Genomic DNA, 57,671 nt, shown 5'->3' with positions numbered 1-57,671 from the left:
ATGACGTATTAGCAAACAGCAAGTTAACGTTCGAAGATGCTGTCATTGCAAAAATTGCTGGTAAAACAGCACAAAATATTGATGGGTTACTATCAATGAATGGCAACTTTTTCAGCGATATCGCTGATCGATTCAGAACTGATAGCGATCCTACCAAAGGCATCAGTGTTGAAGTCGGCGAAAAACAAGTGGCGATTGATATGACTATTATTTTGGAATATGGTCGCAACGCGCGCGACGTATTTGAACGCTTAACGTCGGCTGTCACCGAAGCTGTTGAATCAATGACGGGATTGAGTGTTGTTGAGGTCAATAGTCATGTTAGTGACGTTATGACTAAGAAAGAATGGCAACAACAAGGTAGCAACGCTAAAAAGAGCGATAACGACGACAAAAGAGTTCAATAAAAAATTAAGAAAAGGGGATTAAAATAATGGATAAGCCAAACAAACCAATGGATAAGATGATGGACAAACCTAATAAGGAAACACCAAATCATAACGCACAAATTGAAAAAGAATTAAACTTTTCAGACGGTGTGATTGAAAAAATTGCCGGTCAAACTGTTCATGATATCGATGGTGTCTTAGAATTATCAGGTGGTATGATGAGTCAATTAGCAGATCGTTTCAGAGATGAAGCAGATCCAACTAAAGGTGTTGATGCAGATATTGACGATCAAGAAGTGACAATCGAATTAGATGCCATTTTGGAATACGGTAAATCAGCCCCAGATATTTTTGAACAAACAACCGATCAAATTGCCAAGTCTGTGCATAAGATGACCGGTTTAAATGTTACAAAAATTAAAATGAATGTTTCTGACTTGTTGACTAAGAAAGAATGGGCAGCAAAACAAGAAGCAGGTAAAAAAGATAATAAAGATAACGAATAAAAAATAGGTGGTCCTCAATGGGACCACCTATTTTTTTGTGCTCGGCGTTATTCAAACTGTGCTAAATCTAAATTTAATGCGGTTGCGGCGCGTCGACCGTATTCTGGATCAGCTTGGTAAAATTGTTTAACTTCGCGAATTTGAATTTCTGGTTTAGTTACTTGACCAAGATTCATGCGAATATTTTCGATTAAACGGGTTTGTTCATCAGCGGATAGTAGCCGATAAAGTTTGCCAGCTGCTGAGTAATAATCGGGATCGGTAGAGAAGTTGCCAGTTGTACCAGAGAGTTGATCACTATGAATCTTAGCTGCTGGGACTTCAGTGGGTCCATCTTGACTATTTGGTTCGTAGTTAACGCCCGTTTCTTGGTTTTGGGCCATGACACCGTCACGTTCGTAATTATGAACAGGGACTTTTGGTCGGTTGATTGGCAGTTGTTCGTAGTTGGCACCAAGTCGGTAACGTTCCGCATCCTTATAACCAAATAGTCGACCTTGGAGTAATTTGTCCGGTGATGCTTCAATTCCAGGGACTAAGTTAGCTGGTGAGAAGGCCAATTCTTCGATATCTTCGAAGTTATTCGTTGGATTTTCATCGAGGACCATTTGACCGATTTCGATTAATGGATAATCCTTTTGTGAAATAACCTTGGTAACATCAAAAATATCTTGGGGATAATTCAAACCATCTTCATAAGGGACGAGTTGGACGGCGACAGTCCAACTGGGATAATCGCCCGTTTCAATTGCGTCGAATAAATCGTTTTGAAGGTAATCAGTATCCTTACCAGCGAGTTCATCGGCGAGTTCGTTGCTGAGATTATGAACGCCTTGGTTCGTTTTGAAATGATATTTAACCCAGAATTGTTCACCTTGTGCGTTGACCCATTTGAAGGTGTGGCTACCAAAGCCGTGCATCATTCGGTAACTGGCAGGAATCCCGCGGTCACTCATGAGAATCGTAACTTGATGGACAGATTCGGGTGAAAGGGACCAGAAATCCCATTGCATATCTTGGCTACGGGCATGTGTCCGAGGATCACGTTTTTGTGAATGAATGAAATCGGGGAATTTTAGTGGATCATTGACGAAGAAGACCGGCGTATTATTGCCAACAATATCGTAATTGCCTTCTTCCGTGTAGAATTTAACGGCGAAACCACGAACATCGCGGTATGTATCGGGATAGCCAGCTTCACCAGCGACTTGAGAAAAACGAGTGATAAGCGGTGTTTTTTTGCCGACGCCACTGAAGACAGCAGCTTTGGTGTAGGCGCTCATGTCTTTTGTGACCTTGAAATAACCTTTAGCGCCAGCACCTTTGGCGTGAACCACTCGTTCAGGAATGCGTTCGCGGTTAAAATGGGCGAGTTTTTCGAGTAATTGATAATCTTGGATTAAGACGGGACCGCGTTGGCCGGCAGTTTGTGAATGTTGATTGTCCGCCCATGGTTGCCCTTCGTTAGTCGTTAGTTGATTTGTCATAATATTTGACCTCCTAAGAATAGTTTAAAAACTAGGAACACACTAGAAAATAATTGTGCGCAACTTACCTAGTCACTATAGGACTTTCAACCGAGAATCGTCAAATGAAAGTGCTTGCTCAAAAAATACTAAAAAACGGTTAACTACAACTAATAATTTCTCAATAGAAATAAAAAAAATTCCTAGATTGTCTATATTAAGAATAATAATGCAATAATTAATTGATAAAGAACATTAGACAAGAATAAAAAAGGAGTGCCGAGTAGTTATCACTCGGCACTCCTTTTTTATTTTATTTAATCTAGCTTTGTAAATATTATTTACTAATAATACACACTCGGTTGAGTTATCAATTCATTTTGATTTATTTTCTAATATCAACCTCTTGAAGGATTTCTATAGGTTCGTGGCAGTAGAGTTTTAGCACTTTATCATACCAATAAGTTCATAACTCAGGAGTTATGACACTCTCTGTTGTGCCACCTAAAGGTGGTATTTATTGGTCTTTCGGTAGATAGTTAATATATTATTATTTATCTATCGAAAGTATAAACGCTGTTAATCAATACCGAATCATTGATTCGATTATATAAAATGACATGCAATCAATTTAGTTTCTTATCATCGTCAATGATTTCTCGGGAGGGGTAAAATGTGACTTTAAATAGACGAAATATAATGTTCAGTTTGGTGTTACTAGCAGTAATGGGTATACAACTAGTTGTTACTACCGGAACGATCCTTGCTGAAAATAGTATCAAAGTAGATTCAAATCTTGCGTTAACATCGGATCAGGAATTATCTAATGAAAAACAAATTGTAATTAGAGCGAGCGATCAGTCAAAAGCGCAACGTGATTTAGCGCTAACTATACCAGAGGGGGCCACATTTGATCGCACAACTAGTAATCAATTAAACAAAAAATCAGCGTATACGGCTACCCTTGATCAAAAAAATAATTCCAATCAAGTTATTTTAAAACAAACAGCACAAACAGCTGAAAATATTGAGAATGATTTGGTAAATAGACAAGCAACAACGTTCAAAAAAGAATACTTATTAGTTTTTAAACTAAAAGATACTGGTATATCCGCTAAACAACAGTTGAAAGTGACAACAATAATGAACGGCGTTCACTATGAATCTAAACCACTATTGCTGAAAGATATCGTTGGAACAGATGGTGTTCAACGACAAACTAGTTTGTCGAAGGAGGATACACCTCAAATAACCTTTAATCTAAATCAAACAGAATATATCGTTGGAGATACCATCCAGTTAAAAGTTGATCTTAATGCTAGTGAAATCAATGAGCCTCTCTATATTAATCTTGGCAATAAAGCAATACTAACGCCGATAAAAATATCTAGCGATAACGGGGGTATTAACTTTGAATCACAAAATAATCAGAATACAGGGAAGAACATTTTAAAGATTTCCAGCAACGAACCGATAAAGAAAGATTTTACGCTACTAGTAAAAGCGACAACAGTTGGGAAGGTCGATATTACGGCTTCTACCGAAACTGATCATTTAATTTCGAAGACAGCTACTGTTAAAGTGATTGATAACCCAACATCAAAAGCATTAGCAATTAATCCCAATACTTTTGATGACGGTATTCCTAATTGGGTTCAAAAGACAAAAACAGAGGTCGGAAGTAAGGCTTTTCAAGGAAGTACAAGTCGATTTCTTAATTATACCTTCGGTGGTGTGAATGGCGGAATTGACGCAGAAGCAGATTCAAAAATTTCTAGCTACAATATTCAGGGTAGCCAGATTAATATCTTTATTAAAGATAACAATAAAACAATCGGCGCTTTTTTTAAGGGAGAAGACACTAGTAGTAAAGCAGTAAGAACATCAACCGGTTTTGGGATTGTTTTCGAACCAAATGAAAGTAATGATGGACCTAAACAAGCTATCTTAGCTAACAAGTTAACAAATAAGGCATATTTTGTCGGGCACGACAGCGAGGGTAACCTTGTTAGCAAAATAATGGGGCAGTTTGAACGTAATGGGAAGACATTAATTGCTGAAATTCTATTGCGGCCTTCACTATCAGGTACTACTGCGGTTCAACAAGAGCTTTATTTGAAAAATGACACAACTCAATCCGTTTCTTATGGGACCTTTATTGGTCAAGATACAATGTTAAACGGTAATGATAAAGTACCGATGTCATCAATGGGCAATAACGCAGGATTATATATCACTCAAAATCCCTATAAATTGGCCATCAATATGAAGGTTCCTGATGGACCAATTAATTATGCGGCACAAACTTGGACTAGGAGAAATCCTTGGTTTGATGGGTTCACACCACGTAATTTTTCTGGAACGGGCTTGGAACAAAAGAATTTAGAAGAGGGTTACACAGTTTTAAAAAATTCCGATACTTCATATACAGCCAAGTGGCCGTTTGCTACCTTGGCCCCTGGTGAATCACAACATTATCGTCAAGATATAGGGATTACTAAAGCCCCTGACGTTGCACCAGAAGCTTATAAAGAATATCAAAATGAAACTAGTACTGATGGGAGTAATAGACCAGGCGATAATATAAAGTTTACATTACGTGCTCATAATTTGGGATTGGATTCTTCTTGGAGTGATGTTTCGTTTAGTGATATTATTCCGTCCGAATTTCAAATTAATACAAATTCAATAAGGTTAATAAATCAAAGCGGTCAAGAAATAACCATTTCACCGTCAGCTTACAATGAAGTAACTCGAGAGTTGAAAGTTACGGTTCCTAACAGTGTTAAAGATAACCAGTGGGTTAGTGTCACATTTGAAGCGAAGGCTTTAACTACAGCTTCTGGGCGAACTGTTCGTAACACTGTCAATGTTGTTGGTATAGACAGTAATGTTAATCAACAAGAACGTTCAGCAAGTGCGATAGTCGATGTACCGTTTATCAAAGTACAATTACCAGAATTAACGAAAAAAGTAAAAAATATTTCTAGATTAGATGCGAAGTATGCTACTGAAACAGAAGCAAGTATTGGCGATGAAATTGGTTATAAATTAGTTTTCACTAACACTAATTCTGAGGAAGTACCGGAGGCCATTATTGAAGATCCGCTCGATTCTGATCTAGATGAACCAAGCGCTGTTCATGTTAGTTATAAAGATTCAAACGGGAGTGAGGTGAGAAGCGAAGACTTAACCTTTACTGGTAATCAATTAATTTTAAAAGCTATCCCAGCGGATGGAAGTGTGGTGTTAACTTTTGAGACTATTCTCAAAGACACTAAAAAGACCGTTATTAATAATATAGCTATGGTTGCTGATGTTAAATCAAATGTCGCTAAAGTCAATGTTATCAAAAAAACACCACCAACCCTAATTAAGGAAGTTAAAAATATAACGAAGTCCGACGCAGATTATATGACAGAAACAACGGCTGAAGTTGACGATGAGATTGAATATCGGATACAAATTGTTAACACTGCCTCAGGCGATATTAAACCGGGTGCAATATTAAAGGATGTTTTTGATGCTGACTTAGGTGATATTCAACAAGTTAGAATTGATTATTTGGACAAAGATGAAAAAATTATTGCGAAGCAAACAACTGATTGGACTGATAACCAGGTTATCTTGGATCATGGTATTCCGATTGCGGGTCAAGGTATGGCGATTGCTTATGTCAAAGCCAAAGTAAAAGAGACTAATAAATCAGTGATTAATAATAGTGTTAGTCTGGACACCGATTTTGGAGCTGGGGCTTCTGAAAAAGCCAAATTAAATATTAAACAGTCTAAAGGCCGGATTGTTGTTCGCTATCGGGACCGAAAAGATGAAAGCCACAAGTTGGCCGAAGATGAGACCTTTGATGGCAAAATTGGGAACACTAGACTAGTGCAACCCAAAGTTATTCCAGAAACAGACGGCAATTGGACCGTGGTTGATTCTTCTAATATGGTAGATCCAGATTGGGGCTCAACCACGAAACCTGATTGGACATTGGCTCATGATTATACTGTCACTTACGCCAAAGATGAACAAGTCATTACTTATCGATATGAAGAATCCCACATTGGCATTATTGCCGATAAACGCTGGGATTTTGGTAAACATGATACGACTGGCACTGACCGAAACTATTATCTAAAAGCTAAAACTAAAGACAATCAAAAACAGCCATACGCCGTCAGCGTTGAGGATTACTACACCTCTAAGGGTTGGACTTTAAATGTTAAACAAGATGATCAGTTCCATACCAATGCTAATGAAAAGATTGCTGGAGATCAAAAATTCTTAGATAATGCCGTCTTAAATTTCCATAATGGGCAGATTGTCTTAAAAGAAAGTGATGACGTAGGGGCAACCGCCCCAGTTTCTAAGGTAACTTCTGAGTTTGAGTTAACACCAAAAGGCGCGGCAGTTAATTTAATGACGCACACCAATAAGACACCTGATCCTGGTTATTATGTCGCACATGGCTTTGGGATTTGGGCTTATCAATTTGGGGATGCCCAACAGGCTGATTACAGCATTGGTTTGAAAGTGCCTAAAGCAACAAAACGATTCCCAAGACAATATACAAGCCAATTAACTTGGTCATTAGTAATCGCAGAATAATAAAACGAGGTGCGTACGATTGAAATTTGTTAGACGTTTAATGGCATTGAGCTTGGCGTTTGTGGGCTTGATGCTCTGTCAAATGACACAGGTCCAAGCTGCTGCTCAAACCCAAAAAGCGGACTTTGAAGTGCAGCCTATCTTGCCGGATGAACAAGAGGATTTAAGTTTAAATTACTTCAACATGAGTTTGGCGCAAGGTCAAACTAAAAAAATTGAAATGCGGATTCAGAATTTTACGGATCACGCAATTACGGTTCATTCCGACTTGAGAAATTCGATGACCCAAGTTGGTGGTGGCGTTAGTTTTCAAGCTAACACTAAAGGGTTAGATCCAAGCTTGAAAGTACCGTTCACTAAAATTGCTAAATTAGATAAAAAGAGCGAGACCATTAAATTGGCAGCTCAAGAGACTAAAATTCTTAAAATGACGGTCAAAATGCCGGAAGATCGAACAAACGGCATGATTTATGGGGATTGGCATTTTATCGAATATCTTCATAAAAAAGGTGGCCAATCATCAGTTGGTAGTAACTATGCCTATTCAGTGGGCGTTGCACTGAAAGGCCAACACTACAAAGTTTACCCTGAATTGAAATATGACAAAACAGAAGCCATGATTTATCGGCGTCATGCTGCAATGGGGATTAAGATCCGTAATACGCAACCAATGGTTATTAATAAGGTTAGCGCCAAGGCAGTTGTTTCTAAAGAAGGGCTCTTTTCTTCCAAACATGTTTATACGACTAGCAATCAATCTGTAGCCCCTAACTCAGTGTTAACCCTACCGATTTCGTGGGATTACGAACAGTTGAAACCAGGGAAATACACGATTGATACGGTTGTCCATGGTCAGAATCTCTGGAACAAGTTGCCATTGACTTGGCGCTTCAAAAAGAGTTTCACGATTAAGGCCGATGATGTCAAAACCGTTAATGCACAAGCGCTTAAAAAGCCAAAGAATAAGTGGGCTTATGTGGCAACTGCCAGTGGGGTCTTAATGCTAGTGTCAATAACCGGTTTGATTAAAGTATTGAGACGCTCATGAAAAAACGATGCTTAATAATCACCATAATGCTCGCTTTTTGGGGATTAATGCGACAGGCAACACCGCAACTAGTGACGGCAGCAACTGCTGATGCTAAACAGAAAGTGACATTTATGATTTATCCAGAAATACCAAAGGATAATCTTGGGGGGAATAAACTCGGCTACTTCAATCTTAAATTAAAACCAAATACTGAGAAGACTTTAAAAATTAAGGTCTTTAACCCAACGAATAAGCCAATTAAGGTTAAAGTCAGCGCCAAAGATGCGCAGACTGCAGACGATGGTCGAATTGATTACTTATCGGATGATCCGGTTTCTAAACAACTTTTGCCAGAGCCGGGGAGTCAATATGTCCATTTTAAACTACAAGTAGTCGTTCCCGCTAATACCCAAAAATGGGTGAATGTAAATGTTAAGATGCCGGACACTGCTTTTAAAGGCAAAAAGGCGTTCGCGATTAACTTAGCGGCAATGGGGCCAACAGGTGGCAGTATCAGCAACCGCTACGTATATGCAGTTGGCGTTACTTTAAATGGGATAAAGTTACCACGCAAAGAATTACATCATTTACAAATGCCTACGATGCAGACGGGATTTGTTGATAAAAAAGCAGCCTTACAGTTTAAAGTGAATAATCCCGATCCGATTTTTCTCAAAAAGGGTCAATTATCAACCAAGTTAACCAATCAGAAGTTAGGCTTTTTCAATTACAAGCTGGATTTGAAAAAAATGCATATCGCACCGAATTCGAGTTTCAACGCCAACTTGTTGTTAGGCGGGAAGCGTTTGGTACCAGGTCGTTACACGATGATTGCTGATTTCAAGAGTGATCAGTATCAACGGGAAATTAAGAAAACTGTTCAAATTACTAAAACGGATGCGCGCTACATTAATGATCATAATGTGGCCTATCAGAAAAAACGACAATTAACCATCATTGTCATTAGCGTGTGTGTCGTGTTAGGAGTTATCTTAATTTATTATATTCGGAAACATGGAAGTAGGGAGTCAAAGAATGATTAATAAATTAATCGATAAGTATCACTATTCAACCGTTAAATATACGTTCATTGCACTAACCACACTGACGACCATCTTATTTCTGGTGAGTCTAGCCTTCGCAATTGTGAGTTATATCAATTTTAATACGTATACCACACTAACAATGTAAGGCAGTACTGGCTGCGCTGATCGTTAGTTTTGGATTATCAGCCATAAAAATTCCGTCAAACCAACTGAATGGTTGACAGATGTACCCATCCAAACTTGTTATAACGGCACCATAGGTGTGTTATATAAAAAACGTGCACAAAGCACAAATTAAACCTAGGGAGGAATTTCAAATGAAATTCACAAAATTGACAAGTGCAGCTTTAACAGCCGGCACAATCTTAAGCATTCTTGCACCAACAGCAACATTCGCTGCCACAGTAGAACACGATGCCAACGCTAATGGTGGTACAGAATTACCAATGTCTGTTAATACAGAAGTTGGGATCTCATTTGGTGATAACTCTGATAATGGGAATACTGGCTACTTACGTTTACAAATGGTACCGCACGTATTAGATTTTGGTAACCATACAGAATTCTTATCACAATACCCAACATTTGATGCTACTGGTCATAACGTAAGTATCGATAGCAATGATCGTCATGCGTCATACAAGAACACGGATACAAATATGACAGCTGTTTTAAATACAAACGATGCTAAATTAGCAGATGTTAAGGGCAAAGCCTGGGCGACAGTTGTTGATAAGCAAATCACACGTGAAAATAACGATACCGGCGATGATGCTAAAACAACAAAACAAAGTGGTACATGGCAATTAAAAGTTAAATCAGATGATGTTTTAACAGCAACTAATAATGGTGAAACAATCAATAACGCTAACTTATTGCTCAAAAACACTGCTTATGGTCAGACAGCAGACGTCTTCACATTGACAAATGAAGCGCAAGATAGTGATTTCCAAGCTGATCCAACAATTGATGACAAAGATGTTTCAACAATTGCTAAGAACGTTTCATTATCATTAGACGGTAAAGGTCAAGAAGTTGAAGTTGCTAATGCTGCTGATTCTGAAGGCCAAGGCGCTAACGTCTTTGGTTGGGATCGTTCAGACATCAACTTAACATTGCCAAAAGATTCAAAAGTTGGTAATGATATCTATACAGCTCATTTAACATGGACATTATATACAGGTGTTCAAGCTTCATAATATCGTTTGTATACAAAAAGGATTCTGGTTATCCAGAATCCTTTTTTAGCAGAATAGGTTAACATGACTAAATATAACAATAGGTTAAGATGAATGTGAGGTGAACATACGTGAGTAAGAATACATTAGCATTTTACGAAGCAGTTCAAATGCTAGATAATACAAGAAGAGCGCTCAATGAACCCTGTGAGGCATATCATATTTCATTTGAACAGTTTGTTTTGATGAAACGAATTGCTGCAGCGGGAGGTGTCAGGCCAACAATATTGAGTGAAGACCTGCATATCTCAAGAGCAGCGGTTAGTCGAAAATTAACGCAACTTTATTATAGTGATTACTTAGCTAAAGAACGCAGTGGTGTTAACGAAGATCAGCGCGTCGTTATAATTTCATTGACGCCAACTGGAGAAGAGGTCGTTAAGAAGATAGATAAATTCTATAAATCTAAGTTGACAACACTTATTGATCCAATAGAAGAAATACAGGCAACTGCAAAAATTTTTGAAACGTTGAGTCAGATAGATTAAGAAAATAAAAAAATGAGCTTCAGACAGTAATTTGTCTGAAGCTCATTTTTATTTAACAATTAGTCATTCAAGTTATAACGTAATTTCATGTGTTCTGAGCCTGAAATCACCATTTCGCCTAATAGTTTTGTTTGGCGTTGGAGTGATTCTATTGCTAGTTTGTTATTGGCTTCTTCCAAGAAGGCAACGGCATCTTTTTGACCGTCAAAGGCTTTGTCAGTTGCGTTTTGGATTTCGTGATAAGCGCTCATTGCTTCTAATTCGAAGGTATTGCGCATATCAACGTAGAAGTCATAGTCTGTATCGCCAAGTAAGGCTGTTGTACAGCTCAACCAGTACATATTGTTAAGGTCGAATGTTCCTGTCGCATTCTTGTATGATTCAGGTGTGTCATTAACGTTGGCGTAAAATGGCACAACTGTATTGAAGGTATTAGCACCGTAAGCTAACCAGTGAATACCAGCGATTTCAGCAGGGACGTTGTTACGAACTTGTAAAATGTGCACATTGTGGTTCCGGTTAATCCCGATAGGACGGAAGCGTGTTTTAACGTCTTCTGGTGCGCTACCGTAAGGATCGTATTCCGTATTTTCAAAGTGGGCGCTCAAGACAAACTTAACGTCTTCGATTGAAATTTTACGGTTGGCATGGCAGATGAATGGTAAATCATGGTCCATTGGATCTTGTTTAATTTCGGGGTTGAAATATTGTTGACCATACCAAGTACGAGGGTTGTTATAAACGGTATCTTTGATGGTTGCACTACCAAAAATGTGACGGAGGTTGTAACCTTCAAAGTCTGGGTTTAAGTGATTATCATCAATTAACGCTTTTAAATCAGCTGAACAAAGTGTGTTGTCTGAGCCAAAGACAAAGTGATTGATGTTCATGCGGTTAGGGGCAACCACGTAAGCATCATCAGGGATGCGAACAGCAGCCCAGTGATGACCACCGATTGTTTCCAGCCACCAAACACTGTCTTGATCAGAAAAAGCAATCCCGTTTGGTTCGTACGTGCCGAATTCTTCGAGAAGCGCGCCTAAACGTTCAACCCCTTCTTGAGCACTGTGGATGTAAGGTAAGACTAAAGTAACGATATCTTCTTCACCGATACCACCGGCAACGAGTGGGTCTAATCCTTGAATACGAGGGTTAGTGGTAATTGTTTCGGTTGCTGACATTGTGACGTTTTCGCTGTTAATCCCAGCAGCTGGCCAGATGCCGTTTGTGAGTAGTGAGTTAGGAATTGATGTATAACGCATTGGGTTATCAGGTAATTTGATTTGCACACCACTGATTACGGCTTGGTAATCGCGTGGTTGGTCTTCTGGATTGACGACAACAAAACGTTGAGGATCTAGCGCTTCGTGACCATCATCATTTCTAGAAATCATTGTTGAACCGTCGATTGAAGCTTTCTTGCCGACTAAGACTGTCGTACATGAACCCTTAATTGGTTTTTTCATTATTAAAACACTCCTTATCGATTTGTTAGTACTAGTATAGCGCTTTTGGAGGGGAAAGTGTGGGATTTAGAGTGAATTCATGTGAAAAAATTATTAATTAAATCAAATGTTATCTTTAATATTTTTAGACTAGGCTAAAATATTTGTTAATTGCGTTAAAATCAGTTATGCTGATAGATGTAAAGTTAGGTATACCTAAAAGAATGGAGGCTCTTTATGTTAACAGTTAAGAACCTCACCGTGGCTTACGATGACACACCAGTATTTACTGATGTTGCCGTTCACTTTGACGCAGGCAAAATCACTGGCATCATTGGACCAAACGGTGCAGGCAAATCAACACTCATTAAAGCAATATTAGGGTTGGTTAAAGCACAGCAAGGCTCAGTTTTATATCAAGGAAAATCAATGCGGGCTGTCCAAAAACAAGTTGCATACGTTGAACAGCGAAAAGATTTGGATTTAAATTTTCCAATCAGCGTTTTTGATGTTGTATTAACAGGCACGTATGGCAAGTTAGGTTTGTTTCGCGATCCAGGCAAGCAGGCAATAGCGGCCAGTCGAGCAGCACTAGAACAGGTGGCCCTCGCTGATTTTAAACGTCGCCAAATTGGCCAGTTATCAGGGGGCCAATTGCAACGGGTTTTCGTGGCCCGCGCAATTGTACAAGAAGCGGAGATCATTATTTTAGATGAACCTTTTGTCGGCATTGATTTACAAAGTGAGACGGCAATCATGGCCATTATGAAACAGTGGCGGGATGCAGGGAAGACGATTATTGTTATTCATCATGATTTGAATAAGGTGTCACAGTATTTTGACGATTTAGTGGTTATGAATCACGGTATCGTAGATTATGGTCCGACTGATCAAGTGTATAATGCCCAGAATATTGAGCGCGCATTTAGTGCCGACTTATCGGCCGTCTTGTTTGAAAAACAGGAGGTAGACCAATGACCAGTATTTCAGCATTTATGGGCGCATTAGGGCGCTACGAATTTTTACAAAGTGCATTATTAACCGCCATTATGGTTGGGATTATGTCGGGGGTTATCGGAAGTTTCATTATTTTGAGAGGGATGTCCTTGATGGGCGATGCGATTTCGCATGCCGTGTTACCTGGCGTGGCCGTTGCCTATATGTTAGGGATCAACGTGCTGGTTGGCGCATCCGTATTCGGCATTCTAGCGGTGGTCTTGATTGGTTTTGTCGCGACCCACAGTAAGATTAAGACGGATACTTCGATTGGGGTCGTCTTCAGTGCGTTTTACGCATTGGGCTTTATCCTGATTTCGATGGCAGAAAGTGCAACGAATCTCCATCATATTTTATTCGGTAATATTTTAGCAGTGAGTGATCAGGATATTATGACAACTGCGATTGTGTTAGGGATTGTCATCTTATTTGTTTCTTTCTTCTATAAGGAATTATTGATTACCTCGTTTGATGAAACCTACGCCAGAACTTACGGCCTCAAAACGCAGGTCTTACATTATGGTTTGATGCTGGTTTTAACGTTAGTAACGGTTTCAGCGTTACAAACGGTCGGGATTATTCTGGTAGTGGCGATGCTAATTACACCTGCTGCGACGGCCTTCTTATGGACTAATAAACTCGTGACAATGCTCTTTTTATCAGCTAGCATAGGGGCCGTTGCGGCGATTAGTGGGCTGTATTTCAGTTATACCTTCAATTGGGCGTCTGGCCCGGCAATTGTCTTAATGGCTGCGGTTTTATTCGCAGTTTCGTTTATCTGCGCGCCTAAACAAGGCTTTTTGAAATGGCGTTCAGCTAAGGGAGGGCAACAACGATGAAAAAAATACTCATTACTTTATTAACCGTCGCTGGCATTATTGGTGGTGTGTACGGTTTTATTCACCAACGGGCACAAGCTAAAATACAAGCTAATAGTCAGCACACCAAATTACGAGTTGTGACCACCAATTCAATTTTAGAAGATATGGTCGCCAATGTTGGCCAGGATCGAATCGAATTGTACAGTATCGTTAAACGAGGGACCGATCCCCATGAATATGAACCCCAACCAACTGATATCTCCAAGGCAACCGATGCCGATGTGTTATTTCATAATGGTTTAAACCTTGAAACGGGTGGTAATGGTTGGTTTAAAAAGTTAGTGTCAATCGCACATAAAAAGTTTGGGGAAGACGTTTTTGCGACGACTAAAGGGATCAAGGTCCAACATCTAACGACCAATAAGGACGAACCAGATCCACACGCGTGGTTGGATTTGGCCAATGGCATGCAGTATGTTGAAAATATAACGGTTGCCTTGCAAGCTAAGGATCCTAAAAATGCTGATTATTACCGCCAAAATGCGGATCAGTATATTGCGCGCTTAGAAAAATTACATGCAAAGGCCCAGACGCAATTTGCTGATATTCCAGAAAAGCGGCGCGTGTTGGTGACTTCTGAAGGTGCTTTTAAATACTTCGGAGCAGCTTATGACGTGACCCCAACTTATATCTGGGAAATCAATACGGAATCGCAAGGGACACCAACCCAAATGAAATCGGTCCTTGCCAAAATTGCGGCAACAGATGTTCAGAGTTTGTTTGTGGAAACATCGGTATCACCGAAATCTATGGCTAAAGTTGCCCAAGAAACGGGACTGCCAATTTATGCAAAAATCTTTACGGATTCCTTGGCGCAAAAAGGAAAACCGGGCGATACCTATTACACAATGATGAAATGGAATATCGATAAGATCCATGCCGGGATGAGCCATCAGTAGAACCACTAGCTTATGATACGATTCACCTAAAATTTAGTGGTATAAAATGGTATCCTTTTTAAAAAGAGTATTGGGTGGGATTATGGATGGTGGATTTGGCAGATTGTTTATTAGTGATTGATTTACAAAATGGGGTTTGCAAAGGTAAACAACCGGTTGCTAACTTTAAACAATTGATTGAACAGGTGAATGCTAGAATTGAAATTTATAAAGCGAATAAGCGACCAATAATTTTTGTCCAGCATAATGATACAACCTTATTAGCACCACAATACGCTTGGCAACTAGTGCCAGAATTATCCGTGCCAGCTGATGCGCAATTTGTGCAAAAGACTCATGCTAATTCATTCTGGCAAACCAATATGCAGGTTTTATTAGAACAAAAGCAAATCCATTCACTAGAAATTTGTGGTGCGCAAACTGAGTATTGCGTTGATACAACAGTCAAGGTAGCCCACAGTCTGGGTTATCAATTACAAATGGTTTCAGGACTTTCGACGACCGTTGCTAATTCATTGATGACAGCAACACAAACAATCGCCTTCTATGAAGATATTTGGGCGGATCGATTTTTAACCTTAATTGAAGGCTAATAAAAAGGGTTTCTCTTTCGAGAAACCCTTTTTATTTTGGCAAGGTACTAAATTTAAACAAACTAATGAAATTATCATTAACCGTTTACATTTTAGTAAAAGTTTAGTAAAATGAATTTGTTAGCTGAAGAATGCGTTTACACCGCGATTAGAGATCACGCTTAAACGGTTTCCGGCTAAAAATCTATTTTAGAAAGAGGCTATTAGAATGAATGATAATAAATTAACCATCGATGCAGATCAATTTGCAGCAGCCATTATCGCCGGAAATCCGAAGCAAACAAACGAAGACAACAAGGTTTATATTAAACGTCAATTGACGTTATATCTTGAATCCGTTTTATTAGCAAACGATTTTAATTCATTAGAAGAAAACCAGTTTGGCACAGCCAAGGAAAAGCAACGCCAAGCTATTTTAGAAAAAATTATTGAACACCGGTATCACTAGTTTTAAATCAAATGAAAGGAATTGAACAATGAAAAAACTAAAAGATATCAAACAATATAGTTCATATGCATTCGGGGCATTTGGCCACGATGCTTTCTATGCAACACTTAGCACTTATTTTATGATTTTTGTTACTAGCCAATTATTCGATACAAAAAATGCCGCTTTTAATGCAAAAATGATCGGTTATGTCACTTCCATGATGGTTGTCATCCGGATTGTTGAAATCGCCTTTGATCCACTTATCGGTGGGGTAGTTGATAATACCCGGACTCGTTGGGGGAAATTTAAACCTTGGTTACTAATTGGTTCATTGATTAGTTCTGTTGGTTTAGTCATGATCTTCACGAACTTCGGTGGCTTAGCAACAAACAGCCCTTATTTATACTTAGTTCTTTTTGCGATCGTTTTCGTTATCTTGGATATCTTCTATTCATTTAAAGATATTGCATTTTGGTCAATGTTACCTGCTTTAACCGTTGATTCAGAAAAACGGACGAAGTTTGGGGCCATTGCTCGTTTTGGTTCAACGTTAGGGGCCCAAGGGGTAATCATCGTTATTGTGCCAATCGTCGTCTTCTTCTCACAAATGTTTTCAGGGACGCATGGTAGCGAACAAACTAGCGCTGGTTGGTTAGGGTTTGCCGTTGTCATCGGTGTTGTTTCATTCTTAGGCGCTTTAGCAACGATTATCGGTACTAAAGAAGAAAAGAGTGCTATCCGTGAAAATACTGAAAAGATTCGTTTCCGCGATGTCTTCAAAGTAATCGGTAAAAATGATCAATTAATGTGGTTATCATTATCATATTTCTTATTTGCTTTTAGTTACGTTATCACAAACTCACTTTTAATTTACTACTTCAAATACGTCATGGGTCGTGCTGCAGCCTTCTCAACAGTTGGTGTGATTACCGCTATCTTAGGGGTTATCTCAGTTGCCTTATTCCCAACGTTAGTATCATTGATTCACCGTCGTGCCATCTATCTTGGCGGGATTGCCATGATGATGCTCGGCTACATTCTCTTCTTATTTGCTGGTAGCAACTTAGTTGTTGTCTTAATCGCTGTTGGGTTATTCTTCTTCCCATACCCACTTGTTTTCTTAGCCGCTTTAATGACAATTACTGATAGTGTTGAATACGGTCAATTGAAGAGTGGGACACGTAACGAATCTGTTACGTTAGCCGTTCGCCCATTATTGGATAAATTAGCTGGTGCCTTTGCCAACGGTGTTGTTGGGATTGCCGCAATTCACGCAGGCATGACAGGTAACGCTAAACCAAGCGATATTACAAATGGTGGTTTATTACAATTCAAGACATACATGTTCTTCGTACCAATGGCTTTATTAATTGTTTCTGCTTTGATCTTCATGGCAAAAATTAAATTAACAGAAGCAAAACACGCAGAAATTGTCAGCGAATTGGAAAAGAAATTAGATTAAAAAAGAGTGTGTTATAAGACGATAATGGTCTGAGGATTAGCATAGATTGGTGAATGAGCGCTGAAAGCGATTGTTCACCAATTGTCGCTAAACGCAGGGCCATGTCTTATAAAAGCATGTTAAAAAAAGAGTGCGTTCAAAGCGGTTTGATGCTGAGCATTAGCTGAGTGTTGTGAATAACCAGCATGGCTGGTTGTTTGCAATACGGTGCTAAGCGCAAGAAGCTAGTGTTAAAAGCACGTTTAAACAAACAAAAAAGTTCCCATCCTTAATCAGGTGGGAACTTTTTTGGATTCTAAAATAATAAAAAAACCTAAAAAGTATTAAGTTGGCTTAATAAAGCGACCATCTTTAGCGATTTTTAATATACTCGAATAGGAGATTAGTAAACAGATAGGAGTCGTTATTTTGAAGAAGTTAAAGATTGTACTAGGGGTTATCGGGGTTATTTTAGTAATTGGTGGGGGTTTTTACAAAATAAAAGAAAACCAAGCAATTCGTGCGATTAAAACCCAAAACAAACAGGTTTCCAATCGGATTAATCAGGATAAACCTATCTCATTTTTATTATTAGGGGCTGATACGGGGTCTGATGGGCGTGTCGATCGCGGTCTGTCGGATTCGATGATGGTGGTTACGTTAAATCCTAAAACTAAGAAAACCTTGGTTTATTCAATTCCGCGGGATTCGCTCGCCGAAATGGTTGGCAGCAAGACTAAGAATGTTCAAAAAATTAACGCGGCCTATGAACTAGGGCAAGCGAAGATGGCTAAAAAAACCGTCAGTGAATTTATCGGTGTGCCAATCGATTATTCGGTCACGATTGATATGGGCGCGCTCAAAGAACTGGTTGATTTCGTCGATGGCGTTGATGTTAAAACAAATATCGATGTGAGTTTCGATGGGCAGACAATCAAAAAGGGCCGCCACCATTTAAATGGCAAGCAGGCCCTAGTTTATACACGGATGAGATACCAAGATCCCCGTGGTGATTATGGTCGTCAGTTGCGCCAACAAGAAGTCTTGCGCGGGGTCGCTGATAAGATTCAAAAGCCCCAATACTTGGTCCATTTATCAGGTTTAATGACAAAATTAGGCAAGCACATCAGTACTGATTTAACGGCTGATCAAACAAAAACGTTAATCGAAAATTACCATCAATGTGGGACCGACATTACGAGTGGTCAAATCATCGGGAAAGAAGCCTGGATTAACGGGAGTTCTTATCAAGTGATTGCGACCGATAAATTGCAAGCAACGTCTAACAAACTTCGTGAGAGTCTCGGGTTACAAACCAAAACGTTAAGTAACACAGAGACTGAATTGAATCAATTAAACACGGCGTTCTTTAAAGACAATACTAATAAGACGTTTAATACTGATGGCTTAAATACGACTTATTATTCAGATAATACGTATTAGTTAATTAGCGTGGAATCAATTGATAACGTTGGCTAGCGACACCGTCGATAAAATCGCGGTCATGTTCGATGAACAAGAGTGTTGGGCGGGTTTGGACAATTAATGTTTGGAGTTGTTTGCGCGTAATGACATCTAGGTAGTTTAACGGTTCGTCCCAGACATAAAATTGGGCTTCTTCACAAAGCGAACGAGCGAGGGCGGCCTTACGTTTTTGCCCCATACTCATCGTTTCAAGCCGGTGGTTGAATTGTTCCCGCTCAAAACCCAGTTTCCGTAAAGTTGAGAGTAATTGTTCTAGTGATACCTGCTTGGCGGCTGCAAAGTCAGCTAGAGAGCCACTGAGCTGCGCAAAATCTTGTGGTAAATTAAGAAACCTTGATTCGCGGTGCAATGGTCAACTGCCCACTGACTTGATGCTGCATTTCAGGAAGTGCGAGTAAGGCTTTGATAAAGGTTGATTTTCCCGTACCGTTAGCGCCGGTTAATGCGACTTGTTGGCCGGCCTTTAGTTCAAATATAGCGGCTGATTTAGGGCGCGACCATCTTGTTCAAGTACTAGGTCGGTTGCGGTTAGGACGATTTGTTGCGGCTTTAAAGACTGATTGTTAATCGTCAGTGGTGCGGTAATTTCAACGTTTTTGAGCAGACCTTGTTTTTCAGTAGCCGCTTGTTCACTACGAGCAGTAATCGTTGTGGCGCGCTTCATTACCTTAGCGGCGCGGTGTCCAATGAAGCCCTTATCGAGATTGGCACTTTCATTTTTGACACTACCCGCATTTTTACCACGTTCAGCCTGTTGGGACCACTGAGATTTTTGTTGGGCCGTTTGATTCAACCGCTTGATTTCACTTTTGAGCAGGCTGTTTTGATGCTGTTCGGATTGGGTTTGTTGTTCCTGAGTGGTCTGCCAGGTTTGATAATCGCCTTGTTGGACGGTAATATCCGCCCGGTTGATTGATAAAACGTGATCGATAACTTGGTTTAAAAAGTGCCGGTCATGGCTGATGACGATGAAACCTGTTTTTTGTTGTAAATAGTGTGCCACGGTATCGCGACCATCTTGATCGAGATGATTGGTTGGTTCATCGATGAGTTGAAAATGGTGCTCGTCGATGAATAATAACGCCAAGAGCGCCTTGGTTTGTTCGCCAGGACTCAGCGTATTGAATGGTTGCCAGAGACAGTCGAGATCAACTTTGAGTAAATTGAGTTCTCGTTCAATCTGCCAAAAGGTGCTGTCATCTAATTGACCGAGCGTCATTAGAACGTCGCGGGCCAATTGACTGGGATCGGCTACGGTTTGTGGGAAATAGTGAAAATCTAGATCTGTTTTCAGTTGTCCGTCAAATTCTAATTGGCGTTGAAGTAGTTTTAACAGCGTCGTTTTGCCCCGGCCGTTGCGACCAATTAGGCCTAAGCGCCAGCTGGCATCGAATTGAAGTGTGACGTCTTTGAAAAGGGGAGTTGCTTGATCTGGATAGTTGAATGTTAATTGTTTGAATTGGATTGTGCCCATTAATATCACCTCATAAATTTAAATGAGATTGGTTGGTTGTCGTTTTGTATGCACAAAAAAAGACGCTACTATGGGCGTCTGTTAACAAGTCTGGTTTTTTTACCGGCCTTGAAAATAAACGCAAGCTAGCTCTAACGACAATCAGAAATAAACGGTCCCCAAACGTGGGGCCATTTAGTACCAATCGAGTTGTCAGAAATTTAGCCTGCAATTTTCAATGCCAGTCACATCCTTTGAATAAGTTGTTTTAAATTCTAGCAGATTCCTTTTGAAAAAACAACTGCTTAAAAAAGGCTTTACAATTTCGATGGGCTTGGCTATACTTAGAAATTAATAATAACAAGGAGGTTTTATCATGATGACAATGCAACGAGTTGCCTTTAACTTTTTCTTTAAGAAACCCAGAATTCGACTGGTTGATTAAGGGAAGAGATTGTCTATTACATGATAAACCTTAATAAACTGGAAGATGACTGGGTAACCCGAGTCATCTTCCTGGTGGAGCTCACTAGTGAAGACTAGTGGGCTCCTTTTTTTGTTATTAGAAAAAAAGTGCGATATATCCGGATTATAGAACACGACAAGAAAAAGAGTGCGTTTGAAACGGGTTGATTTTGAGCATTAGCACAGCTCGTCGAATAACTGCTGTAAGCAGTTATTCGACGAGTGACGCTAAGCGCAGAAGTCAGTTTCAAAAAGCACGTTTAAAACCAGAGTGTGCCGTAACCCTGGTTATATTCTCAGGGTTAACCGGAAGAATATGGGTTACAGAACACGTTTAGCATCACCAAATAAAGCATCGAGAGGGCGTTTTGCAGATGGGTCTAGGGACAAGATTATTCAGAAAAGAGTCACTTGAGCGTTATCTTCAACAAGATCAACGTTTAGCTAAAACACTAACGGCGAAGGATTTAATTGCGTTAGGCGTGGGGGCTGTTATTGGGACTGGGATTTTTATTTTACCAGGCACGATTGCCGCGTTACACAGTGGCCCGGCCATTACGTTGTCATTTATGATTGCGGCAGTGGTCTGTGCAGTGGCCGCAATGTGTTACGCTGAATTTTCATCAGCGTTGCCAGTCGCGGGGAGTGCGTATTCTTACGGCAATATTATTTTTGGAGAACTGATTGGTTGGTTGTTAGGTTGGGCATTATTCTTGGAATACATGTTATCAGTCGCGGCCGTTTCAACCGGTTGGTCTGCATACTTCGTGTCCTTCATTGAAGGCTTCGGCGTGCATATTCCTAAGGCGATTACAGGCTCATTTGATCCCGCGCATGGCACTTATATCAATTTATTTGCAGTCTTAATTGTGACGCTCATTTCAGTGTTATTAATGTCTGGGACGCGTTCATCGACACGCATCAATAATTTGATGGTGATGATTAAAATCGGCGTTGTGCTACTATTCTTAGTCGTCGGCATTTTTTATGTAAAGTCGTCTAATTGGCAACCATTCATGCCGTTTGGTGTTAGTGGGGTCTTCAAAGGTGCGTCATTAGTATTCTTCGCTTATTTAGGCTTTGATTGTGTCTCTGCTTCAGCGGCCGAAGTAAAAAATCCACAAAAGAATTTACCAATTGGGATTATCGGGACCTTAGTAATTTGTACGTTATTATATATTTTAGTTGCTTTTGTTTTGACCGGGATGGTGTCATATCGTGAATTAAACGTGGCTAATCCAGTCGCCTTTGCCTTACAAGTCGTGCATCAAAACTGGTTTGCGGGCTTATTATCACTCGGTGCTTTGGCTGGGATGTTCACAATGATGTTGACGATGACTTACAGTAGTTCGCGGTTAGTTTATTCAATCGGTCGGGATGGTTTGTTACCTAAGATGCTCGGTAAAATTGAAACACGCCACCAAACACCAATCAACAGTGTCCGGGTGGTGACAGTCATTATCGCGACACTAGGGGGGCTCGTTTCATTAGATCAATTGACGAATCTGGTCAATATTGGGACGTTAATTGCCTTTTTCTTCATGTCTATTGGGGTGATTCCATTGCGTAAAAGAAAGGATATTCCGAATAAAGACGGTTTCAAAGTACCGCTATATCCTTGGTTACCACTATTATCAGGCTTACTTTGTTTATTCATGTTATTCGAATTACCGGCAGTTACTTGGATGGCAGCGGGGATCTGGTTCATTTTGGGCTTAATCATTTACTTCAGTTACGGGTTAAAACACAGTCGGTTAAATGATTGATTAAATTTGCGATAAACGTTTGGTGATTAACAGGCAAACCGCTACAATATAATTTGAGGTGACAACTGTGAAACATAAACGCTTATGGCTGGCGCTAGGTGGTTTGTTGATCTGCATGATTGGGGTTTTAGCAACATACCACGATGCGACGCGCTACAAACAACCGTTGATCCAAGTGACGGCTGTCAAAACGATCCAAAAAACGAAAACAACGGATGATTACCAGAATCAAGATACCGAGATCCAACAAAAAGTAACGGGGCGGTTCTTGAATACGAAGCGCAAAGGGCAGACGATTCAGCTCCAAAATACCTATTCCAAATCTCTGGCCGATAGTTATCGTTATTATCGGGGCCAGCAAGTTTTCTTACACCATGATCAAGACCGCCATCAATGGCTCTTAAACGAACCTAAGCGCGATACAGTGCTAGTAGCTGTGATCTTGGGGACCTTTAGCTTATTGCTTGTGATGATGCCTAAGCGCGGCCTGATGACCATCTTAAGTGTTGTCGTAAACCTTGCGTTCTTCATTATCACGCTCCACTTTAACGCTGCAACTGGTGGTCGTTGGTTATTGCCGCTGATGTGTGGACTCGCCGTAGTTTTAACTGGTCTGACGTTATTGTTGGTACTCGGACCGAATCGGCAAATGTTGGTATCATTTGGTGCGACAATTGGGGCTACGTTCTTGGCGTTACTGTTGAGCGTTATCCTGCTAAAAATCAGTGGCGACCAAGGACTCCATTACGAAACAATGGATTATGAGCTCCAACCCTACAAGACGGTTTTCTTGGCGGAAGTCGTGCTGGGGATCTTAGGCGCTGTGATGGATGAAGCAACCGATATTTCATCGTCACTGCAACAGTTAGCCTTTGAACAGCCCAATGTGACGAGACGACAACTCTTTAACTCGGGGTTAGCGATTGGTCGAGAAATTATTGGGCCACTCGTTAACGTCTTGTTCTTCATTGTTATGGCAGAAGCTTTTCCGATTATTTTATTGTATCTGAGAAACGGGAATACAATTGCCTATACACTATCGCGCACGATGACCTTGGGCTTCACACAAACCGTGATTAGCGCAATCGGCATTACCTTGGCCGTGCCGGTGACAAGCTTGTTGGCAAGCCAGTTAGTGGAGGTGCGCCGCTTATGATGTTATTAACGGGTGTTTTATTACTACTATTAATACTAGTGTGTGGTTGGCAAGGCTTAACCATCTTTTTCAGCCTTGGGTTGAACTTCGTCGTTATCATTTTAGCGCTGGTCTTAATTGCTGGTGGCTTTAATCCCTTAGTGGTCAGTGGGCTATTGAGTCTGATCTTGTTGGCGACATCGATCTTCATGAATACGAAGCAACCTTTAACGGCTAAGACAGCGTTTGTGACGTCGTTATTAGTAGTGCTGGCATTGTTAGTTATCATTGTGCCGATTAGCCACTGGGCAGCAACCTATGGCTTTGGCGCGGAGGATGCTGAAGAGATTGAAGGCTTTGGTCTGGCAATCGGGTTATCATTTCCGCAAGTTGGCATGATCATGACGGTTTTAGCCAGTTTAGGCGCAATCGCAGAAACCAGCATTGCGGTTGCTAGTGGGTTGGTTGAAATTTTGGAATATGATGAACAGATGGCACCGGCACCTTTGTTTAAAGCGGGAATCGCGATTGGTGAGAAAATTATTGCGACAGCCTTCAATACACTGTTCTTTAGTTTCTTCGGAAGCTTCCTATCATTGACGATTTGGTTCATTCAATTAGGTTATCCGCTCGCTAAAATATTAAATCATAAAATTTTAATTGGTGAGATATTAACGTTGCTAATCGGGGTAATTGGCGTGATAGCAACCGTTCCTATCACCAGTTGGTTATTGAACCATTTTAGAAAGTTACCAAAGGCTTAAACATTACTTGAAAAAAAAGTGAATTCAGATTAGAATAATAGAATATATGCATGAAAGGAGGAAATGCGAAATGTCACAAAACTTACATGTTAGTGTTTCTGGTAACCGTCGTCCTATCAACCAAAAGAATGCTAAAAAACGTAATGCTGAAACAACAGCTGTATTGAACTTCTTGAAGGAACGTAAATCAGCAAAATAATTATAATGAATTATCAAAATAATTTTAAAAGACCATCTGAAACCGACTTGTAAAAGTGGCTTTCGGATGGTCTTTTAATTTGGCATAAATCCGATAAAATAAATGGTATTTTTTGTTTGATATGTGAAGGTAACCGTTGGATCATTAGGTATAATAAAGTCAGATATTAGTAATGGAAGACAGTAGTATGTTCAGACATAAGCAAAAGCAGATTTTTTATAATTTTAAATGGTTAGGTTATTTAGCGTTAACAGCGGGGGTGATTTTAGTAACCATAGGAATGCTGATACAACTGATTCCAATAGGAGAGGCGCAATTCCATATAACAATCAATGGTGTTGAGCAACCATATACCATTGAAAATGTGACTAAAATGCGGTTACTTTTTTTAGGTATCATGGGAGGTTTGGGTGGTCTATTTCTAATAACCGCGCTGATTATAATTGGTCGAAGTAGACACCGGGCGAAATTAATAGGCATGTTGAAGCAATCAGGCGAAAAAGTTATGGCCGAGGTCATTGATTATGCACCTTCACAGGTTAGAATCAACAATCAGCCCGCCAGGTATCTGGTTTGTACGTATCAAAATATGACTGGCGAAAATCTTATTTTTAAGAGTGGTTTATTAAGATGGAATCCAATATCGTTTCTGTCAGATAAAAAAGTAATTGTTTATTATGATAGTCGTAATTCTAACCGTTATTTTGTAGATGTGGATGAAAGTATGGGAAAGGTAGTCAATTTATAAGTCAATCTGAGTGCATCAAAAAAACCGCTAAAATTAATTAGCGGTTTTTTATTTACGATTCGATTGTAATTAGAATACGCGTACTGCGAATGAAGGCATGAAGTAACTTGAGATTGTACCAATCTTAACTGATTCGCCAGGTTGTGGTGCGTGAACGTATTGGCCACCACCGATGTAGATAGCATCATGGTATGATGCACCAGCGCCACCCCAGAAAATGATATCGCCAGGTTGTAAGCTGTTAAGTGATACGCGTTGACCAGCACCTTCTTGAGCAGTTGTGATACGGCCCAATGAAACGCCAGCACGTGAGTATGCATATTGTACTAAACCAGAACAGTCAAGACCAACACCAGGTGTTGAGCCACCCCATACATAAGGTGTACCGATTTGTGATAATGCAGCACTAACAACTGATTGTGCGTTACCGCTTGTAGCAGTTGAGTTGTTTGTGTTTGTTGATTGTGTAGGTGTTGTTGCTGTTGTGGTGTTTGAGCTTGAAGCTGTGTTTGTTGTGTTTTGTGTTTGAGTTGTTGATTGTTGTTGAGCAGGAGCACTTTGTTGTGTTGAAGCTGATTGTGCAACAGGTGCTACTGAAGTGCTAGTTTGTGATGTTTGAGTTTGTGTTTGAACTTGAGTTGCTTGGCTTGTTGATGTTGAAGTTGCAACTGATGATTGTTGTTGAGCAGGTGCAGTAGGTGTTGTTGATGATTGTGAAGCAGCAGGTGCTGGTTGGGTTGTTGATGTTTGAGCAGCTGATTCAGAAGTTGCAGTTGTAGCAGCAGGTGTTGTCGTGGTTGTTGAAGCTGCTGGTGTTGTAGCAGTTGTTGTTGCAACTGGTGTAACAGCTGGGGCATCAGTAATCGGTGTGACGCCGGCTAAACTAGGGTTGTTTAAAACAACGTAGCTAGAAGGTACCCAACCTTTGTTTTCTAATTGATACCATGTAACGCCGTTAGCTGTTTTAGAAGCAATGACGTTTTGTGCCTTACCATAAGTTAAGTAAGCGCCAGTTGGTTGAGCAGCAGTTGTGTTTGTCCAGATTGTTGTTGCACCAGACTTGTAGTTAACTGTGATCGTGTCTTTAGCAGCAGGAGCAGCAGTTGTAGCTGCTGGTGTTGTTGCACCTGTTTTGACGAATTCGCCGGCAACCCATTCGTTATCAGCTAATTGATACCATGTTTGACCGTAAACTTGTTTTGTATTTTTGATTGTAACGTTTTGGTTGTTTGTTAAGTAACGTGTAGGTTTTTGACCAACTTCAGGACTTGTCCAAATAGTTGTAGCACCGTCTGCGTAGTTAACTGTCCCTGTAGTAGCAGCTTGAGCTTCATTAGCTTGGATACCCATTAATGCAAGACCAGCTAAACCAACGATACCAGATGATAAATAAGTCATTTTTTGTTTTTTCATTGTGATTGAAGTGCTCCTTTGAAGTTTGTTTTTAGACGTTTAAGTTTGTTTTAATTTATCGTACCCAATAAGCATATCATTCTAACGTGACAAACATGTTACATAATAGTTAGCACGATGTTACAAGTTTCTTAAGATGTCAGGATTTAAAAGACTAATTGGCAGATTATGTTAAAAAGGTAGCGTTTAATAACGATCTTTTATAAATAATGTTCGTATTTTACTAAAAAATAGAGGCTATTGAAATATTTCAATAGCCTCTATTTATGTTACAGCTAGATTAAATTATTGTAACAAAGCATCAGATTGTGATTGGGTTGAAATCTGGTTATCGCTTGTCGATGACTCTGATTGAGTATCGGAAGTGTTATTATTTGTAGTCACATTACCATTGTTATTGCCGGTATTACTACTTGATGAGGTACTTTGCGGCGTAGTGTTTGAATAACTTGTTGGTTGCGTATAATTGTTGTTAGTTGTCGTTTGGTTGGTTGTAGCAGCCGTGTTATCGACTGTATTATCAGTTGATTGCGTTGTTTGATCAGTAGTTGTTGTGTCAGTTGCTGAGCTACTTTGGCTAGTAGCCGTTGATGAGGCACTAGCGCTATAACTATCAAACTGGGCCTTAGCTTCCTTGATCAGTTTTAAGTAGCGTTCTTTAAATTTCTTGTGAGTTGTTTTTTCAACAAGCGCTTTAGAGTAGGTGAAATCTTCAGTTGTTAAAGTGGCGGGAATTGCCGTGTGGTCGCTGTTGGTAAAGAGGTTATCAACAGCGGTCATTGCTGCTTGTTGGGCCTTAGCCTCTTTATAGGCGGCTAATTTTTTGGCATCATTGGCATAATCTGATTCTGCACCAAGTTGCAAGCCATCTTTGACAATCCCATCGGCATCGAAGAAATCGCTATCTTTGGTCTTTTTAGTTTTTTTCTTAGTTTTTTCGACGGGAGCGCCAGTATCAATTCGTTTTAAATCTTTTTGAGCCGCTTTAAAAGCGGTTTTTGATTTACTGGATAGGGCACTCATATAGAGATTATCTGAAATTTTATGATCTAATTTTTGGGCTGATTCGATAATCTCGTTTTTCTTGTTAGCGGTTAATTTTGCGGGCTTTTTATGATCGGCATCAGCGTAAAGTTGGTTGACCTTTTGAACATACTGCTCGATTTGATCCTCAGTCTTAGTTGCGGCGGCAGGGACCGTCGTTTTATTCTGACAACCGGCTAGAATCACGAAACAACTAGCCATGAGCATCAACAGAACGTGTGTTAATTTTTTCATTTTGAAACCACCTTATTGTTAGGATACTTAATCTATAATATATCATGAAAAGATTGCTCAAACATAAATTAATGAAGAAACTCTAATTTTTAAGTGAGTTGATGATTGTTTTAGAGAATCTTATGAATATGGGTATACATTCGACCAAGGCGGGCGTACACTAATAGTATCTTTATGAGAATAATTTAATGTTCTCTAAATCAAAAGGAGCGATAGACATGGAATCAGCTTGTACAACAATTTTAGTTGGTAAAAAAGCATCACTTGACGGCTCGACAATGATTGCCCGCAATGATGATACTTTTATGCCCTTAACCCCCCAACGTTTCTATATGAATCCGGCAGTTAAAGGCCGTAAGGGTGAAAAAATTAAATCTTGGTTGAACGGTTTTGAAGCGACTTTACCAGAAGACGGTTATCGCTGGCCAGCGGTGCCCAATGTGGATTACAAGAACAAAGGTTATTATGACGAAAGTAGTATTAATGAAGTTAACGTTGCGATGAGTTGTACTGAAAGTACGTATGGCAACGAAAAGTCATTAGCCTACGATCCATTGGTTAAAGACGGCTTAGACGAAGATTGTATGCAAGCAATGGTCGCACCCTACATTAACTCAGCACGTGAAGGGGTCAGCTACCTCGGTAACTTGATCAAACAATACGGTTCACCTGCGGGCAACAGTGTCTTGTTTAGTGATCATGATGAAGTTTGGTATATGGAAATTGTTACTGGTCATCTTTGGTTAGCACAACGAATTCCAGATGATGGGTATGCCGTAGCGGCAAACCAAGTGGCGATTCAACAAGTTGATTTCAGCGATAAGGATAACTTCATGTGGGCTGAAGGGATTCAAGAATATGTTGAAAAACATCACTTAAATCCAGATAAGACGGGCTGGAACTTCCGTCATATCTTCGGCACAATGAACGAAAAAGATCGCCACTACAATACACCTCGTGTCTGGTACGCACATCACTTATTTGATTCAGAATTTGACATGTCACCTGAATCAGCTGATCTACCTTTCATTCGCAAGATTGAACATAAGATTAGTGTTGAAGACATTGAAATGTTACTTGGTTCACATTATAACGAAACAGAATTCGATCCAATGGGTCACGGCGCTGATGCTGACAAGTATCGTTACCGTCCAATTGGCTTAAACAGAACACAAAATGCGCATATCTTACAATTGCGCAACGATGTGCCTAAAGAACAAGCTGCGATTATGTGGATTACTTTAGGGATGCCAACTTACACACCATTTATTCCCTTCTTTACAAATGCCAATGATACAGATCCTAGCTTCAGTGAAACACCAATGAAATGGGATATTAATAGTGCTTATTGGATGTACCGGACAATTTCAGTCTTGGTTGAAGGTCACTATAGCCAACATATTCAAGGTAACGTTGACTATCTAACAAGCTGTAAACAAGAATTACGGACAATGTTGGATAGTATTGAAGAAGAAGCTAAGAATTATCAAGGCGAAGCACTAACAAAATATTTGACAGAACAAAATTATTTGATTGTTAACACGATGAAAGATAAGGCCATGGGCATGATTGGCGAACTCGTCATGTCAGGAATTAATTTATCTAAATTGACATTCAATATGGATCGCAATCTATAATAGGTTTGAAAGGAGTGAACTACTAACGATAGTTAGTAGTTTGCTCTTTTTTTACAATAACGCCAAAATAATAGAAATTTTAATAAAAAAGTTGCAGATAGTTATCCTTGCAATAATTAACGTTACAATATAATTGTTAATCATTAAGTGACTTTGTACTAAATTAATGAAAACAGGTGGTTTCTTTTTTGAAAGAATATGCTACTATGGTTGTTAGCAATCAAATTAAAACCATTAATTATTTTCGACCCTCATCACTTGTATTTATAAAAAGGAGATTCAATTATGTCATCAAAGATTACGGGGAAGTATTCTGAAGACTGGGAAGTTATCACCCATCTATCGCTTATCTATCGTTGGGTTATCAGCAATCTTAGCGATTTTGTCAGTGGGGAAAGTTTGAACTACAAAGTGTCATTTGATCAATTCTTGATCATGTACGAAATCGCCACTAATGACGATTTAACGGGTAGCAAATTAGCTAAAACAATGAGTGTTAGTCGTTCTGCAATCTCACGTCAATGTCGTTTACTTAAAGAAAACGGCTACGTTGTTGAAGAACACTTACAATCAGATCAACGGGTTAAATTCTTAAGTTTAACCAAACAAGGTCAAGATGTTTTAGATTGTTTAGTGAGCCGTTATGTACAAAAGTATCAAGAAATCGAAACACAAATGGGTCGTGAAAAAATCGATGGTTTAATTCAATTTATTGATCAATTCTATTTAGATGTTATTGAACCAAGTAACTACCAAGATAACAAAATGGGGCGTTCATTCTTGGAAAAGGTTCAAAATATCCAATCAGACGACAAACTCGCAAAATAATAAAAACGATAGGGATCAGCCGCTAAATTCATTTTTGGTGGGTGGTCCCTTTTTATGTGTTATTAAATCAATGCTTGTAACTTCTTATGAAATTGCTTACAATTGTGGCATGAAGGAATTACTTATAGATTGGGAGACGATAACATGGAAAAAATTCTAGCAATTAACGCGGGCAGTTCAACATTAAAATGGCAATTATTTGAAATGCCCAGTGAAACAGTTATCGCCAAAGGGATGATTGATCGCTTAGGGTTATCTGATTCAGTGTTTACCGCTAAATATGGTGACAATCAAAAATTTAAAGAAGTCCAAGATGTGACCACTCATGAAATGGCAGCAACACTCCTACTCACTCGCTTGAAGGAATTAGGAATTGTCAGTCATTTGGATGAAGTTACGGGTGTTGGCCATCGAGTTGTTGGGGGCGGTGAAGCTTTCAGTGACTCAATGGTCATTAATCCAGTGGCATTGGATGAAATTAATCGTTTGGCAGAATATGCACCATTGCATAATCCAACACAGGCCTATTACATCAAAATCTTTACAACCTTATTGCCAGGTGTACCACAAGTAGCGGTTTTTGACACCTCTTTTTACAGTACCTTGGCACCTGAAAATTATTTATACAGTATTCCACAAGAATATTATCAAAAATATGGCGCAAGAAAATACGGTGCTCATGGGACAAGTCACCGTTACGTTGCCCATCGTGCCGCTGAAATCTTAGAAACACCGCTAGAATCACAAAAAATGATCACGCTTCATTTAGGAAGCGGGGCTTCAATCACTGCGGTCCAAGATGGCCATGCCGTTGATACTTCAATGGGCTTTACACCACTTGCCGGGATTACCATGGGGACACGTTCTGGTGATATCGATGTTTCTCTAGTCGCTTTCTTAGCGAAGAAATTAGAAATTACGATGCCCGAAATGATTGATATTTTAAATCACAAATCAGGTTTATTAGGCATTTCAGAACTTTCACCAGATATGCGTGATTTGGAAGAAACGGCTGCTACACGGCCACAATCAGCGTTGGCATTATCGATTTTTGTCAATCGTGTTGTTAAGTACGTGGGTTCATACGTTGCTTTAATGAACGGTATTGATACGTTAGTTTTCACGGCTGGTAGTGGTGAAAACGGGAGCGAATTACGAGCAGATATTTGTAAACAGCTTGCTTGTTTTGGTGTAAAATTGGATGAAGAGAAAAATAATGTCCGCAGTCAAGAACGGATTATTAGTGCTGATGATTCTAAGGTCAAAGTTTTAATTGTACCGACGAACGAAGAATTAATGATTGCCAGAGATGTGATGCGGTTAAAATAATGGAGTGATTGAAGATGGCGCAAAAACCATTATCTGAATTTGAAGTTGATATTCCAAGATTAAGTGCGCGACTTGAGACACGGCCAACCGTGAAAACTTTTTTCGACGCCTTAACACCTGGGTACCAACGGGAATGGGCGCGCTATGTTTACGGCGCTAAGGCTGAAGAAACGCAACAACGACATTATGATGATATGCTGATGATTTTAGAAGCAGGTTATAAGTCAAAACGCGGTTATTCACAAGCTAAGAAAAAATAAATTTAAAAAAGATTAATTGGGCGGAAACGGTGCCTGATTAATCTTTTTTTATGTTTAGGATGTAAATCGTTTTCAAAAAGGGTTGAATTATCGAAATGGGTCATTTATAATAATCATCAAGATAGTTAGTAAAACGTTTTACTAATTGATTAAATAGGCTTGGAGGAAATTATAATGAACGCTGTAAATATCTTAATCGGCTTAATGCCGATGATTGGCTGGGGGATTTTCCCAGTTATTGTTGGTAAAATTGGTGGTAAACCAGCGAGTCAAATCCTGGGGACAACTATTGGGACATTAATTCTAGCAATTGTCGTTGCCATTTTCCGTGGGACACCAATTCCTGAAACGAAAACTTTTATTTTCTGTTTAATTTCAGGTGCATGTTGGGCACTGGCACAAATTATTACTTTCCACGTTTTCGAAACAATGGGCGTTTCTAGAACAATGCCGATTACAACCGGCTTTCAATTAGTTGGGGCATCTTTATGGGGTGTCTTCGTTCTAGGTAACTGGTCAAGTTCACAATCAAAATTAATCGGTTTTACAGCGATTGCATTAATTATCATCGGCGTTTATCTCACCGCTTGGAGCGAAGATAAATCAAGTGCTAGCAAGAGTGGTGCCGTTAAGGGCGTCTTGTTATTATTAGTCGGTGAATTAGGTTACTTAGGTTATTCAGCCTTTCCACAAGCAGTCAGCGCTGATGGCTTCCAAGGTTTCTTACCACAAGCCATTGGGATGACAATTGTCGGGATTATCTTCGGCGTAACACAAACTAAAAAAGATTATAAACCATTTAAAGAAGCAACTTCATATAAGAACATCTTCAGTGGGTTCTTCTTCGCTTTTGCGGCATTAACTTACTTGATTTCAGCACAACCATCTGTCAACGGTTTAGCAACTGGTTTTGTTTTATCACAAACAAGTGTTATCTTTGCGACAATCGGTGGGATTTACATCTTAAAAGAAAAGAAATCGAAAAAAGAAATGATCGCCGTAATGGTTGGTTTATTATTAGTCTTAGTGGCAGGTTCTGTCACAGCATTTATTAAATAAAGATAAGGGAGATTGGTGACATGAGAAAAACAAAGGTGATTAACACACAAATTTCGAGCGTTATTTCAGATATGGGACATTTCGATACATTAAGTATTGGGGATGCTGGCATGCCAGTACCAGCTGGTACGAAGAAGATTGATGTGGCCATTGAAAATGGTGTACCGAGTTTTATTCAAGTTTTAACAAATATCTTAAGTGAATTAGAAGTGCAAAAAGTTTACTTAGCAAATGAAATTAAAACAGCAAATCCAGAACAATTAGAGGCGATTAAAGCTTTAATTGGGGAGACACCAATCGAATTTATTAATCATTCACAAATGAAACAAGACTTAAATAAGGCCAAAGCATTTGTCAGAACAGGTGAGATGACACCTTATTCCAACATTATTTTAGAAAGTGGCGTTGTATTTTAACAACCAGGAGGGTATTTAAATGAAAAAAGTAATCGTATTAGGTTCAACCAATGTCGACACAATTTTAAACGTTCAGCGTTTTCCACAACCTGGCGAAACTTTAGCAATGGATGGCCGCGCAGTTGCTGGTGGTGGTAAAGGCGCTAACCAAGCAATCGCAGCTGTTCGTTCAGGTGCCCAAACGGCTTTCATTAGTAAGGTTGGTAAAGAAGGTGCCGCTGATTTCATGCTCGACACATTCAAAAAAGACGGCATGAACGTCGATCACGTTCGTTGTTCAGAAACAGCTGGGACAGGCCAAGCTTATATCATGGTTGATGCTCACGGCCAAAATAGTATCTTAATTTACGGTGGCGCTAACCAAGACGTGACTGTTGAAGATATCCACGAAGCAGAAGCAGCTATTAAAGAAGCTGACCGGATTGTGGCGCAATTCGAAGTACCAGTGCCTGCCATTATCGAAGCCTTCAAGATTGCGCGTTCAAACGGGGTTCAAACAATTTTGAATCCAGCACCTGCTATCAAGAATATTCCAGCTGAATTATTAGCAGTGACGGACATGATTGTCCCTAACGAAACCGAAGCAGAAATCATCACTGGGATTAAAGTCACTGACGAAGCTTCAATGAAGGCCAACGCTGAAGCAATGTTCAAATTAGGCATCAAAGTGGTGATCATCACTGTTGGTTCTAAAGGTTCATTCTATGCAACACCAACTGCAACTGGCTTTGTGCCTGCCTTTAAAGTGAAAGCAGTTGATACAACAGCTGCTGGTGATACTTTCATCGGTGCGTTAAGTACAAAACTCGAATTGGATTACAGCAATATCGAAGCCGCAATGACTTATGCCAATAAGGCTTCATCAATTGCCGTGCAAACTAAAGGTGCACAAAATTCAATTCCATATGAAAAGGATATTCAGTTATAATAGATTAGAAGGCGCTCATGGCTTAGTCGGCTATGGGCGTTTTTAAATGATAGAGGGTTTTTCAATGGGGGAAGTTAACGTGGTACGAAAAGTAACGATTAAAGATGTCGCTGCCTTGGCCCAAACATCGGTCACAACTGTTTCGCTAATCTTAAATAATAAAGGGCAGCGGTTTAGCGCTGAGACGATTGCGCGGGTGAGAGCAGCACGTGAAAAACTCAGCTACGAACCGGATTATTTTGCCCAGAACATGGTTAATAAAGAAACCAAAACAATTGCGGTTTTAGTACCGGATATCAATAATCCCTTCTTTAGTCAGTTTATTCAAGGGGTCGAAGAAGTCGCCTATCAGTATGATTTTATTCCGCTGATTTATAGTGCGGGTCAGAATAATCAGAAGGTCAATTACTATCTGAAAGAGTTGGTTCGGCGGAATGTCGATGGCTTTATTTTAGCGGTCTCGCATATTGAAGAAGAGACACTAGAGGGGCATCTGAAACAACGTAAAATACCGTATATTCTGTTGGATCAATCCGAAAAGCAACATCAAAGTGATGAGATCTCTGTAGCGGATACGGAAGGTGGCCGAATGGCGGCTAATTACCTGATTGAAAAAGGCCATCGTCAAATTGGGATTGTGTTGCCTGAACAGCGCGCTTGGAATATCGAGCAGCGGTTTATTGGTTACCAAGCGGCTTTGGTTAGTCATCAAATCACGGTTAATCCGAACTGGCAAATAACGACGCCGTTATCTAAACAAGGTGGGTATCAAGTAGCCCAACAGGTAATTGATAGTGGCGTCACTGCTATCTTTGCCGTCAATGATGAGCTGGCGATAGGTTTAGCACGTGGGTTAGCTGAACTAGGTCATGCGGTACCAGAGTCAATTTCGATTATTGGTTACGATGATATTGATTGGTGCGAGTACGTGACACCGCGGTTAACGACCATCAAACAACCTATTTTAGCGTTGGGCCAAGAAGCGACCCGGTTATTGTTGAACCGAATCGAAAAACCAACGTTAGGGATGCAACAAAAAATGCTACCAGTTGAATTGGTTGAACGAGATAGTGTTCAAGCACAATAAAAATTAAATTAAGCACCCAAAAGTACGGGCTACACGAGGCTTGGCGATTCGCCAACCGAATGTGGGCCGTCTTTTTTGTGGTTTGTGAAAAAAAGACTTGCAAATGTGTCGGAAAGAACTATACTTAATAAGTCTTAAAGACCTGTCGAAAAGACTGATTGAAGAGAGAGGTTATGAACTTATGTATGAATTGCTGATGTTATCAGCCTTAATGAGTCGGAATATGTCGGGTTATAAATTGCGGATTATCTTGGAAAATGCAATGTTACCTCGTCGAAAAATTTCAAATGGCGTTTTGTACCCGCTATTAGATAAATTGGAAAGCAAAGGCTGCATTGGGTTTGATGAAGCTGATCAAGATTCGCGTGGTACGAAGATTGCACATATCACTGAAGAAGGCCGGCGTTACTTTGCTGAATTAATGGCTAAACCAGTCGCCCACGATGCGAAGTGGGATGATGCTTATCGGTTTAAGATGCGTGGGATGCACTACATCGATTCCGAAGAACAGATCAGTATTTTACAAGATTACCGCGATGAGTTAGCTGAAGATTTACACGTCTATATGGGTGTCAAAAACCATCTAACAGATTTACGGGATGAAGAGGGGACCGATACCAATTATTATCAGTGGCAGGTTCGCTCAATGGATTTTGTAAGCACAACGCTTAAAGCAAAGGTCGACTGGCTGGAAGCACAAATAAGAGAGATCGAGAAAATGGAGATAGTAAAATGAAAAAAACAACAAATCGTTGGATAGCGCTAGTCGCTATGAGTCTAGGGGTCTTTATGGGACTACTAGATGTGACCGTCGTTAATGTGGCTTTGCCAAGTATGGCGGTTGATTTTAAAACAACTTTTAGTAACTTGCAATGGGTATTGAACGCCTACACGTTAATGTATGCGGTCAGCTTGTTAATTGTTTCCAAATTAGGGGACATGTTCGGGCGTAAGAAAATTTTCATCATGAGTATGATTTTATTCACGGTAGCTTCTGTCGTTAACGGACTGGCACCAAACTTATTAGTATTGGATATTGGTCGTGCGGTTCAAGCAATTGGTGGCTCCGGTATGATGAGTTTATCGATGGCGCTAGTGGCATCGAACTTTGAAGGTCGCGAACGTGGGACTGCATTGGGAATTTTAGGCTCCGTCATTGGTTTTTCAACTGCCATTGGACCTTTGGTTGGGGGCTTCTTAGTCGAAAACTTCGGTTGGCCATCAATTTTCTTCGTCAACTTACCAGTCGGGATTATTTCGGTTTACTTAGTGATTCGTAATGTTAAAGAAACACCAGCATATGGTGCAGGCGAATCAATCGATTTTATGGGTATGATTTTGTCAGCAATCGGATTATTCTCTGGGATTTATGGGTTAATTCAAAAAGAACAACACATGCACTGGGCTTGGACAGATATGCGGATTATGGGTTGGTTAGTCGCTTCCGTTTTAATTTTAGCGCTCTTCGTCTTTGTTGAATTGAAGGCAAAAGCACCAATGATGAACTTGACGTTACTCACGAATCGCCATTTCGTAGGCGTTGTGATTTTAGCCTTCTCGTTAGGCGCTGGGATCTTTGCCTTGGCCGCTTATCAAACGAGTTTGATGCAAAATTACATGGGCTACTCAGCCTTTTCAACCGGTGTGCATCAATTGCCAATGAGTTTATGGTCACTTGTTTTGGGACCATTTACGGGTGTTCTAGGGTATAAATTTGGTAAAAAATGGATGATTGCTTTTGGGTTTACAGTTTCGGCACTTGGTTTATTGATTTTTAGACAAGTGACAACGACTGACTTTACTTACATGCAACTCTTACCATTGCTTGCGCTAACTGGGTTAGGGAATGCAATTATCAATCCAATGATCAATACAGCAGCGATGGATAATATTAACCCGAAGGAAATTGGGATGGCATCCGGTTTATTGAATGTTTTCCGTCAAATCGGGATTACCGTTGGTGTCGTGATTCTTGGTTTATCACAAACGAATGCCTATGAGAGTAGCTTAAGTGCTGGCTTTAGTGGGAGTTCAATGCCAAAGGCTGCAGCAACTGGTATTCACCAAGCATTAGTCGAAGCGGGCGCCTTTTCAGGGCACGCAGTCGCTTGGAGTCAACAATTAGTGAAAACACCGTATGCTGCCAAGGTGCAACAAATGGTGGTCACAGCTTTTGATAAAGGGATGATTGCTGTTGTCACGACTTCATTAGTCTTAATGGTGATTGCCATTTTAGCAGCACTCTTCTTATTAAAAGAAACAAAAAGTGTCGATCAAAAATAAAGATATAGAAAGAAGTCTTTTGGATGTCATTAAATCCGCAAGAAAGAAAAGCAACGACTCGTGAATTACAGGCTAATTTTGCTTTAACTGGTCTCTCTTTAGCTGAAGTAGCGACAGATTTGGGCACTACTGAAGGGACCAGTCAAAACGTATTGAATTTGGAAACACGACACATCAATAATCCGTGGATATTACGGGCGTATTTAATTGAAAAATTAGAAGGGCAGGGGATTCAGCCTGTTCCGTTCAGTCGCTTAGTGGGTGATCCAGAAGATTATTGGTTTTTGGATGCCAATCTAATTCATAACGGCCAGATTGAAGCTTAGATAAAAATGATTTGCTTGGCTAATAAGCAGTATTACCCGGGCAATATATCAATTAAATTGAAGTTCATTATTTTCTGAAAAGATAAGACTGTAAATTGTGATGGAAACAGTGTAAAATGGACAGAGTAAAAATAAAAAAAGTGAGGTTACTTACACATGGCTAAATTAGTTTTTATTCGTCACGGACAAAGTGAATGGAACTTATCAAACCAATTTACAGGTTGGGTTGATGTTAACTTAAGCGAAGAAGGCGTACGCCAAGCTCAAAACGCTGGTGCTTTATTGAAAAAAGAAGGCATCCTTTTTGACCAAGCTTACACATCAGTATTGACTCGTGCCATCAAGACATTACACTATGCACTTGAAGGTTCAGATCAATTATGGATTCCTGAAACAAAATCATGGCGCTTAAACGAACGTCATTATGGTGCATTACAAGGCCAAAACAAAGCTGAAGCAGCTGAAAAATGGGGCGACGAACAAGTGCACGTATGGCGTCGTTCATACGATACACTTCCTCCACTATTGGATGCAAATGACGAAGGTTCAGCAGCAAATGACCGTCGTTACGCACACTTAGATCCAAAAGCTATTCCTGGTGGCGAAAACTTGAAGGTTACTTTGGAACGTGTTATCCCGTTCTGGGAAGACGAAATTGCTCCAAAATTAATCGACGGCCAAAACATCATTGTTGCAGCTCACGGTAACTCACTACGCGCTTTAACAAAATACATTGAAAACATCTCTGATGAAGACATCATGGACGTTGAAATGGCAACAGGCGAACCAGTTGTTTATGATTTAGACGAAAACTTAAACGTAGTAAGCAAGAAGAAATTAAACTAATATAGTGCGGATGGCTGCGTTTAGCAACTGAGCATTAATAAAAATCACCTTAATCTTGGTTTTAAGATTAAGGTGATTTTTAGATTAAGCGGAAGTTGTTGCAACCAGGAGCATGGTTCAAAAGAGTGCTGACCACCCTGGTCAGCTTCTGAGTATAGTGTAGAATAAGCGCCTACCTTCCGAACTTTGGAAGATAGGCGCTTATTTGTAACTAGACGGAAGAAGCTAGGGTGAGAAGCACGTTTTCGTTTACTCAAATAGGCTAGTCCCGCAAAGGACTAGCCTATTTTTTTACCACAATTCACCGTATCTTTGTATAGGATTGCATTTGCAGGTGCTAGAACCAATTTAATCTGCAGCACTAGAAGTATTTTGTGAGGGGACATTACAGTTTGACCGGTCACAAGCTAATATTCTTATAGAGGAAAGCCGCAATCTGCTCATACGAGTCCTGTCGTCCATTGCTGATCCAATCAACAATGACGCTGGCGTAACCACTCGAATGGTAGGCAATGTAGTATTGCATTTCATGGCCATTGAATGGCAAAGATTGGTGTTTAGCAGTCATTAATGATTGCATGACTGCTGCAATATTTTCATGTAATAGTTTCTGCTGCTGAGCCCTCAACAGCATGTTGATGAACTCTGAATGTTGATTAATAAATTGAAGGTATCGGACAATCGCCGTTTCATAATCTTTTGTTTCTAGAGATTCATAAGAAGGTACTTCCGACATGATCTGCTGTAGATTGACGCTGAGCAAATCATACACATTCTTGTAATGACGATAGAATGTCATTCGAGAAACGCCAGCCACCTTCGCCAGTTCACTAACTGTGATGTCCATGAAATCTTTTTTTTGAAGTAGTCGTTGAAGGGCACCTAGTAAATACTCTTGTGTTTGTTTGGTCGCTGTAGACATTACAAAAACTCCTTATGTGTCACATCTAGGGTCTAGTTGGTTGTATTTGTTTAAAAGTCATTCTATACTCAACAACATAAATACAAGTTACAAGTGTAACGCACATAAGAGGAGAATATCAATGACAAATCAAAAAGTTGTGATTATTACAGGTGCATCTAATGGCATGGGCGCGGCGGCAACGAAAGTCTTTGCAGATCATGGATGGATTGTATATGGTGGTGCCCGCCGAGTTGGGAAAATTCCTACGGGTCAGGATATCCATGCACTTTCACTGGATGTCACCGATGATGAATCGATTAGGTCATTTGCTAAGACAGTACTGGAAGAGCAAAAGCGCATTGATGTTCTCATTAATAATGCTGGGTACGGAGAGAATGGCCCTGTAGAGGATACGCCAACTGAGCATATTCACCGCCAGTTTGAAACTAACTTTTTCGGCGCGGTTACATTGACCCAACTTATTTTGCCAAGGATGCGACAACAAAGGTTTGGCAGAATCGTTAATATTTCTTCCATTGGTGGTGATATCTATTCGCCGTTGGGTGCATATTACCACGCCACCAAGGCAGCATTACAACAATGGAGCGATACTCTGGATATTGAAGTTGAGCAATTTGGGATTCAGTCAGTCGTCGTTCAACCTGGTGGAACCCAATCATCTTGGGGATCAGTCGCGGTTGAGAATATCTATAAGAATTTGAAGAAAGATACTGCCTATAAGCCATTGGTGGCATATATGGCTGATGTGTTGCGTGATGATGCACCAGGAATGGGCGCGTCAGTAGAAGACTTGGCCAATCTCTTTTACAGAGCAGCTACCGATACAAAACCCAAGCGCCGTTATTTCAACAATTTTCACGACCGCTTAACGGTCATGATTGCGCGTTCGTTCCCAGGACGCTTCCGGAAGCAGGTATTAAAAGGTTTGAATCAAAATAAAAAGTGATTAGGACTAATTTAACGTTTAATATTCAGGCATGTGAAAAATAGATGTTATGGTGTTTTTGACCATAACGCTTTTTTGCTTCATAGAACTTCTCCCATCATTTAGATGTCACGACTGGATAATAAGCATTTTTATAAGTATGATGAGTCATATAGAGTAGATGGGAGTGACCCGTAAAAGATGAATCAGGAGGCTATCTATATTAATAATGAGCAAATCCCTCAAGAGGCCGTTCTATCGTGGGAATATAAGCGATTAAAAGTTAACTACAAAAGGCTGAAGCGGATTAGCACTGGCGCTATATCTAATGACTTTAATAAATGGCAAGCTGAAAGAAATATCGATAAAATGCGCGAAGCACTCTTAAGCATTAAGATGAACTTAGGCATGGCTGATTTGAAAAGCAAACTAAGCAATCAATATAAACTTGGCAATTTAATCTCGGTGATAGCTGTCAAACTTTCTTTTGGAAGACGAAAATTTAGTGAAGTCGATTTTTATATACCCAAAAGCGGCATCACCATTCAAGAAGTTGCTAGTCAGATTGATGATATCATGCTGATAAATACGCAAGCGCATTTTAAAATTAACTTAAATACGAATCCAGATCATTATGTTTTAAAAGGGATGAGTAACACGATTCAAGAGGTACTAGAATTTACTGGGGGGTCACCTTTGCTGACTAATTTTTATGCGCATTATGGTGATACTGAAGATTTGAAGTCTGTTCTTTCAAAAGGATATGAAGAACAGTTAGTCGGCACGGCAAGATTAGCGAATGGGTTTATTATTGGCGGTGTCCGACACCAACTTAAACAAGCGGAAAACGGCATAAGGTTTAAAGCCTTGGTCGAGTTTCCAGCAATGCTGCCCAACTTTATGATTAAACAACACGAGTTACACCTCGCTTGTGAGTTTGGCCGTTGGCTTGATGAAATATGATAAGTTGACCAATTTGTAAAACAAAGGGCTATCAAATTTAGAAAATAGGCCAACACCTAGAGCGTGTTGGTCTATTTTTATGGCCAATTTGCTCGTATTGTTTCTAGAATGGAGGCGATTTGGCGTTTATTATGGGTTAAATAGTTTGCGTAAATTGGCATCTTGGCCTGTTCATCACTAATTGGAACCGTAATTCTATCTAATTGATGTGGTGATAATTCGTTGAAGAAAGCATCCTTTTGTGAGAGGTTGGAAGTGAAAAATGGTAGGCTTGAGTGCTTAATAATCTCAATGAAGGCGGCGCGGTCGTCTTGATACATAAATTGCGCGTTGGGAATATCTTGTTTAATCATATCGCTCCAGGGGCCGATTGCGCGCATGACGACGAAACTCATGCCGCCTAAATCTTGAAAGCTAACGGTTGATTGGCTAGCAAACGTCGTGAATTGATCGAGATTAATTTGAAGCTGTTCTTGACCGAGGTATTGAGATTCGATGGTCGTATCAAGGATTTCTTGATCTGAAAAGATTAGGGCAACTTGGTCTGTCTTTAGTGCATTACTAATTTGATCCACCGCAATGAATTCTTTGGTGATTTGCACATCATCACGGTTAGGCACGAGGGTTAGCGGTCCGGGAATCGTTGCGCCAATTATCGTAAAGTGCTGACCGCGATCGAAATTTTGAATTTTAGTCAGCATCGTTTGACTAGTCGTCAAAAGTTGTTCAGCTTCTCGAGCGGCAAGCTCGCCTGTTGGTGTCAGTTTAATGCGATTAGCTTGACGGTCAAACAGCTGGACACCAAAATCCTCTTCCAACTTTTGCATGCCGCGTGTGACGGATGGCTGGGTGATGTTCAAAGCAGCAGCAGTTTTCGTGAGGGTGCCAGTCTTGGCGAAGGTCGTCAATTGTTCTAATAAATATTAATCTAACATTCGCTGTTCTCCTTAGTATACGTTTAATGTATACTAGCATGTTTTTTAAGTAATTTTCAAGTGAGCCACTGCGCACTATACTAAAGTCATCAATTAGAAAAAGAGGTTATCAACGATGGATATGGTGCAATTAAACAATGGCGTACAAATGCCACAATTAGGTTTTGGTGTTTTCCAAATGACGGATTTAGCAGAATGTGAACAAGCAGTGGTTGATGCAATTGCATCAGGGTACCGTTTGATTGATACAGCGGCAGCTTACCATAATGAAGCCGCAGTTGGCCGGGCCATTAAACGCAGCGGCGTGGCGCGCGAAGATTTATTCATTACCTCTAAACTCTGGGTATCAGATGCCAGTTATGAACGTGCTAAAAAAGGGATTGACCAATCACTCCAAAACATAGGGGTTGATTATTTAGACCTCTACTTACTTCACCAACCATTCGGCGATGTGATTGGGGCATGGCGGGCTCTAGAAGAAGCATACAAAGCCGGCAAGATTCGCGCAATCGGCGTTTCTAATTTCTATGCCGATCAACTTAAAAATTTAATTTTATCAACCAATGTCAAACCAGTGATTAACCAAATTGAAGTTAATCCTTGGTATCAAGAACATTCAGAAGTTGCTTTTGCACAAGCGGAAGAGATTCAAGTTGAAGCTTGGGCACCATTTGCAGAAGGCAAACACAATATCTTTACTGATGAACGAATTGCCGCAATTGGTAGTCGTTATGGTAAATCAAACGGACAAGTGATCTTAAGATGGTTACTTCAACGCGGCATTGTGGTGATTCCGAAGTCTGTGCACCAAAATCGGATGGCCGAAAATATCAATGTCTTTGATTTTGAATTAACCACAGCTGAAATGGCAACGATGAATGATTTGGACAAAGGCGAAAGCCAATTCTTCGATCACCGTGATCCAGCAGCAATCGAACAAATTTTTGGGACGAGCTTAGCGGCTTTAAAGGAGAATAAATAATATGACAAATGTATTAATTATTGGGGCCGGTGGTCAAATTCCAGCGATTTTAATTCCTCGTTTACAAGCAGAACCGACTTTAAAGCTCACACTTTTTGGGAGCGATGCCGCTAATTTACCTTATGACAATATCACGAAGGTTTCTGGCGATGCGAGTCAACTCGACGCTTTAATTAATGTGATGCAAAACCAAGATGCCATTTATATGAACTTTGATAATTTAGCGATTACCAAACTTGTCATCGAAGCAATGCACGAAACGGGTGTTAAACGAATTATCCAAGCAGGTGTTTTAAGTGTCTATGGCGAAGTCGGCAGAACCTTTTGCCACTTGGAATAGTAAAATGATGGGCGGTTCAGTGGCGCAACATCGCGGCAATGAAGCCCTTGAAGCAAGTGATCTCGACTACACTTATATGCGAATGACTTGGTTGTATGACGCTAAACGCACTGATTACGTGGCTAGTCCTAAAGGGGAACCATTCTTAGGCGCGCAAATCAGTCGTTACGCCATCGCTCAATTCGTTGTTGATAATTTGACTGGCAAACGCAATGATGTCCGCGCAAGTATAGGGTTATGGGAACCCGGTTCAGAAAATAAAGCCAAACCAGATTTTTATTAATCAGGAGGGTGTCAATTGAAACCATTAATCGTTTATTATTCACGCACTGGGAACACAAAGGCAGTTGCGAAATTGATTCACGCACAAGTCGGCGGTGATTTAGTGGCACTTGAAACACAGGAAAAGCGGCCCACGAATTATCGCGCGGAGGTTGATCTGAATGCATGTGAACAATTACAAAATCAATTACCACCATTAAAAACAAATATTCCGGATTTTGAACAGTATGACTGAATCTTTATCGGTGCCCCCACTTGGAATATGGCCCTGCCCCAAGCAGTGCTGACATTCCTAGCGACGTATGATTTCACCGACAAAACAATCATCCCGTTTAATACACACGGCGGTTATGGCGCCGGGCAAATGGTTGCACAGATTCAAGCTGCTGTCGGCGATGCGCTAGTCTTGCCAATCTTATCGGTTGCTGGTGGCCAAGAAATCAGCGGCCAGTTACTAGCAATTGAAGGTCCAACTAAAGCAGCCGTCGCTAAAGAAGTGACGACCTGGTTACAAAAAAGCGGTCTTTTGGCCTAAAAGAGGTTACTAATATAAGCGATTTTCCGCCGTTTTTTATTGATTTAGGAATTAAATCAGTCCAATTAAGGTCAGTTCATAAAGAACTGACCTATTTTTTTTGCCCAAATAGCCGATATTCACTGTGGCTTTAAATAATAAAGTAGGGATAATTTATTTAAAGACGTTTCTATCAAGGTATAAAGCAGTTTATAGGTTGTGTACAGTTTAATAGTGAGAAATCGACTTGCAATCATTGCCCAAGTAATATACTATTTACATATTGTTACCGTGATGTATTTTTCCTGATGTTAAATATTAACGGAATTGATAAAGGCTTGATAGATGTGCTTGGAGCAGTGCTATTTTTGCTGGAATGTTACAGTTTGAGTACCAATTAATTATTTAGATAACGGAGGGCTATTTTTGAAAAAAATTAGTAACCTGGTTAATGTTGATACTGATATTAATAAGTTCTGTAATTATTAATGAGAACGTTGTCAACGCAGTCCAAAGACAGGATAATTCATCAGAAATCAAGGTGCCAACAGATTCAAAAACAAGTAGTCACTCAGAACAATCAGTGAGTACCCAATCCAAATCTGAATCTAAGTCTGAATCTAAAACGACGTCATCTGAAAAGCATTCTTCTGAGAAGACAACACAGTCCTCAAGTAGTCATGAGGGTAAGTCTGTGATTCAGAATCAATCACGAGATACAATAATGCCGACAGCTACTATTGATGATGGCGTGACAGGTTGGCAACCGGCAAAGCAAACAACGATTGCAAGCATTGATATTGATAAAGCGGCTAATAAAAGCCTTAATTATACTTTTGGTAATAGTGATGGGACCTTAAAGTTTGATCAAGGAAATGGTGGGATAATAGCGAATAACATGCCGCCAAGAATGAACGTTTTCATTAAGGATAATGGCAAGATTGTCGAGTCTTCATTCAAATCAACATCTGGGATGGGGGGCTCGTATGACTATTCACTCTTAACCACCAGAAGTTCCACGGCACCAACGATTAAAACCACATCGACATCGGCACAGGGATCACTGACAGGTGTGCAATATTATCAAGCCAAAGACGCCAAAGGGCAGACAATTTTAAAAATGGTGGGGCAATATACAACCATAGTGGGGCGTGTCCCCAGTTTCACACTTGAGTATCTATTACGGCCGTCACTAGAAAAACCATCTGTTCAACAGGAACTATATATTTATAATGCGACATCGGCAGCAATTGATGGCGGGATCTTTTTTGCTAAAGATACTTCGTTAAATGGTAACGATGGCATACCAGTTTCTGCGCAAGGGAATAACGCTGGGATGTACATTGCCGATGGTAAATATAAACTATTCCTTAATATGGGTGTTGAGGATGGTCCAGCCAAATTTAACGCGATGAATTATCACCGAAATGGTGGATATAACTTATCTGATTATGCAATGAATGATTATTCGCCAGCCAACTTTGATGGTACGGGTATCGAAGTTAAAAATCTAAAAGAAGGGGCTACTGTTTATTCAGGAAGTGATTCTGCGTATAGCGCTAAGTGGAATTAGCAAACTTTTCAGCCAGATACCGTTTATCATTTTAGAAATGATTTAGGGATTGCGACTGCGGGCTTGGTTGTCCCAGAAGCGGCAGAGAACTATAAAAATAAAACGACAAGTGATCAAAAAAATCACGTTCAAGATAATATTACTATCGAAATGAAAGCGCATAATTTAGGCTATAGTAGTGAATGGAAAGATATTAACGTAACGTCAAAAATACCAGATGAACTGGATATTGATCCTAGTACAATTAAAGTAACTCTGAATAATGGCGATCAAGTAGCAATTGATGCTAGTAAGTATAACCAAACGACTAGAATGTTAACGGTTAGATTACTTAAAAATTTGTCCGAAAATGAGTGGTCATCGATCAGTTTCGATGCCAAAATTAATGGTAAAGCTTCTGGAAAAACAATTAATAGTAGCATGGTTGCTAAGACTGAAGGTGGGACTGGCAGTTTTGATACGGCTACGGCGAGCACGAAAATCCCAGTCGAAGTTGAACCTGTCGAAATTGAAAAGAAAGTTTTAAATGAAACTGAAAAAGAAACGACGTACCAAAAAGCGACGGTCGGGCATGTAAATGATGTTCTTGATTACCAAGTGAAGTTAACAGTCAGCAGTAACGGAGCTGATATGTCTAACGGTGTCTTGGCCGATGACCTAGCTAAGGAAGGGTTAGAATTAGTGCCGGGCTCTGTTAAATTGACATATAGCGATAAGACAGTTGAAACCCCAGCAGATGTTAAACAGATTAATTTGAAAAAAATGACACCTGGACAGAATGTAGTATTAACCTATAAGGCTAAAGTCAAAGAAGGTGTTGTGATAGGCACAGTGCTTAAAAATATTGTTTTATATTCTGGGGAACAAGCTAATCAGGGTGTTATGAACGGGCAAGCTGACGCGTCAGTAACGATTGAAAAGACGAAGAATAGTGACGTTCACTTTAGTTATATTGATCGTGAAACGGGGCAGCAGATTGCTAATGAAGTCGTTGCAACTGGGCCAATTAATGCCAAAATATCAGCATTAAAAGCAACTGATATTAGCGATGGGCAAGATCCTAATAAGATTCGGCCCGCCTACATTGAAGGTTATACGCCAGTTGATTTTACGACGGCAACTGATTTAAACGCTGCGGTCTATGCGGATATTAAAGATGTTGATCCAGTAATTGAAGAAAAATCGGTGACCTATACTTTTAGATATGAAAAAACGCGCTTAGCGATTACGGCGTTACCAAGTAAACTGAATTTTGGTAAATTCGACGATACGCAAAGTGAACGGACGTTTTATTTGCCGGCACAAATTGAGAAACCAGCTGATGAAAAAACACCATATGGCATTGAAATCTCTGATTATTGGGGCATTAAGGGCTGGACGTTGAGTGTTGCACAGGAACAACAATTTCATGGCAGTGCCACGATAGATTTAAAGGAACAAGTAGTTGAGCTGTCCGGCGCACAACTCCAGTTTAATAACGCAACATTGAGCACGCATACGGAAGGTAATAAGTCTGTTTCGAATTTGCAGGATAAAGTAGTAACTAAATCAAACTTTAACTTGGTACCCGGGGCTGAGCCGTTAGAATTAGTTGAATACGAACGAAAAGGCCAGTACCTTAATCAAGACGGCGACAATAAAGGCGGGGTCAGTTATGATATCCCTGGCTATTCAGTTCATAAATATCAATTTGGTGACGCAAGAACGGCTGATTATAGTATTGGCCTGCATGTCCCAGAAACGACTGAACGTTACCGTACAGAATACACATCAACATTGAAGTGGCATTTAACGGTTGCGCCATAAAGTAACGTATTGTAGGTTTAAAAGATCTGCTTAAGATTAAAAAAAGACTAGTCTCCTCTTGAGATTAGTCTTTTTTATTGACCATGTTGTTTTCCGCGAACGACGTGATCAGCGTGTTCTAGCACTTCACCGCTGATGTCTAAAATATGGGGATCATCTAGTTTATAATAGCTTAGTTTACCGTGTTTTGTGGCACTTACTAATTGATGATCACGCAGCATCGCTAGTTGGTGAGAAATGACAGATTGTTCAATCTGCAAGAGCTCGCCAAGTTCGCTAACGTTGCACTCGCGCTGTGCTAATATGTGCAACAGTTGGAGTCGGGTCGGATTACTGAGCAATTTTAAAATGCGTTTTGATTCTTCGAGGTTACGTTCAGGAATTAAATTAATGGTATTTAGCGGAATAGCTTCATTTTTTAACATGTCTTCTCCTTCATATGTTATTATCAACATGTGATATTAAATAAATTGCTTTAGAGGGGGAAATAAATTGCAAACTGCAATATTAACTGGCATTACAGCCTATATTTCGACGAGCATTGATTACTTAATTATTTTAATGGTTATTTTTGGTTCTGTAAATCGTAAGGAACGGTGGCTTGTTTATTGGGGGGATTTGCTAGGGACAAGTGTCTTAGTTGCTGCAAGCTTAGTGCTGGCATTCATCCTAGGTTTTGTACCACAAGAATGGGTATTAGGTTTATTAGGTATTATACCTGTTTTGATGGGCTTGCGGTTGTTAATCAGCGGAGAAAGTGACGATGATGAAGTCGTTGAGAGTCAGATGAAAAAACAGCGCAATATTATTATGAATGTCGCAATCATTACGATTGCAACGTGTGGCGCCGATAATATTGGGATTTACGTACCAATTTTTGCCCAATCAACGGCGCAAACATTGACGGTTATATTGATTACATTTTTCTTCATGTTGAGCCTTTTTTGCTATGTTGGCTACTTATTGATTAAAATTCCGAAGGTCGCTGAAATTCTGGAACGATATGGGATGTATATCACCGCCATTGTTTATATCGGCTTGGGATTATATATTATGTTTGAAAGTGGCACCGTCCAACACTTAGTTAAAATGTTAGGTTAATTTAGGAATAGGGATCGTGTGTTTTTCAGCCTGGATGCCTATTTTTTTATTTTAAATGGGGCTTAGTAGTATATACTGTAAATTATCGCAATACTTATTTTGAAAATGAAGGAGCGCTATATGGATCTGCTAATTTCGACATTAGCGATCGCGATTGCGGTCGCTTTTAGTAACATTATTGCTCGGTATACCAAACACATAGCTGGGACTTACATTAATTTATTGATGGGCGTTATTGTCGCGGTAATTCCCTGGACGAACCATTTAGTGCTGGGCTTTAATAATGAAGTCTTCATGATTTTAATTTTAGCACCACTATTATTTTTCGAAGGCCAGACAACGCCGCTATTAATGGTTGGCAAAAAAGTGAAAAGTATTATGGGGGTCGCAGTTATCCTCGCCGTGGTTTCGGCAATTGCAGCAACTGTTATCACGAGTCGTCTGTTGTTATTGAGTTTACCGGTCGCGTTAATTATTGTCGCCATTGCAACCCCAACCGATGCAACCGTCTTTGATGCCGTGGTTGAAGGGCGTAAAATCCCTCAACCAATCAGGAATATATTAAAAATGGAATCGTTGTTCAATGATGCAACGGGCATTATTTTATTACAAGCAGGAATCTTGTGGTTAACGACGGGCCATTTATCATTTTGGCCTTTATCGTGATGGCGTTTCGGCAGTATTTTGTGCGGTCGACAAGCAATGTGATTTCGTCACAGACCTTATTTTATTTATTAACGCCTTTTTTGATTTACTTTTTGGCAGAAAAGATCGAGGTTTCCGGCATTATCGCAGTTGTAACAGCGGGGCTGGTTCATAATAGCGAAGCCAATCGCAGCCGTTTTTCATCGCCACGGCAAATGCATTTGGGGATTCAATTGATTAATCTGATGACGGAAGTTTTAAACAGTGCGGTCTTTGTGATTTTCGGGATTAGTTTGGCAAGAATCCTAGTCAGTCACTCACAAATCTTATTTGGCTCACTTACTTGGTTGATCGTTGGTGTGGTTGTGTATGGGTTACTGTTAATCTGTCGCTATCTTTACGCACGTCTCTTTGTGAGTGACCGCCGGCGCAAAACGGCGTGGCTATTTTCATTAGGTGGTGTGCACGGGGCAGTGACACTGGCGATGACATTTTCGATTGCTAATCAAATTAGCCTGCAGTTATTTAATTTCATCATCGTTGTGGAAACTGTGGTTATTATTTTAAGTATGTTAGTGCCCACGATTTTATTTAAGTTCTTACTGTTGATTGATGGAGATGCGGAAATTCGCACGACAGAATTGGCACGAATCCGTCATGATATGGTGACAAAAGGGATTGAATCGCTTGAAGCAATGGCGTTATCCCCCGCTGTTAAGGCAATTGTCATTTATGATTTACGGGATCAAATTCGGAAAAATACATTAGGGTCGTTTTTTGAACAATGGCACGCTTTTACGGCCAATAAAGCGGGATTGACCAAGCTGCAAGGCGGCGAACAACGCCGCGCATTAATGCATGCTCTGGATGCTGAACGGGGCTACTTATTTCAGTTGGAAAAAAATCATTTAGCGAGTTCCGATGATATTGATGAAATTTACAGTGAACTTTTATTAGCAGAATCGCTCGTTTTAGACCCAAGAAATCAGATGTTGTAAAAACAGGGGTTTCTCATCAAGCGCATTAGATTCTTAAATAACCCTCGGCAGATTGCCGAGGGTTATTTTTTTAGAGATTCAGAATTTGTTGAATAAACCCTTTAACATCGGCGGCCTTGATCGTCGTTGTATTTGTCATCCAACCGGCAACGATGCCACTGATGGCGCGGTAAACTAACTCATTGTTGACCGGTGTTCGGTCAAGCAGGGTAATCTGAACGTTATTGGCCACTTTAAAAAATAATTGCTTGAATAAGAAATCGAATTCTTCCTTATAAACGCTAAAGTGAACGAAGAATGCGAGGTCTTGATCAAGTGTATTAATGACGAGCTCTAAGAGTTCAGCTGGATCGGTGATTGATTGGTAACTAGTGGGGAAGCGGGTCAGGGTGGTTGCTAGAATGGCATCGCCGAGACTCGGAAAGTGCCGGTAAAAGGTGGTTCGCGAAACGTGCGTTTGTTTAATGATGTGACTAACGGACGGACGCCCGGGTGTCGCTGAGCATGAGTGCGACGGTTGCTTCGATAATCTTTTGACGTGTTTGTTCCCCTTTTGTCATCTAATAACCTCCTAAAAACGGTACACATCTGTCATTTTGTGTCTTCCTTCCATTCTATCAGCTATTTATACTGAGTAGCATATTAAATTTAAGAGGAGGACTACTAATGACGAATCGTTTCTTTACTAAAATTAGTCAAATTATCCATAACAACCCAATCAAAGTCATCATTGCCGTCGTGCTTTTAACGATTGGCTTAGCATTCGGCTTACCCAATATTCAAATGAATATGGGTAATGAAGTATTCGTGGATACGAATTCGCAAGTTTACAAAGACACCAAAACCTATCAGGAAAACTTCGGTGGCGGTTCCGCGTATGTACTCATTTCCGGGGATCAGGATCAGATTGTGACCCACACCACGATGAAGAAAGTGGCGGCCCTAGAAAATAAAATTAACAAGGTCGATCATATCCGCAGTAGCACGAGTGTCGTTTCGCTACTCAATCAGGAATTCGAGAGCAACGCCGCTAGCACGATGGGCGGAAATGCCAAGGGCTCTGACAAGCTCCAAAAAGATTTAATGGCGAACTTAACAACGTCTCAAAAGACGGCGTTGCAGACTAAGTTACAGGCGAGTTTAACACCTGAGCAACAACAAATGGGGCAATACGGGCTCTCATTATTAACGTCACAACAAAAAATGGCTGCGGCACAAGCTGGCAATCAATCGCCAGCAACTTTGATGAAACAATTAGACAAAACGCAACAAGTAAAGGTTCAACAATATCTGTTCACGATTTTAAATCAAGACCAACAACAAATGATTCAAAAACAAATGTTGGCTGATTTGCCAAAAGTGGAACACATGTCAACGGCATTGCTACGTGATTTAATGCTTGATAGCAAGGGACATGTGCGTTCACAATTATCCGCATTATTACCTAAAAATGGACAGAACTTGTTAATCATGGCCAATATGGCAGCCAAAACAGATATGACAACTAATGTCCAAGTCGTTCATGATGTGTGGCACCATATTAAGCAAGCTGGTTTCCAATCAGACCTTAAAGTGCGCTTAGCTGAAAATCCAGTCATCATGGGTGGGATTCAACCGCTCGTTATGAAAACAATGGCGACGATGTTAGTTTTAGCTGTTATCATTATGGTTGTTGTTTTGTTCGTCGTCTTCCCAGTTCGTCGACGTCTATTATCACTATGTTATGTGTTACTAGGCTTAATTTGGACTTTCGGGATTATGGGTTGGTTACACATTGACTTAACCTCAGCGACGATGGCAACCTTACCAATCATTATTGGTTTAGGGATCGATTTCGGGGTTCAATTCCATAATCGCTACGAGGAAGAATTCCACAAATCAGCATCAGGTGAACAGGCGACAAAACGGGCAATTAAGACGATGGGCCCTGCGGTCGGGGTTGCTTTGATCGTGATGGTTTACAGCTTCTTAACGATGTTCCTATCAAAAGCACCAATGATGCAACAATTCGGGTTAACCTTAGCAATTGGGGTTGCCACAGCTTATGTTGTTGAATTCTTATTAATGTTCTCAAGCTTTGCCTTGTTAGATCGTAAGAGTAAAACAACTGCTAAGCCACAATCAGCACCTAAAACGTCAGGCTTAGCAAAAGCGTTACGGAAATACGCGCAATTCGTCATTAAACACGCTAAAATTTTAACGCTAGTCGGGATCATTTTAGCAGCAACAGGTTTTAGTGTTGAAGGACGAATTCCAATTGAAACGAACTTAACCAAGTTGATTCCACAAGATATGCAAGCACTAAAGGATACGAAGTACTTGCAAAAACAAGTGGGTTCAACCACCTATATGACTTATCTTGTTAAAGCAGATGACGTCCGCGATAAAGCGGTCTTGGCTAAAACAACACAGTTCGCCAATCGCGAGAATCATAAGTATCAAGACATCGTTGGTGTCACGACATTAGATAGTACTTACCGTCAAATGGGCGGCACACCAAAGCAACAAACACAAACTGAGATTAACGAAGGCATTAAAACAATTCCGGGGACTATCCGAGGGACGATGTTGAGTAAGAATAACCATTATACAATGGTTCAATTCAAAGTCGATAGATCCTTAACTACCGGACAACAACGGACATTAATGCACCATATTAATCGGGATCTCAAACACCATGCGACAACATTAGATGTGCACCCAGCCGGTGATAGCGTCATGATGCTCGTTGGGGTTGGCAACATGGTCGTCAACCATACGCTAATCATTCTAGCGGGCTTAGCGATTATTGCGGTCATTTTAATTGCTGTCTATCGCGATCTAAAAATGGCATTATTGCCAATTTTACCAATTGCAATTGTTCTAGGATTATCACCATTGACGCTCCATCTATTGGGCGAATCTTATAATCCATTAACGATTGCTTTGAGTTCCTTAGTGCTAGGTGTCGGCACAGAATTTACAATTTTAATTCTCGAACGGTTCAAGGAAGAGCAACAACTTGGTAAGTCCACTGAAGAGGCGATTATTGTTGCTGTTACAAACGTTGGCCAAGCGATCACCGCTTCAGGCTTAACTGTTATCGGGGGCTTTGCCGCATTGATCTTCACGAGCTTCCCAGTACTTAGCTCATTCGGGTTAATCACCGTCTTGGATACGTTATATTCACTGATTGCGGCCTTAACAATCTTACCAGCCATGATTGTCATATCGGATAAATGGTTTGGTGGTTCGAAAAATAAAGCTAAATAGTAATATTGAAAAAGACTAGTCCGTCATTGATGAGCTAGTCTTTTTTTGGACGCGATTTAACCGGTGTTGTGTGGGGGATTAATTCGAATGCTAGACTATTAACATCGTGAAAAAATGCACTACCTATCAATTTTGAATATAGTTAACCACTAAAACTTCGTGGCACTTTTCTTGCTAGAGTGTTAAAAGGTGTTATAATAGAACCATAAGCAAAATGATTAGGTTATTGATAAGATAACTAATGGTCATTTAATGTTTAAAATAATGGAGGTGCAGTTGTATGGCAAATATGTACGGAAATGACCCATTTTTTAATAATGATATGGATGATATCTTCAATCAAGTTTTTAGAAGAATGGGGAATTCAGAGTCAGCGCGATATGTGATTAACGGACGAGAATTATCACCGGATGAGTTTGCTCAGTATCGGGCAACTGGTAAATTACCTAATCGAGAAAAAGAAATTGAAATTAAGCAAAATGGTGAACATGCTCTTAAAAAAGGTGGCATTCTTGAAAAATTAGGTCGAAACTTAACCCAGGAAGCACGGGATGGTTTATTAGATCCTGTCATTGGCCGGTATAATGAAATCCAAGAAACAGCCGAAATATTAAGTCGCCGGACTAAAAATAATCCAATTCTAGTTGGTGATGCAGGTGTTGGGAAGACCGCGGTGGTTGAAGGATTAGCACAAGAAATTGTGGCTGGAAAAGTGCCTGAAACCATTAAAGATAAAGAAATCTACTCAATCGATTTGTCATCACTAGAAGCCGGGACACAATATCGGGGCTCGTTTGAAGAAAATATTAAAAATTTAATTAAAGAAGTAAAAGCAGCCGGGAACGTCATTCTCTTTTTCGATGAAATTCATCAGATTTTAGGGATAGGTTCAACCGGTGGCGAAGATGGCGGCAAAGGGTTAGCTGATATTATCAAGCCAGCTTTATCACGTGGTGAATTGACGGTCATCGGTGCGACAACGCAAGATGAATATCGCAATACTATTTTGAAAAATGCCGCGTTAGCAAGACGGTTCAACGATGTGCTGGTGAATGAACCTAGCGCAGCAGATACGGTTAAAATCTTGCAAGGGATTAAAGGTTTGTACGAAAAACACCATCACATTGAACTACCAGATGATGTTTTGAAAGCGGCTGTTGACTATTCTGTTCAATATATTCCACAACGGACGTTGCCAGATAAGGCAATCGATTTATTAGATATGACCGCCGCTCATTTAGCAGCTAAACGGCCAGAAACAGATAAAGCTAAATTGGCAGCTGAACTTAAACAGTTAGAAGCGGATAAAGCCGAAGCTGTCGAGGCGGAGAATTATCAAGCTGCTGAAGATTTAAAAGTAAGGATTGAGAAGATTAAGACGCAATTAGAAAATAATGATCAGCATGCGGCCGTAATGATTGCGACTGTTGATGATATTGCGCAATCTGTTGAAAGATTAACTGGGATTCCAGTTGCTAAAATGGGGAGCAATGATATTCAACGCTTGAAGAACTTAGGTCAACGGTTAAAAGACAAGGTCATTGGTCAAGATGAAGCTGTTGAAATGGTAGCACGCGCAATTCGCAGAAATCGGGCAGGTTTTTCTGAAGGTAACCAACCAATTGGCAGTTTCTTATTTGTTGGTCCAACTGGGGTCGGGAAAACTGAATTAGCAAAACAATTAGCCTTAGATATGTTTGGTAATAAAGAAGCGATTATCCGTTTGGATATGAGTGAATATGCTGACCGGACAGCCGTTTCTAAATTGATAGGGACGACAGCCGGCTATGTTGGCTATGACGATAATTCCAATACCTTAACCGAACGCGTTCGTCGTAACCCATATTCAATTGTCTTGTTTGATGAAATTGAAAAAGCTGATCCACAAGTTTTAACATTATTACTACAAGTGATGGACGATGGTCGCTTAACGGATGGTCAAGGGAACGTGATCGACTTTAAGAACACGGTGATTATCGCGACATCTAATGCCGGTTTTGGTAATGAAAAATTAACCATGAACGACCAAGAAGATGCTAAGTTATTAGATAAGTTAGCACCATACTTCAGACCAGAATTCTTAAACCGGTTTAACGGGATTGTTGAATTTACGCATTTAACGAAAGCTGACTTGTCACAAATTGTGGATTTAATGTTAACCAACGTTGAACAAACATTAGCTAAAAAAGAATTAACCTTAGTTGTTTCAAAAGAAGCTAAGGATTGGTTGATGGAAGAAGGCTACGATGAGGCAATGGGGGCTCGTCCATTAAGACGGGTTATTGAACAACAAATCAGAGATAAGGTCACTGATTTTTACCTCGATCATGCAGATGTCAAAGACTTAAAGGCAGATTTAGTTGATGATCAGATTGTCATTCAAGCGGTCGACTCTGAAAACTAAAGATTGAAAATTTTTTATGGAAGAAGTCCTCAAGGTGTTGTCAAAGAATATTTCGAATAAGTTACGCCAAGCAACTGGTGTGAATGGCTTATTGTCCTTAATATTAGGTCTATTAATCCTGTTTTTACCCGGGCAATCAGCCATGGGTGTCACGGTGATGGTGGGTGTCGTTTTTATCATTATCGGGCTGTTCGACATCCTTTCTATTTTTAAAGAAGTTGATGAAAATACATGGGTTCGACTAGGGCACTTGCTCTTAGGCCTTTTGTATCTCATTGTTGGAATCTTTGTATGCGTTAATTTAGCTGCTAGCGCAACCTACTTATTCCTACTAGTCGGGATTTTTGTAGGAATCACGTGGTTGGTAGAAGGCTTTGTGGAATTGGGAACAGTACAATTAGCAGTTTCTAAAGGTTGGACAATATTCTCTGCCGTTTTGAGTATTATTGCAGGGATTATTCTTCTGATGACACCGCTTTACGGCGCAGTCATGCTTTGGACGTTACTAGGCGCCATTTTGGTCGTCCTTGGTATCTTTAAAGTCGCGCATTACTTAGCTTGGCAAAAGTAATGGGTTAGTATTTAGTGTAATTAGTAAAAACAAAGTTGGGTTGTAGGAGTTTAGTAATTTACTAGACTTCTACAACCCATTTTTAATTTGTGGCAAATTACAAGTTTAATCCGAACAAGCTCGAAAACTTTCAATGGCCGTCTGTTGATGATGCATTTTTAATGGTCGTTGATTAATTAGTTCAAGTGCTGATAGGATCTCATCAGTCGTTACTTGGCTAAAATTGGTCTTTTTCGGGAAGAACCAGCGTAACCGTCTATTAAAATATTCATTGGAACCTCGCTCCCATGG

At 40.1% G+C, this 57,671-nt stretch carries 58 protein-coding genes and 1 pseudogene (1 of these 59 running past the window's edge); 47 read left to right on the top strand and 12 right to left on the bottom strand.

All coding sequences use genetic code 11. The features are described from left to right. Together NDN60_RS07395 and NDN60_RS07390 are read left to right on the top strand one after the other, a co-directional pair. On the top strand, positions 1–407 hold the 3' portion of the coding sequence (locus NDN60_RS07395) for an Asp23/Gls24 family envelope stress response protein (RefSeq protein WP_011373880.1). It extends 22 nt beyond the left edge of the window; only the last 407 of its 429 coding nucleotides appear in the window; the start codon falls outside the window, past its left edge; its stop codon occupies positions 405–407. Positions 408–433: 26 nt separating this feature from the next. Beyond that, positions 434–895, top strand: coding sequence for an Asp23/Gls24 family envelope stress response protein (locus NDN60_RS07390; protein WP_099947194.1), 462 nt, complete (start codon positions 434–436; stop codon positions 893–895). Positions 896–942: 47 nt separating this feature from the next. On the opposite strand, the gene NDN60_RS07385 is transcribed toward NDN60_RS07390, so the two are convergent. Further along, a complete protein-coding gene (locus NDN60_RS07385; protein WP_076639056.1) occupies positions 943–2,382 on the bottom strand; it encodes a catalase in 1,440 nt (479 codons plus the stop codon). A gap of 654 nt (positions 2,383–3,036) precedes the next feature. Between NDN60_RS07385 and NDN60_RS07380 the strand changes: the two genes are divergently transcribed. The 6 genes from NDN60_RS07380 to NDN60_RS07355 all read left to right on the top strand — a co-directional run bounded on the left by NDN60_RS07380 (position 3,037) and on the right by NDN60_RS07355 (position 10,774). Then, positions 3,037–6,972, top strand: coding sequence for a WxL domain-containing protein (locus NDN60_RS07380; protein WP_147658289.1), 3,936 nt, complete (start codon positions 3,037–3,039; stop codon positions 6,970–6,972). 19 nt (positions 6,973–6,991) lie between these two features. Then, entirely contained in the window at positions 6,992–8,020 is a 1,029-nt protein-coding gene (locus tag NDN60_RS07375; protein ID WP_082267843.1) for a DUF916 and DUF3324 domain-containing protein, read from the top strand. Between the two features lie 47 nt (positions 8,021–8,067). Beyond that, complete coding sequence (locus NDN60_RS07370; RefSeq protein ID WP_172952579.1) at positions 8,068–9,045, top strand: DUF916 and DUF3324 domain-containing protein; 978 nt, start codon at positions 8,068–8,070, stop codon at positions 9,043–9,045. Next, the gene (locus NDN60_RS07365) at positions 9,038–9,193 is read left to right on the top strand and encodes a hypothetical protein (protein WP_155516322.1); all 156 of its coding nucleotides are present in this window, start codon (positions 9,038–9,040) and stop codon (positions 9,191–9,193) included. The genes NDN60_RS07370 and NDN60_RS07365 overlap by 8 nt, the downstream gene beginning before the upstream one ends. 172 nt (positions 9,194–9,365) lie before the next feature. Then, the gene (locus tag NDN60_RS07360) at positions 9,366–10,247 is read left to right on the top strand and encodes a WxL domain-containing protein (protein ID WP_099947597.1); all 882 of its coding nucleotides are present in this window, start codon (positions 9,366–9,368) and stop codon (positions 10,245–10,247) included. Positions 10,248–10,357: 110 nt separating this feature from the next. Further along, positions 10,358–10,774, top strand: coding sequence for a MarR family winged helix-turn-helix transcriptional regulator (locus NDN60_RS07355; protein WP_011373889.1), 417 nt, complete (start codon positions 10,358–10,360; stop codon positions 10,772–10,774). Positions 10,775–10,833: 59 nt separating this feature from the next. On the opposite strand, the gene NDN60_RS07350 is transcribed toward NDN60_RS07355, so the two are convergent. Further along, the gene (locus NDN60_RS07350; protein WP_099947598.1) at positions 10,834–12,240 is read right to left on the bottom strand and encodes a C69 family dipeptidase; all 1,407 of its coding nucleotides are present in this window, start codon (positions 12,238–12,240) and stop codon (positions 10,834–10,836) included. Positions 12,241–12,456: 216 nt separating this feature from the next. Between NDN60_RS07350 and NDN60_RS07345 the strand changes: the two genes are divergently transcribed. The 7 genes from NDN60_RS07345 to NDN60_RS07315 all read left to right on the top strand — a co-directional run bounded on the left by NDN60_RS07345 (position 12,457) and on the right by NDN60_RS07315 (position 18,902). Further along, the gene (locus NDN60_RS07345; protein WP_099947599.1) at positions 12,457–13,197 is read left to right on the top strand and encodes a metal ABC transporter ATP-binding protein; all 741 of its coding nucleotides are present in this window, start codon (positions 12,457–12,459) and stop codon (positions 13,195–13,197) included. After that, complete coding sequence (locus NDN60_RS07340; RefSeq protein ID WP_011373892.1) at positions 13,194–14,054, top strand: metal ABC transporter permease; 861 nt, start codon at positions 13,194–13,196, stop codon at positions 14,052–14,054. Before NDN60_RS07345 ends, NDN60_RS07340 begins: the two co-directional genes overlap by 4 nt. Further along, positions 14,051–14,995, top strand: a complete 945-nt coding sequence (locus NDN60_RS07335; RefSeq protein WP_011373893.1) for a metal ABC transporter solute-binding protein, Zn/Mn family — start codon at positions 14,051–14,053, stop codon at positions 14,993–14,995. The genes NDN60_RS07340 and NDN60_RS07335 overlap by 4 nt, the downstream gene beginning before the upstream one ends. 86 nt (positions 14,996–15,081) lie before the next feature. Next, positions 15,082–15,588 (top strand): cysteine hydrolase family protein, encoded by a 507-nt coding sequence (locus tag NDN60_RS07330; RefSeq protein WP_011373894.1) that lies wholly within the window; start codon positions 15,082–15,084, stop codon positions 15,586–15,588. A 208-nt stretch (positions 15,589–15,796) separates the two neighbouring features. Continuing rightward, a complete protein-coding gene (locus tag NDN60_RS07325; RefSeq protein WP_011373895.1) occupies positions 15,797–16,036 on the top strand; it encodes a hypothetical protein in 240 nt (79 codons plus the stop codon). A 28-nt stretch (positions 16,037–16,064) separates the two neighbouring features. Further along, on the top strand, positions 16,065–17,480 hold the full coding sequence (locus tag NDN60_RS07320; RefSeq protein ID WP_016264456.1) for a glycoside-pentoside-hexuronide (GPH):cation symporter: 1,416 nt from the start codon (positions 16,065–16,067) through the stop codon (positions 17,478–17,480). A gap of 408 nt (positions 17,481–17,888) precedes the next feature. Beyond that, on the top strand, positions 17,889–18,902 hold the full coding sequence (locus tag NDN60_RS07315) for an LCP family protein (protein ID WP_016264457.1): 1,014 nt from the start codon (positions 17,889–17,891) through the stop codon (positions 18,900–18,902). 4 nt (positions 18,903–18,906) lie between these two features. On the opposite strand, the gene NDN60_RS07310 is transcribed toward NDN60_RS07315, so the two are convergent. From NDN60_RS07310 to NDN60_RS07300, 3 genes are read right to left on the bottom strand one after another with little or no spacing between them, the layout of a single operon-like run. Next, complete coding sequence (locus NDN60_RS07310; protein ID WP_307725437.1) at positions 18,907–19,293, bottom strand: ATP-binding cassette domain-containing protein; 387 nt, start codon at positions 19,291–19,293, stop codon at positions 18,907–18,909. Further along, a complete protein-coding gene (locus NDN60_RS07305; protein WP_312845154.1) occupies positions 19,268–19,420 on the bottom strand; it encodes an ATP-binding cassette domain-containing protein in 153 nt (50 codons plus the stop codon). Before NDN60_RS07305 ends, NDN60_RS07310 begins: the two co-directional genes overlap by 26 nt. Beyond that, positions 19,408–20,418, bottom strand: coding sequence for an ATP-binding cassette domain-containing protein (locus tag NDN60_RS07300; RefSeq protein ID WP_312845153.1), 1,011 nt, complete (start codon positions 20,416–20,418; stop codon positions 19,408–19,410). Before NDN60_RS07300 ends, NDN60_RS07305 begins: the two co-directional genes overlap by 13 nt. An 818-nt stretch (positions 20,419–21,236) precedes the next feature. On the opposite strand from NDN60_RS07300, the gene NDN60_RS07295 reads away from it, so the two are divergent. The 5 genes from NDN60_RS07295 to NDN60_RS07275 all read left to right on the top strand — a co-directional run bounded on the left by NDN60_RS07295 (position 21,237) and on the right by NDN60_RS07275 (position 25,474). Next, on the top strand, positions 21,237–22,628 hold the full coding sequence (locus NDN60_RS07295; RefSeq protein ID WP_011373899.1) for an amino acid permease: 1,392 nt from the start codon (positions 21,237–21,239) through the stop codon (positions 22,626–22,628). Positions 22,629–22,695: 67 nt separating this feature from the next. Next, a complete protein-coding gene (locus tag NDN60_RS07290) occupies positions 22,696–23,784 on the top strand; it encodes a YibE/F family protein (protein ID WP_056948655.1) in 1,089 nt (362 codons plus the stop codon). Continuing rightward, positions 23,781–24,527: a YibE/F family protein gene (locus tag NDN60_RS07285; RefSeq protein ID WP_076632449.1), complete on the top strand. Its 747-nt coding sequence runs from the start codon at positions 23,781–23,783 to the stop codon at positions 24,525–24,527. Before NDN60_RS07290 ends, NDN60_RS07285 begins: the two co-directional genes overlap by 4 nt. Before the next feature lie 70 nt (positions 24,528–24,597). Next, on the top strand, positions 24,598–24,726 hold the full coding sequence (locus NDN60_RS07280; RefSeq protein ID WP_011373902.1) for a hypothetical protein: 129 nt from the start codon (positions 24,598–24,600) through the stop codon (positions 24,724–24,726). Positions 24,727–24,913: 187 nt separating this feature from the next. Then, complete coding sequence (locus NDN60_RS07275) at positions 24,914–25,474, top strand: hypothetical protein (RefSeq protein ID WP_011373903.1); 561 nt, start codon at positions 24,914–24,916, stop codon at positions 25,472–25,474. 69 nt (positions 25,475–25,543) lie between these two features. Here NDN60_RS07275 and NDN60_RS07270 read toward each other — a convergent pair whose 3' ends face one another. Beyond that, positions 25,544–26,887: a C40 family peptidase gene (locus NDN60_RS07270; RefSeq protein ID WP_099947600.1), complete on the bottom strand. Its 1,344-nt coding sequence runs from the start codon at positions 26,885–26,887 to the stop codon at positions 25,544–25,546. Positions 26,888–27,172: 285 nt separating this feature from the next. Beyond that, complete coding sequence (locus NDN60_RS07265; protein ID WP_011373905.1) at positions 27,173–28,165, bottom strand: toxin Cry1Ac domain D-VI-related protein; 993 nt, start codon at positions 28,163–28,165, stop codon at positions 27,173–27,175. A 212-nt stretch (positions 28,166–28,377) separates the two neighbouring features. Between NDN60_RS07265 and NDN60_RS07260 the strand changes: the two genes are divergently transcribed. The 12 genes from NDN60_RS07260 (at position 28,378) to NDN60_RS07205 (ending at position 39,164) form a co-directional block, all read left to right on the top strand. Next, positions 28,378–29,802 (top strand): C69 family dipeptidase, encoded by a 1,425-nt coding sequence (locus NDN60_RS07260; RefSeq protein ID WP_172425612.1) that lies wholly within the window; start codon positions 28,378–28,380, stop codon positions 29,800–29,802. Positions 29,803–30,087: 285 nt separating this feature from the next. Next, positions 30,088–30,630 (top strand): MarR family winged helix-turn-helix transcriptional regulator, encoded by a 543-nt coding sequence (locus NDN60_RS07255; protein WP_076632446.1) that lies wholly within the window; start codon positions 30,088–30,090, stop codon positions 30,628–30,630. A 144-nt stretch (positions 30,631–30,774) separates the two neighbouring features. Continuing rightward, a complete protein-coding gene (locus NDN60_RS07250; protein ID WP_056948661.1) occupies positions 30,775–31,959 on the top strand; it encodes an acetate/propionate family kinase in 1,185 nt (394 codons plus the stop codon). Positions 31,960–31,973: 14 nt separating this feature from the next. Continuing rightward, positions 31,974–32,219, top strand: a complete 246-nt coding sequence (locus tag NDN60_RS07245; protein ID WP_016264469.1) for a YdeI/OmpD-associated family protein — start codon at positions 31,974–31,976, stop codon at positions 32,217–32,219. Positions 32,220–32,393: 174 nt separating this feature from the next. Continuing rightward, positions 32,394–33,278, top strand: a complete 885-nt coding sequence (gene rbsU / locus NDN60_RS07240; protein ID WP_016264470.1) for a ribose/proton symporter RbsU — start codon at positions 32,394–32,396, stop codon at positions 33,276–33,278. Between the two features lie 20 nt (positions 33,279–33,298). After that, complete coding sequence (gene rbsD, locus NDN60_RS07235) at positions 33,299–33,694, top strand: D-ribose pyranase (RefSeq protein WP_056948663.1); 396 nt, start codon at positions 33,299–33,301, stop codon at positions 33,692–33,694. A gap of 19 nt (positions 33,695–33,713) precedes the next feature. Then, a complete protein-coding gene (rbsK, locus tag NDN60_RS07230; protein WP_016264472.1) occupies positions 33,714–34,622 on the top strand; it encodes a ribokinase in 909 nt (302 codons plus the stop codon). A 79-nt stretch (positions 34,623–34,701) separates the two neighbouring features. Further along, complete coding sequence (gene rbsR / locus NDN60_RS07225; protein WP_231952338.1) at positions 34,702–35,709, top strand: ribose utilization transcriptional repressor RbsR; 1,008 nt, start codon at positions 34,702–34,704, stop codon at positions 35,707–35,709. Between the two features lie 181 nt (positions 35,710–35,890). Continuing rightward, on the top strand, positions 35,891–36,445 hold the full coding sequence (locus NDN60_RS07220; protein WP_099947201.1) for a PadR family transcriptional regulator: 555 nt from the start codon (positions 35,891–35,893) through the stop codon (positions 36,443–36,445). Then, on the top strand, positions 36,442–37,992 hold the full coding sequence (locus NDN60_RS07215) for an MFS transporter (protein WP_056948669.1): 1,551 nt from the start codon (positions 36,442–36,444) through the stop codon (positions 37,990–37,992). Before NDN60_RS07220 ends, NDN60_RS07215 begins: the two co-directional genes overlap by 4 nt. A 23-nt stretch (positions 37,993–38,015) precedes the next feature. After that, positions 38,016–38,318 (top strand): DUF2316 family protein, encoded by a 303-nt coding sequence (locus NDN60_RS07210; protein ID WP_056948671.1) that lies wholly within the window; start codon positions 38,016–38,018, stop codon positions 38,316–38,318. A gap of 156 nt (positions 38,319–38,474) precedes the next feature. Then, a complete protein-coding gene (locus NDN60_RS07205) occupies positions 38,475–39,164 on the top strand; it encodes a 2,3-diphosphoglycerate-dependent phosphoglycerate mutase (RefSeq protein WP_016264477.1) in 690 nt (229 codons plus the stop codon). A gap of 400 nt (positions 39,165–39,564) precedes the next feature. On the opposite strand, the gene NDN60_RS07200 is transcribed toward NDN60_RS07205, so the two are convergent. Next, entirely contained in the window at positions 39,565–40,086 is a 522-nt protein-coding gene (locus NDN60_RS07200) for a TetR/AcrR family transcriptional regulator (RefSeq protein WP_056948674.1), read from the bottom strand. A gap of 121 nt (positions 40,087–40,207) precedes the next feature. Here NDN60_RS07200 and NDN60_RS07195 point away from each other — a divergent pair, with 121 nt between their 5' ends. Beyond that, positions 40,208–41,035 (top strand): SDR family NAD(P)-dependent oxidoreductase, encoded by an 828-nt coding sequence (locus NDN60_RS07195; RefSeq protein ID WP_056948676.1) that lies wholly within the window; start codon positions 40,208–40,210, stop codon positions 41,033–41,035. Between the two features lie 180 nt (positions 41,036–41,215). After that, positions 41,216–41,977, top strand: coding sequence for a hypothetical protein (locus NDN60_RS07190; RefSeq protein WP_056948678.1), 762 nt, complete (start codon positions 41,216–41,218; stop codon positions 41,975–41,977). 77 nt (positions 41,978–42,054) lie between these two features. Here NDN60_RS07190 and NDN60_RS07185 read toward each other — a convergent pair whose 3' ends face one another. Further along, positions 42,055–42,885: a LysR family transcriptional regulator gene (locus NDN60_RS07185; RefSeq protein ID WP_250790781.1), complete on the bottom strand. Its 831-nt coding sequence runs from the start codon at positions 42,883–42,885 to the stop codon at positions 42,055–42,057. Positions 42,886–43,027: 142 nt separating this feature from the next. Here NDN60_RS07185 and NDN60_RS07180 point away from each other — a divergent pair, with 142 nt between their 5' ends. From NDN60_RS07180 to NDN60_RS07150, 7 genes are all read left to right on the top strand, one after another. Next, positions 43,028–43,894 carry an aldo/keto reductase gene (locus tag NDN60_RS07180; protein ID WP_056948680.1) on the top strand — a complete coding sequence of 289 codons (867 nt, stop codon included), beginning with the start codon at positions 43,028–43,030 and terminating at the stop codon, positions 43,892–43,894. A gap of 1 nt (position 43,895) precedes the next feature. After that, positions 43,896–44,234, top strand: coding sequence for an NAD(P)H-binding protein (locus tag NDN60_RS07175; RefSeq protein ID WP_250790780.1), 339 nt, complete (start codon positions 43,896–43,898; stop codon positions 44,232–44,234). After that, positions 44,197–44,517 (top strand): NAD(P)H-binding protein, encoded by a 321-nt coding sequence (locus NDN60_RS07170; protein ID WP_231952388.1) that lies wholly within the window; start codon positions 44,197–44,199, stop codon positions 44,515–44,517. Before NDN60_RS07175 ends, NDN60_RS07170 begins: the two co-directional genes overlap by 38 nt. Before the next feature lie 15 nt (positions 44,518–44,532). Further along, positions 44,533–44,751: a hypothetical protein gene (locus NDN60_RS07165; protein WP_231953180.1), complete on the top strand. Its 219-nt coding sequence runs from the start codon at positions 44,533–44,535 to the stop codon at positions 44,749–44,751. Further along, the gene (locus tag NDN60_RS07160; protein ID WP_307725438.1) at positions 44,752–45,051 is read left to right on the top strand and encodes a flavodoxin; all 300 of its coding nucleotides are present in this window, start codon (positions 44,752–44,754) and stop codon (positions 45,049–45,051) included. It abuts the gene before it with no gap. A 520-nt stretch (positions 45,052–45,571) separates the two neighbouring features. Beyond that, complete coding sequence (locus NDN60_RS07155) at positions 45,572–46,603, top strand: hypothetical protein (RefSeq protein ID WP_146741552.1); 1,032 nt, start codon at positions 45,572–45,574, stop codon at positions 46,601–46,603. Between the two features lie 63 nt (positions 46,604–46,666). Next, entirely contained in the window at positions 46,667–48,409 is a 1,743-nt protein-coding gene (locus NDN60_RS07150; RefSeq protein WP_056948684.1) for a WxL domain-containing protein, read from the top strand. 74 nt (positions 48,410–48,483) lie between these two features. Here the strand turns inward: NDN60_RS07150 and NDN60_RS07145 are convergent, their stop codons facing one another. Beyond that, on the bottom strand, positions 48,484–48,834 hold the full coding sequence (locus tag NDN60_RS07145) for an ArsR/SmtB family transcription factor (protein WP_056948687.1): 351 nt from the start codon (positions 48,832–48,834) through the stop codon (positions 48,484–48,486). Between the two features lie 67 nt (positions 48,835–48,901). Between NDN60_RS07145 and NDN60_RS07140 the strand changes: the two genes are divergently transcribed. The 3 genes from NDN60_RS07140 (at position 48,902) to NDN60_RS07130 (ending at position 51,153) form a co-directional block, all read left to right on the top strand. Next, on the top strand, positions 48,902–49,510 hold the full coding sequence (locus NDN60_RS07140; protein ID WP_099947601.1) for a cadmium resistance transporter: 609 nt from the start codon (positions 48,902–48,904) through the stop codon (positions 49,508–49,510). 120 nt (positions 49,511–49,630) lie between these two features. Next, positions 49,631–50,176 carry a cation:proton antiporter domain-containing protein gene (locus NDN60_RS07135; protein ID WP_250790779.1) on the top strand — a complete coding sequence of 182 codons (546 nt, stop codon included), beginning with the start codon at positions 49,631–49,633 and terminating at the stop codon, positions 50,174–50,176. Next, on the top strand, positions 50,134–51,153 hold the full coding sequence (locus tag NDN60_RS07130) for a cation:proton antiporter domain-containing protein (RefSeq protein ID WP_250790778.1): 1,020 nt from the start codon (positions 50,134–50,136) through the stop codon (positions 51,151–51,153). The genes NDN60_RS07135 and NDN60_RS07130 overlap by 43 nt, the downstream gene beginning before the upstream one ends. Positions 51,154–51,223: 70 nt before the next feature. On the opposite strand, the gene NDN60_RS07125 is transcribed toward NDN60_RS07130, so the two are convergent. Continuing rightward, the gene (locus NDN60_RS07125) at positions 51,224–51,385 is read right to left on the bottom strand and encodes a hypothetical protein (protein ID WP_155516323.1); all 162 of its coding nucleotides are present in this window, start codon (positions 51,383–51,385) and stop codon (positions 51,224–51,226) included. A 434-nt stretch (positions 51,386–51,819) separates the two neighbouring features. Here NDN60_RS07125 and NDN60_RS07120 point away from each other — a divergent pair, with 434 nt between their 5' ends. From NDN60_RS07120 to NDN60_RS07110, 3 genes are all read left to right on the top strand, one after another. Continuing rightward, positions 51,820–54,405 carry an efflux RND transporter permease subunit gene (locus NDN60_RS07120; protein ID WP_099947602.1) on the top strand — a complete coding sequence of 862 codons (2,586 nt, stop codon included), beginning with the start codon at positions 51,820–51,822 and terminating at the stop codon, positions 54,403–54,405. A 280-nt stretch (positions 54,406–54,685) separates the two neighbouring features. Then, positions 54,686–56,809, top strand: coding sequence for an AAA family ATPase (locus NDN60_RS07115; RefSeq protein ID WP_016264495.1), 2,124 nt, complete (start codon positions 54,686–54,688; stop codon positions 56,807–56,809). A gap of 34 nt (positions 56,810–56,843) precedes the next feature. Further along, the gene (locus NDN60_RS07110) at positions 56,844–57,380 is read left to right on the top strand and encodes a DUF308 domain-containing protein (protein WP_056948692.1); all 537 of its coding nucleotides are present in this window, start codon (positions 56,844–56,846) and stop codon (positions 57,378–57,380) included. Between the two features lie 105 nt (positions 57,381–57,485). Here NDN60_RS07110 and NDN60_RS07105 read toward each other — a convergent pair. Continuing rightward, a pseudogene (locus tag NDN60_RS07105) lies at positions 57,486–57,671 on the bottom strand (IS30 family transposase); the annotation flags it as partial.

This window comes from Latilactobacillus sp. (assembly GCF_033176295.1).
Taxonomy (GTDB): Bacteria; Bacillota; Bacilli; order Lactobacillales; family Lactobacillaceae; genus Latilactobacillus; species Latilactobacillus sakei.
Note: the sequence above shows the minus strand (reverse complement) of the source record. Positions and strands in the feature narration are given on the sequence as shown.

Coding starts and splice junctions, on each gene's coding strand:
- NDN60_RS07390 (WP_099947194.1), top strand. CDS start 434: ATGGATAAGCCAAACAAACCAATGGATAAGATGATGGACAAACCTAAT.
- NDN60_RS07385 (WP_076639056.1), bottom strand. CDS start 2,382: ATGACAAATCAACTAACGACTAACGAAGGGCAACCATGGGCGGACAAT.
- NDN60_RS07370 (WP_172952579.1), top strand. CDS start 8,068: ATGCGACAGGCAACACCGCAACTAGTGACGGCAGCAACTGCTGATGCT.
- NDN60_RS07365 (WP_155516322.1), top strand. CDS start 9,038: ATGATTAATAAATTAATCGATAAGTATCACTATTCAACCGTTAAATAT.
- NDN60_RS07360 (WP_099947597.1), top strand. CDS start 9,366: ATGAAATTCACAAAATTGACAAGTGCAGCTTTAACAGCCGGCACAATC.
- NDN60_RS07350 (WP_099947598.1), bottom strand. CDS start 12,240: ATGAAAAAACCAATTAAGGGTTCATGTACGACAGTCTTAGTCGGCAAG.
- NDN60_RS07345 (WP_099947599.1), top strand. CDS start 12,457: ATGTTAACAGTTAAGAACCTCACCGTGGCTTACGATGACACACCAGTA.
- NDN60_RS07340 (WP_011373892.1), top strand. CDS start 13,194: ATGACCAGTATTTCAGCATTTATGGGCGCATTAGGGCGCTACGAATTT.
- NDN60_RS07335 (WP_011373893.1), top strand. CDS start 14,051: ATGAAAAAAATACTCATTACTTTATTAACCGTCGCTGGCATTATTGGT.
- NDN60_RS07330 (WP_011373894.1), top strand. CDS start 15,082: ATGGTGGATTTGGCAGATTGTTTATTAGTGATTGATTTACAAAATGGG.
- NDN60_RS07325 (WP_011373895.1), top strand. CDS start 15,797: ATGAATGATAATAAATTAACCATCGATGCAGATCAATTTGCAGCAGCC.
- NDN60_RS07320 (WP_016264456.1), top strand. CDS start 16,065: ATGAAAAAACTAAAAGATATCAAACAATATAGTTCATATGCATTCGGG.
- NDN60_RS07300 (WP_312845153.1), bottom strand. CDS start 20,418: ATGGGCACAATCCAATTCAAACAATTAACATTCAACTATCCAGATCAA.
- NDN60_RS07295 (WP_011373899.1), top strand. CDS start 21,237: ATGGGTCTAGGGACAAGATTATTCAGAAAAGAGTCACTTGAGCGTTAT.
- NDN60_RS07285 (WP_076632449.1), top strand. CDS start 23,781: ATGATGTTATTAACGGGTGTTTTATTACTACTATTAATACTAGTGTGT.
- NDN60_RS07280 (WP_011373902.1), top strand. CDS start 24,598: ATGTCACAAAACTTACATGTTAGTGTTTCTGGTAACCGTCGTCCTATC.
- NDN60_RS07275 (WP_011373903.1), top strand. CDS start 24,914: ATGTTCAGACATAAGCAAAAGCAGATTTTTTATAATTTTAAATGGTTA.
- NDN60_RS07270 (WP_099947600.1), bottom strand. CDS start 26,887: ATGAAAAAACAAAAAATGACTTATTTATCATCTGGTATCGTTGGTTTA.
- NDN60_RS07265 (WP_011373905.1), bottom strand. CDS start 28,165: ATGAAAAAATTAACACACGTTCTGTTGATGCTCATGGCTAGTTGTTTC.
- NDN60_RS07255 (WP_076632446.1), top strand. CDS start 30,088: ATGTCATCAAAGATTACGGGGAAGTATTCTGAAGACTGGGAAGTTATC.
- NDN60_RS07250 (WP_056948661.1), top strand. CDS start 30,775: ATGGAAAAAATTCTAGCAATTAACGCGGGCAGTTCAACATTAAAATGG.
- NDN60_RS07245 (WP_016264469.1), top strand. CDS start 31,974: ATGGCGCAAAAACCATTATCTGAATTTGAAGTTGATATTCCAAGATTA.
- rbsU (WP_016264470.1), top strand. CDS start 32,394: ATGAACGCTGTAAATATCTTAATCGGCTTAATGCCGATGATTGGCTGG.
- rbsD (WP_056948663.1), top strand. CDS start 33,299: ATGAGAAAAACAAAGGTGATTAACACACAAATTTCGAGCGTTATTTCA.
- rbsK (WP_016264472.1), top strand. CDS start 33,714: ATGAAAAAAGTAATCGTATTAGGTTCAACCAATGTCGACACAATTTTA.
- NDN60_RS07220 (WP_099947201.1), top strand. CDS start 35,891: ATGTATGAATTGCTGATGTTATCAGCCTTAATGAGTCGGAATATGTCG.
- NDN60_RS07215 (WP_056948669.1), top strand. CDS start 36,442: ATGAAAAAAACAACAAATCGTTGGATAGCGCTAGTCGCTATGAGTCTA.
- NDN60_RS07210 (WP_056948671.1), top strand. CDS start 38,016: ATGTCATTAAATCCGCAAGAAAGAAAAGCAACGACTCGTGAATTACAG.
- NDN60_RS07205 (WP_016264477.1), top strand. CDS start 38,475: ATGGCTAAATTAGTTTTTATTCGTCACGGACAAAGTGAATGGAACTTA.
- NDN60_RS07200 (WP_056948674.1), bottom strand. CDS start 40,086: ATGTCTACAGCGACCAAACAAACACAAGAGTATTTACTAGGTGCCCTT.
- NDN60_RS07195 (WP_056948676.1), top strand. CDS start 40,208: ATGACAAATCAAAAAGTTGTGATTATTACAGGTGCATCTAATGGCATG.
- NDN60_RS07190 (WP_056948678.1), top strand. CDS start 41,216: ATGAATCAGGAGGCTATCTATATTAATAATGAGCAAATCCCTCAAGAG.
- NDN60_RS07180 (WP_056948680.1), top strand. CDS start 43,028: ATGGATATGGTGCAATTAAACAATGGCGTACAAATGCCACAATTAGGT.
- NDN60_RS07175 (WP_250790780.1), top strand. CDS start 43,896: ATGACAAATGTATTAATTATTGGGGCCGGTGGTCAAATTCCAGCGATT.
- NDN60_RS07170 (WP_231952388.1), top strand. CDS start 44,197: ATGGCGAAGTCGGCAGAACCTTTTGCCACTTGGAATAGTAAAATGATG.
- NDN60_RS07145 (WP_056948687.1), bottom strand. CDS start 48,834: ATGTTAAAAAATGAAGCTATTCCGCTAAATACCATTAATTTAATTCCT.
- NDN60_RS07135 (WP_250790779.1), top strand. CDS start 49,631: ATGGATCTGCTAATTTCGACATTAGCGATCGCGATTGCGGTCGCTTTT.
- NDN60_RS07120 (WP_099947602.1), top strand. CDS start 51,820: ATGACGAATCGTTTCTTTACTAAAATTAGTCAAATTATCCATAACAAC.
- NDN60_RS07115 (WP_016264495.1), top strand. CDS start 54,686: ATGGCAAATATGTACGGAAATGACCCATTTTTTAATAATGATATGGAT.